The organism is Dendronalium sp. ChiSLP03b (genome assembly GCF_034531165.2).
GTDB lineage: Bacteria > Cyanobacteriota > Cyanobacteriia > Cyanobacteriales > Nostocaceae > Dendronalium > Dendronalium minutum.
The window spans coordinates 1-57671 of record NZ_JAVRBR020000143.1 but is presented as its reverse complement, the minus strand read 5'-3'; the positions used below and the strand labels follow the sequence as shown (position 1 = coordinate 57671).

The 57671-nt window shown below is 41.2% G+C and carries 38 protein-coding genes (1 of these 38 running past the window's edge); 10 read left to right on the top strand and 28 right to left on the bottom strand.

All coding sequences use genetic code 11. The features are described from left to right. Positions 1-3750: the 5' portion of a magnesium chelatase subunit H gene (locus RMY31_RS32845; protein WP_322661943.1), read on the bottom strand. 234 nt of this gene lie to the left of the window's left edge; the window shows 3750 of its 3984 coding nt (coding positions 1-3750); its start codon is at positions 3748-3750; its stop codon lies off the left edge, out of view. A gap of 305 nt (positions 3751-4055) precedes the next feature. Here RMY31_RS32845 and RMY31_RS32840 point away from each other — a divergent pair, with 305 nt between their 5' ends. Continuing rightward, a complete protein-coding gene (locus tag RMY31_RS32840) occupies positions 4056-5420 on the top strand; it encodes a lipid-A-disaccharide synthase (RefSeq protein ID WP_322661945.1) in 1365 nt (454 codons plus the stop codon). Here the strand turns inward: RMY31_RS32840 and RMY31_RS32835 are convergent. The 3 genes from RMY31_RS32835 to ftsH all read right to left on the bottom strand — a co-directional run bounded on the left by RMY31_RS32835 (position 5400) and on the right by ftsH (position 9115). Beyond that, positions 5400-5990, bottom strand: a complete 591-nt coding sequence (locus tag RMY31_RS32835) for a hypothetical protein (RefSeq protein WP_322661947.1) — start codon at positions 5988-5990, stop codon at positions 5400-5402. The genes RMY31_RS32840 and RMY31_RS32835 overlap by 21 nt on opposite strands. A 135-nt stretch (positions 5991-6125) precedes the next feature. Continuing rightward, positions 6126-6512 carry a hypothetical protein gene (locus RMY31_RS32830; protein WP_322661948.1) on the bottom strand — a complete coding sequence of 129 codons (387 nt, stop codon included), beginning with the start codon at positions 6510-6512 and terminating at the stop codon, positions 6126-6128. A 695-nt stretch (positions 6513-7207) separates the two neighbouring features. Continuing rightward, positions 7208-9115 (bottom strand): ATP-dependent zinc metalloprotease FtsH, encoded by a 1908-nt coding sequence (gene ftsH, locus RMY31_RS32825; RefSeq protein WP_322661950.1) that lies wholly within the window; start codon positions 9113-9115, stop codon positions 7208-7210. A 569-nt stretch (positions 9116-9684) separates the two neighbouring features. Here ftsH and RMY31_RS32820 point away from each other — a divergent pair. Continuing rightward, positions 9685-10230: an NADPH-dependent FMN reductase gene (locus RMY31_RS32820; protein ID WP_322661951.1), complete on the top strand. Its 546-nt coding sequence runs from the start codon at positions 9685-9687 to the stop codon at positions 10228-10230. 298 nt (positions 10231-10528) lie between these two features. On the opposite strand, the gene RMY31_RS32815 is transcribed toward RMY31_RS32820, so the two are convergent. From RMY31_RS32815 to RMY31_RS32750, 14 genes are all read right to left on the bottom strand, one after another. Then, the gene (locus RMY31_RS32815) at positions 10529-11476 is read right to left on the bottom strand and encodes a D-2-hydroxyacid dehydrogenase (protein WP_322661953.1); all 948 of its coding nucleotides are present in this window, start codon (positions 11474-11476) and stop codon (positions 10529-10531) included. A 515-nt stretch (positions 11477-11991) separates the two neighbouring features. Next, positions 11992-12765, bottom strand: coding sequence for an ATP-binding cassette domain-containing protein (locus RMY31_RS32810; protein WP_322661956.1), 774 nt, complete (start codon positions 12763-12765; stop codon positions 11992-11994). Positions 12766-12867: 102 nt separating this feature from the next. Continuing rightward, positions 12868-13692: an aliphatic sulfonate ABC transporter permease SsuC gene (ssuC, locus tag RMY31_RS32805; protein WP_322661958.1), complete on the bottom strand. Its 825-nt coding sequence runs from the start codon at positions 13690-13692 to the stop codon at positions 12868-12870. Between the two features lie 199 nt (positions 13693-13891). Next, entirely contained in the window at positions 13892-15037 is a 1146-nt protein-coding gene (gene ssuD / locus RMY31_RS32800) for an FMNH2-dependent alkanesulfonate monooxygenase (RefSeq protein WP_322661961.1), read from the bottom strand. A 403-nt stretch (positions 15038-15440) separates the two neighbouring features. After that, entirely contained in the window at positions 15441-17222 is a 1782-nt protein-coding gene (locus RMY31_RS32795) for an iron uptake porin (RefSeq protein WP_409879105.1), read from the bottom strand. A gap of 1029 nt (positions 17223-18251) precedes the next feature. Further along, a complete protein-coding gene (locus RMY31_RS32790; RefSeq protein WP_322661966.1) occupies positions 18252-18659 on the bottom strand; it encodes a hypothetical protein in 408 nt (135 codons plus the stop codon). 232 nt (positions 18660-18891) lie between these two features. Next, positions 18892-20535 (bottom strand): metallophosphoesterase family protein, encoded by a 1644-nt coding sequence (locus RMY31_RS32785; RefSeq protein WP_322661968.1) that lies wholly within the window; start codon positions 20533-20535, stop codon positions 18892-18894. A 374-nt stretch (positions 20536-20909) separates the two neighbouring features. Then, positions 20910-21182, bottom strand: a complete 273-nt coding sequence (locus RMY31_RS32780; RefSeq protein ID WP_322661970.1) for a hypothetical protein — start codon at positions 21180-21182, stop codon at positions 20910-20912. 240 nt (positions 21183-21422) lie between these two features. Continuing rightward, positions 21423-22277 (bottom strand): DUF928 domain-containing protein, encoded by an 855-nt coding sequence (locus RMY31_RS32775; RefSeq protein ID WP_322661972.1) that lies wholly within the window; start codon positions 22275-22277, stop codon positions 21423-21425. A 48-nt stretch (positions 22278-22325) separates the two neighbouring features. Beyond that, on the bottom strand, positions 22326-24656 hold the full coding sequence (locus RMY31_RS32770; RefSeq protein WP_322661974.1) for a CHASE2 domain-containing protein: 2331 nt from the start codon (positions 24654-24656) through the stop codon (positions 22326-22328). Positions 24657-24732: 76 nt separating this feature from the next. Further along, on the bottom strand, positions 24733-27411 hold the full coding sequence (locus RMY31_RS32765) for an S-layer family protein (RefSeq protein ID WP_322661975.1): 2679 nt from the start codon (positions 27409-27411) through the stop codon (positions 24733-24735). Between the two features lie 215 nt (positions 27412-27626). Then, a complete protein-coding gene (locus RMY31_RS32760) occupies positions 27627-28394 on the bottom strand; it encodes a hypothetical protein (protein ID WP_322661977.1) in 768 nt (255 codons plus the stop codon). Between the two features lie 65 nt (positions 28395-28459). After that, entirely contained in the window at positions 28460-29206 is a 747-nt protein-coding gene (locus RMY31_RS32755) for a hypothetical protein (RefSeq protein ID WP_322661979.1), read from the bottom strand. A 619-nt stretch (positions 29207-29825) separates the two neighbouring features. Beyond that, complete coding sequence (locus tag RMY31_RS32750; RefSeq protein ID WP_322661981.1) at positions 29826-31061, bottom strand: calcium-binding protein; 1236 nt, start codon at positions 31059-31061, stop codon at positions 29826-29828. Positions 31062-31310: 249 nt separating this feature from the next. On the opposite strand from RMY31_RS32750, the gene RMY31_RS32745 reads away from it, so the two are divergent. From RMY31_RS32745 to RMY31_RS32735, 3 genes are all read left to right on the top strand, one after another. After that, positions 31311-32501, top strand: coding sequence for a sigma-70 family RNA polymerase sigma factor (locus RMY31_RS32745; RefSeq protein ID WP_322661983.1), 1191 nt, complete (start codon positions 31311-31313; stop codon positions 32499-32501). Positions 32502-32519: 18 nt separating this feature from the next. Continuing rightward, positions 32520-33671 carry a DUF1822 family protein gene (locus RMY31_RS32740; RefSeq protein ID WP_322661985.1) on the top strand — a complete coding sequence of 384 codons (1152 nt, stop codon included), beginning with the start codon at positions 32520-32522 and terminating at the stop codon, positions 33669-33671. A 217-nt stretch (positions 33672-33888) separates the two neighbouring features. Continuing rightward, on the top strand, positions 33889-36576 hold the full coding sequence (locus tag RMY31_RS32735) for a CHAT domain-containing protein (RefSeq protein ID WP_322661987.1): 2688 nt from the start codon (positions 33889-33891) through the stop codon (positions 36574-36576). A 351-nt stretch (positions 36577-36927) separates the two neighbouring features. Here RMY31_RS32735 and RMY31_RS32730 read toward each other — a convergent pair whose 3' ends face one another. From RMY31_RS32730 to RMY31_RS32715, 4 genes are all read right to left on the bottom strand, one after another. Continuing rightward, positions 36928-37173, bottom strand: a complete 246-nt coding sequence (locus RMY31_RS32730; RefSeq protein WP_322661990.1) for a hypothetical protein — start codon at positions 37171-37173, stop codon at positions 36928-36930. A 2-nt stretch (positions 37174-37175) separates the two neighbouring features. Next, positions 37176-38045, bottom strand: coding sequence for a hypothetical protein (locus RMY31_RS32725; RefSeq protein WP_322661992.1), 870 nt, complete (start codon positions 38043-38045; stop codon positions 37176-37178). A gap of 162 nt (positions 38046-38207) precedes the next feature. Then, a complete protein-coding gene (locus RMY31_RS32720) occupies positions 38208-38984 on the bottom strand; it encodes an RNA polymerase sigma factor SigF (RefSeq protein ID WP_322661994.1) in 777 nt (258 codons plus the stop codon). Between the two features lie 1084 nt (positions 38985-40068). Beyond that, the gene (locus tag RMY31_RS32715) at positions 40069-40902 is read right to left on the bottom strand and encodes a photosystem II manganese-stabilizing polypeptide (RefSeq protein WP_322661996.1); all 834 of its coding nucleotides are present in this window, start codon (positions 40900-40902) and stop codon (positions 40069-40071) included. Between the two features lie 540 nt (positions 40903-41442). On the opposite strand from RMY31_RS32715, the gene RMY31_RS32710 reads away from it, so the two are divergent. Beyond that, on the top strand, positions 41443-41832 hold the full coding sequence (locus tag RMY31_RS32710) for a hypothetical protein (RefSeq protein ID WP_322661998.1): 390 nt from the start codon (positions 41443-41445) through the stop codon (positions 41830-41832). Positions 41833-41970: 138 nt separating this feature from the next. Here the strand turns inward: RMY31_RS32710 and RMY31_RS32705 are convergent, their stop codons facing one another. Both RMY31_RS32705 and RMY31_RS32700 read right to left on the bottom strand, forming a co-directional pair. Next, positions 41971-46965, bottom strand: coding sequence for a hypothetical protein (locus tag RMY31_RS32705; RefSeq protein WP_322662000.1), 4995 nt, complete (start codon positions 46963-46965; stop codon positions 41971-41973). A 115-nt stretch (positions 46966-47080) separates the two neighbouring features. Continuing rightward, positions 47081-48412 (bottom strand): P-loop NTPase fold protein, encoded by a 1332-nt coding sequence (locus RMY31_RS32700; RefSeq protein WP_322662005.1) that lies wholly within the window; start codon positions 48410-48412, stop codon positions 47081-47083. Positions 48413-48965: 553 nt separating this feature from the next. Between RMY31_RS32700 and RMY31_RS32695 the strand changes: the two genes are divergently transcribed. The 4 genes from RMY31_RS32695 to ftsZ all read left to right on the top strand — a co-directional run bounded on the left by RMY31_RS32695 (position 48966) and on the right by ftsZ (position 52599). Further along, entirely contained in the window at positions 48966-49811 is an 846-nt protein-coding gene (locus RMY31_RS32695; protein ID WP_322662008.1) for a cell division protein FtsQ/DivIB, read from the top strand. A gap of 424 nt (positions 49812-50235) precedes the next feature. Next, positions 50236-50490, top strand: coding sequence for a hypothetical protein (locus tag RMY31_RS32690; protein ID WP_322662010.1), 255 nt, complete (start codon positions 50236-50238; stop codon positions 50488-50490). 198 nt (positions 50491-50688) lie between these two features. Further along, a complete protein-coding gene (locus tag RMY31_RS32685; protein WP_322662012.1) occupies positions 50689-51225 on the top strand; it encodes a hypothetical protein in 537 nt (178 codons plus the stop codon). 90 nt (positions 51226-51315) lie between these two features. Beyond that, positions 51316-52599, top strand: coding sequence for a cell division protein FtsZ (gene ftsZ, locus RMY31_RS32680; RefSeq protein WP_322662014.1), 1284 nt, complete (start codon positions 51316-51318; stop codon positions 52597-52599). Positions 52600-53178: 579 nt separating this feature from the next. Here ftsZ and gshB read toward each other — a convergent pair. The 4 genes from gshB to RMY31_RS32660 all read right to left on the bottom strand — a co-directional run bounded on the left by gshB (position 53179) and on the right by RMY31_RS32660 (position 57195). Continuing rightward, the gene (gshB, locus tag RMY31_RS32675) at positions 53179-54156 is read right to left on the bottom strand and encodes a glutathione synthase (RefSeq protein ID WP_322662015.1); all 978 of its coding nucleotides are present in this window, start codon (positions 54154-54156) and stop codon (positions 53179-53181) included. Between the two features lie 148 nt (positions 54157-54304). Further along, a complete protein-coding gene (gene grxC / locus RMY31_RS32670; protein WP_322662018.1) occupies positions 54305-54577 on the bottom strand; it encodes a glutaredoxin 3 in 273 nt (90 codons plus the stop codon). 221 nt (positions 54578-54798) lie between these two features. Continuing rightward, complete coding sequence (locus RMY31_RS32665) at positions 54799-55887, bottom strand: PEP-CTERM sorting domain-containing protein (protein WP_409879086.1); 1089 nt, start codon at positions 55885-55887, stop codon at positions 54799-54801. A 423-nt stretch (positions 55888-56310) separates the two neighbouring features. Then, positions 56311-57195 (bottom strand): 2OG-Fe(II) oxygenase, encoded by an 885-nt coding sequence (locus tag RMY31_RS32660; protein WP_322662021.1) that lies wholly within the window; start codon positions 57193-57195, stop codon positions 56311-56313. Positions 57196-57671: the final 476 nt, after the last annotated feature.

Genomic DNA, 57671 nt, shown 5'->3' with positions numbered 1-57671 from the left:
ACTCCAACCCATTGTATTTACCAACCGTTTGGAGAGTTCGCGCACACCTTCGTAACCGTGAGACAGCATCCCTTCATACCACTTGGGATTTAACAATTTGGTACGGGCATCCAAGCGCACGGTTTCTGATAATGTCCGTACTTGGGCGTTAGCTGTGGTGGTGTCTGCAATGTAAGATGCTGGTGTTTTGCCATCACCCCGCAGACTTGCCACCAGCTTGGTGGGATCTGAGTCGAAGTAGTGGGAAACATCCGTCAAACTAATCTCGGAAGAATCCAGATTTTGGAAAGTTGCATCAGCAGTTTTCAAAGTGCTTTCAAAAATCTGCCGAGATTCGTCCATCATGCCGGGGTTATCAGAATTGAAGGAGAAGGATTTCCGGTTGAGATACATTTCCTGCAACTCGGCTTCGCTATCCCAAGTACTGTTTTCCACCGCCAAGTTAATATTTGACGAGTAGGAACCAGAAGCATTTGAGAAAACGCGAGTCGCCGCTTGACGCAGATTAATTCCCATGTCCTCGGCTTGCTGCAAAGCGTGTTTGCGGACAAAGTTCATTTCTATCGGTTCATCCGCCTCAGCTGCCATCTTCACCCCTTGGTCTAGCAGGTTCATCTGGTTGATGAACAAGTCGCGAAATACACCAGAACAGTTAATTACCACATCAATTCTGGGGCGACCCAACTCTTCTAAAGATATTAACTCCAACTTGTTCACCCGTCCTAAAGTATCAGGAACCGGACGCACACCCACCATCCACATGATTTGCGCTAGGGATTCGCCGTAAGTTTTGATGTTATCGGTTCCCCAGAGAACACAGGCGATGGTTTCGGGCCATTTGCCGCCGTTTTCGGCTTTATTACGTGCTAACAGCCTATCTACAACGATTTTGGCTGATTGTACTGCTGCTGTAGTTGGGATGGATTGGGGGTCGAGGGCATGGATATTCTTACCTGTGGGCAAAACATCCGGGTTGCGGATAGGATCGCCACCAGGGCCGGGTAGGATATACTCGCCTTCTAAACCTTGGAGTAATGCGCCTAATTCGTTGTCAGCACAAACTTGCTGCAAGCAGAATTCCAAATACTCAAATAGGGGTTTCAGGGCTGTGCCATCTACCTTGGGATAACCTGCTTTATGCAATGCTTCCACCCAAGGTTCTTTTTTGCCCATATTGAAGAAATTCAACCGGGAAACTAGAGAAACTCTCCCTTCAGCATCGGTTTGTTCTTTGACAAGGGCACCAACTGCTTCGCGGGTTGCCAAGGTGATGTCTTGCAGTAGCTGGACATCTTCTAAGATGCCTTTGTCACTATTTTGGTAAATCTCGTCAATCTTGCGTCCCAAACTGTTGGCGATAATTCGCGGCAAGCTGAGAATTTCTTCTTCTTGACGGTCTAAGCTAGCGATATTGACGAGAGTGGCCACAGCTTCTTCTGCACTCGGCGGTTTACCAATGATATGCAACCCACAAGGCAATAACCGAGACTCAATCTCCATCAACTTGCGGTAAACGCTGCCCACAATATTATCCCGCTCCTCAGCGGTCATATCCTTGGCATCGCTTTCTGGCAAATTGATATCTTTATCCAGGTTCACTATCCGGCATTTATCCATGATGGTGTTGACAATGGGAATGCCACGACCAGTATCTTTCAAGGTTTGGTAAGAAGCAATTAACTCGCTGAGTTCCTTCAAACCTTTGTATAAACCAGCATTTTCAGCGGGAGGTGTCAGGTAAGAAATTGTCTCTGCATAACCCCGACGTTTGGCAATTGTCGCTTCACTAGGATTATTGGCTGCGTAATAATACAGATTGGGAATTGAGCCAATTAAGTTATCCGGATAACATTCACCAGACATACCCATCTGCTTACCTGGCATAAATTCCAAGGAACCGTGAGTGCCAAAGTGCAGCACTGCGTCAGCTTGCCAAACTTGCTCCAGGTAAGTGTAGTATGCAGCAAAACCGTGATGGGGACTGGCAGAACGGGAGAACAACAGCCGCATCGGGTCGCCTTCGTAACCAAAGGTAGGCTGTACGCCGATGAAGACGTTACCGAATTGTTTACCGTAAATCAGCAGATTTTGCCCGTCGCTGTTGAGGTGTCCGGGAGGTGGGCCCCAGTTTTCCTCTAAGCGTTGAGAATAGGGAGTGAGTGCTTCATACTCTGGCACTGACATCTTGTAGGCGATGTTCAGTTCAGGGCTGCTGTACTGCGCTTGAGCATCATGGATGACTTCTTGCATCAGCGCCTCTGCTGATTCCGGCAATTCTGGCACGTCGTAGCCGTTATTCTTGAGGGCTTTCATCACCTCGTAGATGGAACCGAATACATCCAAGTAAGCAGCAGTACCAACGTTACCTTTATCTGGGGGGAAGCTGAAAACGGTGATGGCAACTTTTTTGTTGAGTTTGGGTTTGCGCCGGAGGTTAGCCCATTTTAACGCCCGTTGTGCTACTGCTTCGATGCGGTCTTGGAGTGCGATCGCTTTCCCGGTTGTACCATCCCTACCCGATAATATAATCGGCTCAATTGCCCCATCCAATTCGGGAATGGCAATTTGCAAAGCTACTTGAATTGGATGCAAGCCCAAATCGCTATCCATCCATTCTTCGGTGGTTTGGAAAACTAAGGGCAATGCCACCATGTAAGGACGGTTTAAGCGTTTGAGTGACTCAATTGCCTTGGGATGGTCTTGTCTGGCCGGGCCTCCGACCAAAGCAAAACCAGTTAGTGATATTACTGCATCTACCAACGCTGTGTTAGTAGTCGGTTCGTAGAAGTAAGCATCCACAGGCTTGGAGAAATCTAAACCCCCAGCAAAGACGGGAAGTACCCGCGCCCCCAGTGCTTCCAACTCCTGCACCATCGCTACATAATGGGCATCATCGCCCGTAACTAGGTGAGTGCGTTGCAATACTAAGCCAACACAGGGAGCTAAGGGATCTTTGAGTTCTTTGGAAATATCCTTGCGGGCAGTATACCAGTTGAGGTACTCTCTGACATCCTCAAACATGCTGGGGGCTAAAGGATGCCAAATCCCTAAATCCGGATAAACTACTGGTGCTTGATATTCAACCGACGCAACATTTTTCTCTGCACCTTTAAATACATATTTATCAGCTAGCATCAGCAAGAAGTTTTCCAAGTTGTCTGGAGAACCCCCCAGCCAATACTGAAAGCTAAGCATGAAATTTCGTGCGTCCTGTGCTTTGTCCATTGGTAGGAACTTCAGCACTTGCGGCAGCGTTCGTAGCAGCTTTAGCATTCCATCTTGGAATCCCGCGCCGGATTTTTCTTTGCGTTTCCGCATGAATTGTGCGATCGCACTCTTCGACTGACCCAACTGTGCCAAGGAAAAACTGCCCATTTTGTTCAGGCGCATCACCTCTGGCATTGAGGGAAATACAACGGCAACGTCCAAGCGATCGCGGTGTGGTTCGACTGCTGTAACTACTTTCTGTGCTAAGTCTTCTATGAAAATAAGTGAGGCGATGAAGATATTGGCACTCTCCATATCCCGTTTGAACTCTTCGTAGTTCTCTGGATCTCGGAGTTCCTCAATCAAGTAACCGCTGATTTCAATCGCAAGGTTAGAATTGTTAGAATTAATCGTGCGAACCGCTTGTGACAATGCACTCTGGTACTGGGACTCAAGCACGACATAGACCACCTTGATTAAATTACGTCCGCGTAAGTTATCTGGCGCAATATGTCTAATGGTGGACTTGACGTGGGTGAACATGCAGATAGGCTCCTTTGATGCGTGTTCTCTACTGGAAGTTATTAGCGGTTTATGCCGCCAAAGCTAACTTCTTCTCTTTAGGCAATATGAGTTTTTTATCAGAAAAACCTTACCCAGAGGGCATTTTATCCCTTATCTGACACAAATCGATATAAAAAATGAAATATTTATTAACCAATATTGACAACTTATGAAAGTAATTACTTCAAATTATGTAACGAAAATTTAATATAAAGAATTGGGAACTGTGTATTGGGGATTGATGACTGGGAAATTATTGACTGTTGACAAATGACAACTGACTGATGAATAACCAACCATTTGATATTCTGATTCTCTCGAATGGCCCTGGAGAGATAACAACTTGGGTGCGTCCGGTGGTAAGGGCTTTGCGGAAACAGTTGGGGGATGACCGTTGTGTTGTCAGAATTTCCGTAGTACTATCGCCTTGTCCCAATGCTACTGGTAAAGAAGCTGCGATCGCCCTTTCTTATCCAGAAGTTGATAGAGTTCAAGAAGCAGAGCATTTTTGGCAATTTTTGCTTTGGGGCAAGACTTTTGAAAATTGGGATTGGAGAAGTCACGGTGTAATAGTTTTCCTCGGCGGGGATCAAATTTTCCCTGTAGTCATTGGTAAAAAATTGGGATATCGCACTGTTGTTTACGCCGAGTGGGAAGCACGATGGCATAACTGGATTGACCGCTTTTGCGTGATGAAACCCAAAGTAGCTGCCCGCGTTCCCCAGAAATATGCTCACAAGTTTACAGTTGTGGGAGATTTGATGCTAGAAGTGCAAGGACAACTCCTTACTCAGCAACGCCAGTCCGCTCAAGTCGGCAGACCCGCCCACGCGGCTGGCTCCTCAGCCCTCAGCACTCAAGAAGAATTTAGCACTGAAGTAATTGGTCTTTTACCAGGTTCAAAAGCGGCAAAATTAACCCAAGGGGTACCATTAGAGTTAGCGATTGCTGAATATATCTATGCCAAAAGACCGCAAACCAAGTTTGTTATTCCCGTCGCCCCAACTTTGGATTTACAAACTTTAGCTAGTTTTGCAGACCCGCAGAAAAACCCTTTTGTTAAAACTTTTGGATTTAATGGTGCTTCCTTAATTGTCTCAAAGGAAAGCACACACGACTCATCACTCGTCACTCATCACTCAGCACTCAAAACAGAAAAGGGCTTATTTGTAGAACTGTGGCAAGAAACGCCTGCCTATGAATTATTATCCCAGTGCCGCATCTGTCTGACTACAGTGGGGGCAAACACTGCTGAACTCGGTGCTTTAGGTGTGCCCATGATTGTTCTGCTGCCAACGCAACAACTTGATGCGATGCGTTCTTGGGATGGTTTACCGGGATTATTAGCTAATTTACCGGGAGTAGGTTCTACCTTTGCGAAAGCGATTAACTGGCTGGTATTGAGTCGTAAAGGTTTATTAGCATGGCCGAATATCTGGGCAAAACAGGAAATAGTACCAGAACTTGTAGGCAAACTCCAAGCGCCAGAAGTTGCAGACATGGTATTAGACTATTTGGATAATCCAGAAAAATTAGACGAGATACGAGCAAAGCTGCACAGCGTTCGTGGCGAAAGCGGTGCAGCAGAGAAAATCGCCCAGATTGTTTGTGAGGAAATTGAACAACAATTAAAGCCCAACAGATTCTAAATCATCTGGTATTGTTGAGTCGTTAAGAGCATTGCGAAAGTATTTTCCTGTCAGTCCGGTTGCTGAAAAAATCGGTGTACCAGCCTGGAGGTCAAAAATATAAGCAGTGTACTTTGTTGAACGAGGGGGATTTGACGTTTGAAAGCCAGGAAACCCAGAACCGCTAATGTCAAAGTTGCCTTTGACTACTACTAACATCATTGGTGGTTCTTTACCCATAAAATCAAATTCACCAAAGCCGGTAGCAGGAATTTCAGCACCTTTGATTGGACGAGCAAAAATGGCTTCAGGTGTGCCGCTTAGTATCTTGTATCGGCAATAGTTGGCAAGGGTATAGTTGACAGCAGCTTGCTTAATTTCTGTTTCCGAGGCTGACGTTAGTGGATGTTTTTGAAATATAGCCAACCGATTGGTTTCTTCAGGATAGATTTTTTTGGCTATTTCAGGAGCGAGATTGCTAAGTTGATTCTGAATTGAGCAACGATCTAACGAAGCAGCTATGGATATTGTAGATAGTACCGAAAACATCCCCCCTGACACCAATGCCAAGCCGATTAAGGCTTTTTTCATAATTGGATTTTTAATAAATAGCTTTGCTCCATATTCTAATCAAAATAATGTAAAGAAATGTATTATCTAACTTTAGAAAAGTGTAAGGGAGAGATGAGGAAGTAAAATGTTTCTTCCTCATTTTCTGTGTCTGGCTTAATCTGAAGATTGTCCATCGCGTCGCCCTAGTTCGTAGATCCCAGAACCCATACAGGCAAGTATGCCCATACTAATTGCCCAACCGCGACCTAAACTGATTTCCACACCCCAGTTACATAAAGCGCCAATGATTAGAAATGGCACGATGCTAAACAGTGAGGCGTAGAAAGCATTTTGCGATTCTCTGGCTTTGCGAGTCTTTTCAAATTCTGACTGACTAGTGTAAAGCGATCGCTCGGCAAAGTTAAACCAGCGGTTTAATTGCTCCATTACCCATTCGCTGACTGGGTTAAAACCTAGATACAGCGCCAAAGACCACAAACTCGCTCCGGCGATGGCGATCGTGTCTAACTCAAAACGGAAAGGTAATATCTCAGTCAGCATAGCTTGGGTGAGTCCTGCAAATGGTCAACTGAACCTCTTATCAATGCTCAATTGACTTCTTCAGCAATTTTAAGCATAAACGTTAACAATATTTCAACTGCTTGGCAACTCTCCAGTGATTTAGCTTACTTTCACTAACTTCCAAAGTTAGTTCTGAACTATGTCAGTTATAAATTTTTTAGATCTCAAACTTGTATATTTTAATGACTAAGTGTATGGATAATCATTCTGGTAAATATGCATACTTAAATTATTCATGTATAACTAATAGCAAGTAACCACATAATAATTGCTTGTCTCTCAGCTTCCAGTGCTATTTGCATCTCTCGCTGATCCAATTCTTGACTGGCAGCTAAAAACTAAATTTAAATTTCGCAGTTTGCTATCTTTGTGAGAGTCAAAGTATTTTTTGAATCAAAATTGTTAGGTTGAGCAACGAGAGTAGTTGAAGGGATTAGAGACACAATAAGTATCAGTCCGATACGTACCAAGTGCTCTGCCAGGAAAAATAACAAAGTTAATTATCTTTAGAATAAAAAGTTACTTAATATACAATGTCTAATATTTAAGTTTTAAAACCAGTGAAAAATTACTTAAATTTATTCGCGTCATTAAAAAAATCTAGTAAAGACAGAGTAAACATGTTAAATAGTCAATAGTCTATCAATTCTAGACTATTGACTTTGGACTACTTTCTAATAAGACACAGGTAATTTTTCATCTACTACCTGAGTATCTTTTAGCTGAGTATGTTCAGCGACAATTTTACGGAATAATTCACCATCTATTGTTTCTTGGTCTGCTAATAAATCCACAAGACGTTCTAAGACTGTGCGGTTTTCTTGTAACAGTTCTTTTGACTTTATGTAGCAATTATTGACAATTTCACGCACTTGTGCATCAATCTTGGCGGCGATTTCTTCAGAGTATTCTGATTTACTCATCCAGTCGCGTCCCAAAAATACCTCTCCACCCTGATTTTCTAGGGACAGTGGGCCCAATTCGGACATCCCGAACCGTGTCACCATCTGCCGTGCCATACTTGTCACTTGTTGCAAGTCATTGCCTGCACCTGTAGTTACTTCCGGCTTACCAAAAACAATTTCCTCGGCGGCGCGACCACCTAAAGTAGCGGTAATCCTAGATTTTAGTTGGGAACGGGAAATTAATCCTTGTTCTTCATTGGGAGTAAACCAAGTTAATCCCAGCGCTTGTCCGCGTGGAATCAAGGTAACTTTTTGCACTGGGTCATGATCTTTGAGAAAAGTGCCTACTAAGGCGTGTCCAACTTCGTGATAAGCAATCAAGCGCTTGCTCTTGCTGTCTACTAGGGCTGTACCTTCCATCCCGGCTACGACTCGATCCACTGCATCATCAATTTCTAAGATTGTGATAGCTTCTTTGCGTCTTCTGGCAGTCAAAATGGCAGCTTCGTTGAGTAAGTTAGCTAAATCAGCACCAGTGAATCCAGGTGTACGACGAGCGATCGCATCTAATGACACACTAGGATCTATCTTCTTATTCCGGGCGTGAACTTTCAAAATCTCCAATCGCCCTTTCAAATCCGGTGCATCAACAATCACTTGTCTGTCAAAGCGTCCGGGACGCAACAAAGCTGCATCCAGTACATCCGGGCGGTTGGTAGCAGCAATAATAATGATGCCTGTGTTACCTTCAAAACCATCCATTTCGGTAAGCAGCTGGTTGAGGGTTTGCTCCCTTTCATCGTTACCACCACCGATACCAGCACCCCGTTGCCGTCCTACCGCGTCAATTTCATCGATAAATATCAGACAAGGGGCATTATCTTTAGCTTTTTTAAACAAATCGCGGACGCGGGATGCACCCACACCAACGAACATTTCCACAAATTCTGAGCCGGAAATGCTAAAAAATGGTACGCCAGCTTCCCCTGCGATCGCTTTTGCTAATAAAGTTTTACCAGTTCCCGGAGGCCCGACTAACAGCACTCCTTTGGGAATGCGTGCGCCTACAGCAGTAAATCTTTCTGGCTGCTTCAAGAAGGTGACGACTTCTTGCAGCTCCTCTTTCGCTTCTTCGATACCTGCTACGTCATCAAATTTCACGCCAGTTTTTGCCTCCATTTGGAAGCGCGCTCTAGATTTGCCAAAGTTCATCGCTTGGCTAGAAGCATTAGTAGAGCGACGGAGGAACAACAACATTAAAGCTACTAGTGGCAAAATCCACATCAGGTTGATTAATAATCCAACAGCAGCTTTGCTATTGGCAGAGGAAACCTCGCCAAAATCAACGTTTTTTGCCTTCAGTTTGTTAATTAACTCTGTGTTTTGATTTAAAAGTCTTACCTGTATCGGTGGAGTATCTGGCTTTTGACCCTTGAGATATACCTTTGCTATCTGTTCAGTTTCATCTAACTCTACTTTTCTAACTTCATCTTTTTCAGTTTTCTGGATCAGCTCGCCATAAGTTAGGGAGTCACGCTCTGCTTTTTGCTGCCCCAAAGCGGGAGTACCCCCAAAAATACTTGGCAACATAATCAAACTGGCTGCTATAGCACCAGTCCAAGCAACACGTTTTGCAGATCGCTGTTTTATCAATGCCTTTTTCCCGAAATTTTTCATAATAATTACCCTTTGTCTGCTGGCATAAGCTGAGCGCTACTTTTATGCCTATTCTTCTGGCAAAAATCGCAATAACTGGACATCACTGTTTTCTTATCTAGTCTAACTTCTACATAAAACCATTCCCCAGTCTCTCTACTCATGCTACTTGGGGAATATAAGGGAATGAGGGAGACGCGGTGAGGAAGTTGGAGTCTTAGATGCCACTTCCTCCACTTGGGAAGCCAGTCTCATGAGCGGCTTTGCCGACTTGAGAGAACTGGCGTGAAACCCCAAGACCAGAGTGGCTTTGCTTCCCGTCGAGTCAGTTAGCGCAGTGAAGCGCGAGTCCTCAAGCGTCACAAACATCATCCGAAGGGGGACACAAAGAAATTATTTAATAATTCTCTCCTCTGCCCCCTGTCTCCTAACTCATAACTCTTATTTCACTTGGTATAAGTAAAAAATCCTCACTTGGATTGTAATTTGACTATGAGAAGATAAATCGTTAAGATAATCATAGTCGTAATGAGTCCGACTTTCAAAAATTCTGGTGATGGTAGCTAATTATCTACGTTGATCGGTGAATTATGGTAAAAATTGTTGGCATTGGTGGCAGTTTAAGAACTAACTCATATACCCAGCTTGCTTTGCAAGTAGCAGCGCAACGAGTAGAAGCCCTAGGAGCAGAAGTAGAAATCCTGGATTTGCGGCAGTTGCAGTTACCATTTTGTGATGGCGCAAAAGAGTATCCAGAATATCCAGACGTTCAGCGGTTACGCGATACTGTTCGTAACGCTGATGGATTGATTTTGGCGACACCTGAGTATCATGGTGGCGTCAGTGGTGTTATTAAAAATGCCCTTGATTTGATGAGCTTTGATGAACTGTCTGGTAAAGTGACAGGACTAATTAGCGTGTTAGGGGGTCAGTCTAATAGTAATGCGCTCAACGACCTACGGCTGATTATGCGGTGGGTTCATGGTTGGGTAATTCCCGAACAAATTGCTATTGGACAAGCTTGGGGTGCTTTTAGTCCTGAAAGCAAATTGCTAGATGAAAAACTTTCCCAAAGGTTCGATCAGTTTGCTCAAAGTTTAGTTGACAACACTCGCAAACTCCGAGGAATTAATTAGAAGCAAAATTGAGAATTTAATGCATATATAAAGCGATCGCTCACTCTTCTTACAAAAAGCGATCGCCTAATTTTAATCAATCAGCAGAATTATACGGAGTTAAATTATAAACTTTATAAAAACTTTATGACATTTTCAGTGATAGTGGTTTGTATAATATTCCTATCTTCTTGGAAGACATATTTAAGTTATTGGGAATTACTAGTTGGTTTACTTATTTTGCCAGGGTATGTTTGCAAGGGTAAGCAACATGGTTCGTTCGTAACCTTGAAAACAAATTAATAAGATGAGCCGAAAATCAGTATCCTGCTTGCTTGTCAACTATATTCCGCAAGGGTTGCCCAGCTTGGTAACGCCTAAGATTATCGATAAACAGTTCCGTGATGCGCTCTTTTAGAGATGGTGAAAGGGCTGAACAGTGGGGTGTGATAAAGATATTTGGGAGTGACCACAAGGGACTTTCTGGCGGTAGTGGTTCAGTGATTACGGTGTCTAGTCCAGCACCTGCTATCCAACCCTCACTTAAGGCAGTCAACAATGCGGCTTCATCAACGATCGCACCACGAGCAATATTAATTAGATAGGCAGACCGTCGCATTAAGCGTAAGGCTGTGGCATCAATCATACCTTGAGTTTCTGGAGTTAGAGGAGTTGCAATAACTACATAGTCTGCGGCTGGGAGAAGCGATCGCCATTCATCAGCACCCACAATCTTGTCAAAATTTGCTAATAGTTCCGGATGGCGACGACTCCCCCAAACTCGCATTCCAAATGCTTTAGCGCGAGAAGCGATCGCCATACCAATATTTCCTGTCCCAATAATTAATAAAGTCGCGTTTGCTAACTCTTTCAGAAACACTCCTCGCACCCAAGTGTGTTGATCCTGAAAGATTTGCAATTTCCGCAGGTTCTTAGCATGATAGAGCATGAAAGTTAGGACAAATTCTGCAATGGGTATGGCATGAATGCCCGCACCGTTAGTAAGGATAATATCCCGTTCCAAAAAAGCAGGTGTGAGGACGTGATTTACTCCAGCACTCGGTGATTGTTGCCAACGCAATGCAGGTAACATTGTCAATACTTTGTCATAAATATCGAAATTCGAGTAAAACCCATTGATATAAACTTCTGCATCACTGGTATCACTGTTGAGATTGCCTTCACTATCCACCTGCACTACCTGTATATCAGATGGTAGAAGTGGCTCAATGTTAGGAGCAAGATTTACAGGTAGAATTATTTTCACAACTCGCTACCCCCTTGATAGCTCATTTACAAAGCAGTCCCAATGAAAAAATGTCACTACCACACATGAAAATCTGGCTTTTCCCTACACCCACTTTCAAGTCAGCCACTCATGGGAAAATCCTACAAGCATCATGACAACAGTTTCTTCCCATACTCTTCACTCCTTACTCTTTATTTTTAAGAGTTTAAGAAGTCTTAAAGCACTTCAGATATATCAAGTTACAGCGTTTTTCGACTGCCTGCAATAACCTTTTAGTGAGTTGTGAGGCAGTGCGTTGGGCGGGTTTCCCGACTTGAGGCAACTGTCGTCGGGTTTCCCGAGTTGTACCGCTAAAGCGGAACCCGCAGGGTAGCAACTGCCGATCTTCGCAGCGTTAGCGACGCAGGAGCGTCACCCGTAAGGGTCAGTTGTTACTCTCTTTGTCCCCGCATCCTCTGCCTCTCCTACAATCAAACCTTTAGTGCAACTTAAAGACACCTCAATTGAGGTGTTATTTTCCTGATAACTAAATATCAAACACCCATCTGTACTAATTGTTGACTTGCTGCTGGAGTTCTTTCGCCACTCATTACTCGTTCTAGAACTGTTTCTCTGATATTGACAAAAACTTCGCCGGCCCTGTCTCGAGGGCGTGGAAGGTTTACAGCGACATCCATAGCAATATATCCATCTTCAATCAGTATTACTCGATCTGCCAACGCTACAGCCTCTTCTACATCATGAGTAACTAAAAACGCAGTAAATCTTCGTTCTTGCCATAAATTTTCAATTAAATGCTGCATCTCTAAGCGAGTTAGAGCATCTAACGCTCCCAAAGGCTCATCCAGCAACAACAAACGTGGCTGACTCACTAATGCTCTTGCAAGTGACACCCGTTGCCGCTGTCCTCCAGACAGTACAGATGGCCACTCTCCAGCTCTATCTTTTAGCCCCACTTTCTCCAGTGCCCACAGCGCTCTTTCACGCCAATTGCCTTGCAAGCCCAACCCCACATTCTCAATAACTCGCTTCCATGGCAGCAAGCGGGGGTCTTGAAACATTACTGTTACAGAACGACTGAGCCTATGCAATGGTTCTTCATCCAGTAGTATTCCGCCCGAAGTCGCTTTATCCAATCCTGACACAAGACGTAGTAAGGTACTTTTACCACAACCACTACGTCCCACAATGGCAACAAACTCACCTGTTGCAACTTCTAAATTCAATGAATTTAAAACAGTTTGATTGCCAAAAGTCTTAGTCAAATCCAAAATACTTAGCTGTGTACCTTGTCTGTTTGAACTCACTTGAAAACCTCCATTTTCAAAACAGTTGGGACTTGTATTAATTCGTAATTAAGACTCGTTAGATTTAATCTAATGATTTTGGGACTTTGGTATCTATTTACGCTACTGATAATTGGGATTCCAAGCTAAGAATTTTGCTTCTAATCCTCTAGCGATCGCATCTGCCAATTTACCTAGCAAAGCGTAGATAACAATACTCAAAACCACTACATCAGTTTGCATAAATTCACGGGCATTCATTGCCATGTAACCAAGACCAGAATCTGCGGCGATGGTTTCTGCAACAATCAGGGTTAGCCACATAATCCCCAAAGAAAAACGGACTCCAACTAGAATCGAAGATAATGCTCCTGGGAAAATGATTTGCCACAAAAGCTGTGGTGTTTTCAATCCATAAACTTTCCCCATCTCAATTAGTCCAGGATCGACACTACGAATTCCATGAAATGTGTTGAGATAGAGTGGGAAAAAAACCCCCATAGATACTAGAAATAATCTAGCTTGATCGCCAATTCCAAACCAGAGAATTACTAGTGGAATTAATGCCAAGTTGGGAATAGTGCGGAGCATTTGTAGGGAACTATCCAACAACTTTTCTGCTATACGAGAAAAGCCATTGAGCAATCCTAAGCCGAAGCCAATACTGCCGCCGACTAGAAAACCAGATATCGCACGTCCAGCACTAATTCCTATATGTTGGAATAGTTCTCCAGTCGAGGCTAATTTATATGCTGTAGCGATTACGCCACTCGGTGCTGGCAAAATTCTCGTAGAGAGTAAACCAGTTCTTGAAGAAAGTTCCCAAAGCATTAGCACTAGAACTGGCACAATCCAAGGAACTATTTTCTCCGCTTGTGGGCTGTCTAGCACCGCTTTCAGGTTTATATTGTAATTTTTGCTTTTGGTATTTTTTAGGGTAATAGCCATTGAATTTTTGATTTTAGATTTCAGATTGTCTCCAAAGATAAATCGAAGAGTATCAAATTTTGTATTTTAGGTTTGAGATTTAGTCTTTGTACTTTATTAAAATCTCAAATCCGTCTTTGAAAGTTTGCCACGGAAAGAGACCCTCCAACGCTCGAGGCTTCGCTATGGCAACTTTCCGCAAAATCTAAAATTGGCATGGTTATGAGGCAGTTGTTAGTTGTTTAGCGAAATCTTCTTTGCTGACAATTTTACTAAAAGGACTTAAGGTCTGTTGTGTTAAAGGTGCAGATTCATTTTGCAAAGGTAGCCGTGGAAACAATAATTCCGCAGTGCGATAGGCTTCTTCTAGATGGGGATATCCAGAGAAGATGAAAGTTTCTATGCCCAGTTCTCGATATTCCAGCATCCTGGCGGCAACGGTATCAGGATCGCCAACAAGGGCGGTACCAGCACCATCCCGTACCAACCCAATTCCTGCCCACAAATTGGGGCTAATCTCTAATGCTTCTCGCGAGCCGCTATGCAGTTGACTCATACGCCGTTGTCCCTCAGAATCAGACTTGGCTAGAGCTTGTTGGGCTTTAGCGATCGCTGCCTCATCGACATACTTAATTAACTCATTAGCTGCATCCCAAGCTGCTGATTCTGTTTCCCGCACAATCACATGCAGACGAATCCCAAAACGTACTGTTCTACCTTGTTCAGCCGCTAGTTGCCGTACTTCGGCAATCTTTTGTGCTACTTGCTCAGGAGGTTCTCCCCAAGTTAGGTAAACATCAATATGTTTGGCAGCAACTCGCTTGGCAGCAGTAGATGAACCACCGAACCACAGCGGCGGATAAGGATTTTGAATTGGTGGGAACAAAAGCTTACCGCCTTTGATGTCCAGGTAGCGTCCCTGAAAATTAACGGTTTCCCCACTGATGATTCCTCGCCAAACTGTGAGGAACTCGTCGGTTAACTCATAACGGTCATCATGGCTAAGATGCAAGCCATCTCCAGCAAGTTGTATTGGATCGCCACCTGTCACCACATTAATCGACAATCGACCATTCGACATCCGGTCAAATGTCGCTGCCATACGTGCAGCCACACCTGGAGAAGAAATTCCTGGACGAATTGCTACTAGAAACTTCATCCGCTTGGTGACAGATATTAGAGAAGCAGCAGTAATCCAAGCATCCTCACAAAAAGAGCTTGTAGGTAGCAATGCACCTGTGTAGCCCAAATTATCCACAGCTTGGGCAATTTGCTGCAAATAATCAGGAGTAGCAGTGCGCCTGCCATTCTCTGTTCCTAAATAACGTCCGTCGCCACCAGTGGGAATAAACCAAAGAATTTGCATTGTTGTCAGGATACCTTAAAGTAGCAAACTACTTAATCTCGACCAATTTACCGTATTTTATAGTCAAAATTTTACCTGAATTTAGGTAAAAAGCAAGTTCAACTTGATGATTAGTAATGAATGGGGAGTGAAGACTGGGGAATGGGAAGACGAGCGAGATTGATTTGTGGCTGTAATGTGTGTAAATTGCTATGAATTTATTCTCCATAATTCTGACATCTTTGTAGCAGCAATTGCTGTAGTGGAAAACACAAGTTTTGTCCCAGTAAATCACATCTTCGATTGACTAATAACGTCTGACTTTAAAGAGGGTGTAAGGATATGGGGTGTAGGGGGAATTTCTCCCTTGTCCCTTTTTCATGCATGGGGGTGAAATTTTTTCATTGCGACTGCTTTCTATCTCCTAGAAAGTAAAGGTAGTACGGAGGGCACCCACCCAAATCGGATCGTTATTACCATTGTGTTCTGGCTTGGTAATGATATAAAAATCTGGGGTAATAGTGATGTTGTCATTCACTCGGTAGGTATAAAAAGCCTCAATGTGTAAAGAAGTATCTGGATCTTCTCGAAGCAGTCCTGCTCTGTTTCTATAGTCACTACTAGTAACTTTAGGTGGTACACCAACGATAAATCCACCCTGATTACCTTTTTTAAACAAGTCTGGAAAACCAAAGGTGAGTGCAGCATTAATTATGGTTGCATCTTCATCAGTGTCGTTACGATTAGCAAGTGTATAACCAAACCAACCACCTAAAGTAAAGCGATCGCTTGCTCTCCAGTTAAATTCAAGTCCGAAATTATTGCTGATGGTAGAGTTTTGCTCAAAAGGATTTCTGGCGAAAGTGCTACCGGTACCACCTGTGAGATTAAAACCAGAGTTACCAATATAGTATTTGCGGGTGTAGGTGAGGCCAATATCTAGTTTGCGACTGGGTGATATGGTTAGCTGAGCAAGTGCTAAATGAGTACCATTGAAAAGTCCATTTCGGCTGGCAGGGTTAGGAGCCTGATTGTTATCTGCTATGTAACCTAAGCTTAATTGCAATTGATTGCTAAACTTATATCCGAAAGCTAAACCAGCACCATCAAAGCCAGGTCGATAAACAGTATGGTTGAATGTTGCAAACCGGGAGACAGCACCATTTATCCCACCAACGGCGGCATTTAAGGTGGGAGTAAAAACTGCTGGTTGAAGTGCCCTAGGGCCTACCCAAACAGTAGCTTTTGAGCTTAATGGGAAGCGATATGTTAACTGGCTAAGATATGTATCACTTCTGCCATCACTATCAAACGCAAAACGGGTCATCTGGGTTCCCGAAGAACTTCCCAAGTTAGGAATGTTGTTACCAGCCGTTATGAGAGTGACTAGTTGGTCTTTACCAGTAAAGCTAGTTTGGAAGTTAAGTCTAGCACGGTAACCAAGAAAAGTTTGAGTAGTATCTTGAGTATCATCGGCAGCAGTACTATTCGGGCGATCGCCAAACGTATCAGCTACTATAAATATTGCATCACCAACTAGCTTGGTAGTTGTAGAAAACTGATTGGCTTCCACTTCAGCATTACGTACTTCTAAAGAGTCGAGTCTCCCTCGTAAAGTTGTCAGTTCAGATGCAAATTGTTCTCGCAGCTTTTCTAAAGTAGCCAAATCTTCTTTTGTTGCCAAACTCTCAGTGCTAGTAGCAATCAGTTCGTTAACTCGGTTAAGGCAAGCATTCAATCCAGCAGCAAACTCATAGCGTGTCAATGCTCGGTTCCCACGAAAATCACCACTTGGGTATCCAGCAATGCAACCGTAACGCTCAACCAAAGATTGTAGAGCTTGAAATGCCCAATCTGTAGGCTGAACATCAGACAGTTCCGAAACAGACGTAACCTGTCCCATTGAGTTAGTTTGATTTGCTGAAGTCTGCTTCCCATTTTGGTCTTTTTCTTGAGGAGGAACTATTTGATTGGCGAGTGTCTGTGTGTTTTTTGTGACTTGTACATCCTCTACTGATTGGGTTAACTGTGTCTGATTTTGTTCGGCAGCAATACTTGAGGAAATATTTTCAACATTTGGTGTTGCCTGCGATTTTGGCTCAGGCATCCTCTGAATTTCAGATCCACTCGCTGCTGAAAACAAGACCAAAAGTCCACTAAAAAAGGCTGGGAGAACTAGCAAATAATTCCAGGAAACTTTAGACATTGGTTTTTTAGTTATGCACGCAAAATCAGTAACATCTTTTGCTGCTGGTACACCGCAGAAACCGCAGCAAGCAAATTTTTCCTAAGCGGTCAACTTAAGTTTGAAATGGGGAAATATTATAGTTGGGTAAATATTTGGGATTTTTCTTGATTCGGTTATTTGAACTTTTGCACCTATGTTGAAATCACCTCGGTTTAGTCAGAATTGACATCAACAAAGGCAGAGAAGTCAGGGAAGCTAGGGGAGAGTAAGAAATAACTAACTCCTAACTCAGCACTCAGTAACGCCAGTTGCTTTAAGTTGGCAGAAACGACGGACGGTACTTCTTTCAAGTTGGCAAAGCATCTACGGTACTCAGTTAAACTCCTGTAAATCTATCGAATTTAAGTAGTTTTAATCTTAACTTTGGATATTTGCATAATTTACAATAAAAAGCAAGTGCCTTTAGGAAGATTTTTATATAACTTAGTTATAACTTTGTACGATCTGATGCTTGCTTTTTTCTAGGAAGTGTGAAAAAATTTGTTATACAAACTACGGCAAGTCAATCAAGATAGCGTATTTTTTATAAAATTACAGTATTTTGATTTGCTAGTAATCTGCCAAGCTGCAAAGAAAGAAAAATACCGAGAGGCTGAAGAGTTTACTCTGGGGACTTTATCAATGGGGGAAAGCATTAATGCCTAAAAGTGGGACAACCGATTTTGAACTCGAATGAGAAGCAGATGTGCTTGTGATTCGAGGCGGGCTAACCGAAACTTGGGCAGCTTAGAGTGCAGTATCTGGTGGTGCTAGGGTTGTCCTTATGGATGAAGATGACTGTAGTACAACAAGATGTGGGGCTGCATCTGGCAATGGAGTTTAGTATGTACCAATTGACCTAAGACTAGTGAATTTGCGATCGCAATTCGGCAATTATTTGATAAACAGCGATCGCTCAAAAATCGTCGAAAAAATAAGCTTGAATGGCTAAAATCTGTACTGATACTTAGTCCTTTTTGTTAATTGTCGCAGTTTGCAAAGCTGCACTTAGATAGTAAAATTTCTAGATAATGAAGATAACTGTGACCTGACAGCGCTCAAATAATTCTGCTCGTTCAAAACTTGTGCTGGTAATTTGTTAGCATTTACAGCAGCTTTAACTAAATCTTTCGCAGTAATATTTCGGTTCTGGTATTCAGAAACCAGAGTTCCCCCACTGGGAATGCCCTGCTGCTTTAGACCACCTTGATAAGCAAGAGAAACTAGATTGAAAGGTTGGATGTAGCTGATATTCGTAGAATTATTGTCTCGAGCCTGAGAATTAACATGTGTATTTTGCCCGTTGTTGGTTGCACTAGCGTAGTTGTTGGTGGCTGATTGAGCGCTAGCAATTCCAGAGGTGAAAGCAACAGAAGCAACAACAAATACAGAATTTATCAAGGTTGTAAGTTTCATAAGATAACCTTAACTGATGTGAAAAGCAATTAATGGTCTGTATTAATAGATTTACTTTTGTTATAAATCTTCACCTCCTACACTTGGCTCACCCATTTGGTTGAATTGTTCCTCACCCATTTGAGTGAACTGTCCGTGTTGAAGCGAAAAATACGAACGAGAACGCCAACGCGCTGAACAGTTGGCAGAAAGACTACGCTCACTTGGTGTTGAATTAGAGTTAAGTGGGCAATTATTTCAATTTAAATTCATCAAACTTTAAAACATCTGAATCTGGCTTGCGGGTATCAAAACGGTAGCTGCTGACTATACCTGTCCCCGTATCAAAGATGCTGAACCCTGTAATGTCATTACTGGCAATATAGGGTAGTGGCTTACCATCTTTGCCTAACAACGGGGCAATTGTCGGCAATACTGGTTTTAACCCGTTAGGATCGCCAAGCACAACATAATCTTCTTTGTAGCCAATTGGTACTTCTCGTTTTTTGTCACCCCAAGCGGCCCCATAAGTGTTGCCTACATTAGATGTTTCTAGAAAGTGCATACCATTTGGGCTAATAAAGCGGTTCCACAAATGGGAATGTCCGTAGAAAACTAGTTGCACATCAGCTGCTTCTAATAAAGGTATGACATCACGGATGAGATAGTCTGCGTCTTTGGGATATTCGTAACGTATTGCTTTGATGTTGCCAATGTCGTCCCGTTCAATTATTTGCACTGGATTGGTATAGGCAGGGACAATATTATCACCCAGAGTATGGGGCGGATGATGGAACATCACAACTTTGTATTTTGCTTGTTTAAATTCAGGACTCTTGAGTTCTTGTTCTAGCCAATTGTATTGCTTACTGCCTCGATTAATTGGCTCATAAATAATCTGTCCATAACCCCAATTTTCAGGATTATTTAAGTCTTTTTCTGCCTCTCGGTATCTGCCTGCATATTTTCCATCAAACTTGGGAGTCCGCCACATATTTGTGGCATATAAGACTACTAAACGCACATCACCAAAGCTGACTGTATAATATTTTTTGCCACCCTCTTGACTTTGGGGAAGGGTGAAAATTTCTTCGTAGGTATTAGTATTAAAAGAACTATCTATGAGAGATTTGTCGCGATATAATTTTTGGGCAATTGCACGGGGAAATGTATCATCAAATTCATCATTTAAACTCTCTTTCCTGGCAAATCTTCCCATCACTTCATGATTGCCAATGCAAGTAAACATCGGCGCGTGTTGAATTATTTGACCTCCCGTGTAGGTTGTCTTCACGCCGTTATGTTCTATTTCATATTTGGCACGACCTTGTAAACCTGGAAATAAGGCGCTACCTCGATTATCATCAAACCATTCCGAGGCGCGATCGCTGACGTTGATCAAATCACCAGCAAACCACACTGCATCGACACGTCCCACTGTCTCCACGACCTTTTGCAGATTTACCTCTGTCATTGGCTTTAATTGATGGTCAGAAGTCAGCAAAATTTTCAGTGGTGTACCCGGTTTTGGGGTGGGTGCGAGGGTAAAAACGTCGCTACTAACACTTTCACCATCTTCTCGTACACTTGTGATGCGATAGTTCACCCGCACGCCAGGAGTTAACCCAGTTACTTCAGCTTCATGTCGCCAAATGTCACGCATAACAGGTTGTTGATAAACTTGTCCGTCTTGGGTTTGGTTGGCGACTCGTGATTTCTGGTCTTCGCGCGTGCGACTGAGTTTAGTTGTGCTGGCCTGGACAGTTTGCTGGAAATTTTCTCCATAGGCGACTTTGTGTTTAGCACCAGCAAACTCGGTGAACCAAACTACTCGCACTGAGGTTTCAGTTGGCAGTTGCAAAAATGGGTCGGTCAGCAGTCGGGGTGCTGAGGTCATAATTGTTTGCCCAAATGAATGCACGCTTATCAGAGTAAAGCATACGACAAGTAAAAGCACAGCCGCTGATAATGTTTTACGGCTGTTGAAGCGTCTGAGCATGAGTAGTTACCAGCGGAAATTTAAAAACTTTGAGCAGTAGCGATCGCTGTAGTCTTGAAATTTACCATCTACGTAAACAGCTGCTGCTTTTGAAACTTTACTTTTAGACATGCCAAAAAAGCTCGCGGTATTTCAGTTAGCAGCAAGCCAACTTTACCACAAGCTTTTATATTTTTGCATTGTTTACACCATTCACTGAGACTTTCACTAGGGATAGAGTAATGGACTTAGTACGTCCGTTATCCATCATCAGTCAAGTGAAGGTACAGAGCCTAGTAGCGGTATCCCGGTGTATAGGAGCGACCGCGATCGCGATAGGGTGACCGATAGTAATCTCGATAGCGATCGCGTCTGTAACGCGGATATCTTCTCTCTCCCCTGTAATAACGGCGGGGATAGTACGATCTGTCGCGCTCACCATAGCGGTAATCTCGTGTTCTATAGGAGTCTTCTCTTCTAGGTTGGGCTTGAGAGTCTGGAGAGAAAGCAACAATGGCAGTAGTTCCTATGAATAGTGCCATAACAAGAGATGCTAAACGTTTCATCGTGTTAACCTCAATCGCAGCTATCCATAAATTATGGTGAGGGGTTCTCGACGCTAACCTTCTTACCTAAGTTAGATAAGGCTAAATCAAAGGAGGTAATGAGTGATGACTGGGAACAGTCAAAAACTTCTGGGGAGATAATTTATATCAAGTCCGGCTAATTAGTTATAATTCCCGATCTATGCAGAAGAGCCACAAAACCCTGCCTCTGTGCTCCTCTGCGGTCTTAATGATAAGTCTTTAACTGGACACGATATTATTTGTTGGAGTTTCCTTATGATTCTTGCTTGGTTTACAGCAATTAACCAAGGGTTGGTTAGCTAGTTCATCCAAACCAACTGAATTCAGCAAACTTGTCCATTTTGTCAACAGAGTAGCATCATTAGGATTTGCGAAACGTAATTCTGCTAAAGTCATGAGGGCATCGTACCAAATACCATTTTCGGCATAAAGCACTACCTTTTGTTGAGGTGTTGCTTGTTTGAGCTGTTCGGTTAAGGCTAAATCTTGGTTAACCCGTTGTACCCAACCTTCAACATAATCTAGAGTGGTCGGTTGTTGGGAGTTGCACTTTACTTTGACTTTGAAAAACCAGCGATACATTTTTCCCACTTGCAATGGGGTGACACTTGCTGGTAAATCAACTTTAACAATCCCAGGAGATTCTGGTGGCGTGACAAAATTTCGGTATAGAGTTTGACTTTTATTATTTGTCTCGTCTTTCAGAACAAACTCCATGTTAGCGATGGATGACATTTTATAAGGAACAAAAAACAATAAGTAGGGATGTTCGAGGTTCGTCAAACCCCAAACCTTGGTGATAGAAATAGATTCTTGCTTTCCTTGGCTAACAGTCTGCTCATATATAGGAACTAATGCCGTTACTGTCTGATTGTTCGCATCGCATCCCCGACTTGCAGCACCACCTCGGCTTCCTGTTGCGCCTCTATCTGGAGGTGGTGGTGGCGGCATAAATTTTATCGAGGCTAGGTGAGCAGGAACTGGCAGTGCCTGAAGTTGCATGGAGTAAATGTTACCGATTAATATCATCCCCAAAGCTGTGATGAAATGAATTTTTTGCCTATGTTTTTTCATAATCTGTTTGATAAACATAAAAGCAGGCTCACATGGATTTGGTATTAATTACGAACTACGAATTACCAAAATTACAGCACTACCTCCTAAAGCGATCGCGGCAGGTACTAAGGGAATCCAACAACTGTATAGTATTAATATTATCAAGCAAATACCGTACAAACCGCAAAATGCAATCCCAATTGCCAAGCTGACATAAGTCAGTCGGCGCAGATATACAGCAAGTAAACCACCACCGATAGCCCAACCCCAAATCCAAATTCCTTCACTCCATATCGGCCAAGTCCACAACAGAGGTCGCCCATCCAAAGCTGCACTTAGCAATTGGCTGACCATCTGGGCTTGTAAAAAGACTCCTGCGATTTCCTGGGGCTTTCCTGTGGGGGAGGCGTAGGGAGTCAACCAGTAATCGCGGAAACTTTCGGCGGTTGTGCCAATTAAAACTATCCGGTCTTTAACGGCATGGGGATTTAGTTGACCTGCTAGTGCTTGTGTGAGGGTGACACTGGGTGCGATCGCTTCTGGGTTACTCAAGGTGCGATAATTGAGTAAAATTTGGTGTCCCCAAGCGTCTATTCTTTGGTAGCCTCCGGTATGAGCTTCTAGGGGTTTAAATTTGAGCTTTCCTAGTTGCCACGCACCATCATGAGTAAATTGTAACTTAATGCCTTGGCTGTATAAGTAACGTAGTGTTAACTGCACATTTAAGGCATAAGGTGCAGTACAAACAGATGAGGGAGGGGGAGTTAACGCTAACAAATGCCGACGCACGACATTATCTGTATCTAAGACGATATCGCTAAAGCCTAGAGCATCAGGGGAAACTTCCGGTGGTGGTTTAATACCTGGTTTTCCAGTTTGAGGATTGCTTACTTGACAAACTGCGACAAAGCGATCGCTTTTTCTCATTCGTTTTGCCAAGGAATAATTTCTCTGTACGGCATAATCTCGGTATATATCTAAACCAATAGCTTGTGGTTGATGTGCCTCCAATTTTTCTAACAATTTGGCCAGAGCCTCATCTGATAAAGACCCCCGCCCTTGTGAAGATTGTGCTTGCACATCTTCTTCGGTAATATTAATGACTAAAATGCGAGAATCAGGCTTTTCTTGAGGACGCAGACGTAGCAGATGGTCAAATGCCATTAACTCCCATGATTGCAGTAAACCAAAATACCGCATTCCCATTAACAATACTGTTATTCCCATACTGGCCAGCATGACCGCAGATAAAGCAAATCGTCGATTGATATCTACCCTTGGCGTAATTTGCGGTAGAGATGATGTTTGAAGATTGCTATTGTTGAGGTGTAATTGTTGCCACCGCAAAGGCATGACTGCTGGATTTTGATAAATTACAGGCAACCAAGTAGCACAAGGAAATTGATTTTCTAATCCTTGCAAGCGTTCCCGCGCCTCTCGTACCGCTATGTATAAAGATTCACCACTGGCAAAAGCTTCTAAAAAATATTTGAGAAATTCTTGCGCTACCCTGTCAGGAACAGGTTCTCGCATCACAATTATTTGGGGTATGTGCAAATCTGCAAACTCTCGTGCCAAACCTAAACCATCACAAGAGTTAAAAATTGCCAGATGCAAACCTCGTGCTACAGCTTTTCTCAAAGCGTACTTTAACTGACTAATTGTTAAACTCTCAGTTTGATTAATGTGAATTTTTCCACTTTCGCCGCTTCTGGAAGTGTAACTATGTCCAGCGAAAAACAAAATCTGCCAGTTTTGTTCCCATATTTGGTCAGTGAGGTCTTTAGCTGATGGTTCCACTAAAAAGGTAGTATTTGCATGAGGTAATTTTTCCAAAATCTTGCTGTCGGCTTGGATATCAATTCCTTGGCTATTACCCAAAATTGCGAGAATTTTCACCATAGATTGAGGGGGTTGGCGGCTTACTTGTTCATAGCTAGGCGCACTGAGAGCGATTTCTGCATTTGGATAGCGTTCTAGTAAATCCCAAAGATGCCAAGGAAGTTTTTGCAATCTCAGGTCTATGGTTTGTAAAAGTATGCGTATATTATCTTCAGGTAAAAGTTTTTCTAGGCATTTTTCGCGGATGGGGCGAAAAGAATCGGCAGTCAACCAAGTATTAAAGCAAACTTTTAACTTATCTGCTGCTTGTTGACAATCTTCTAATGAAGGCTTTTGTTTTGATTGTTTGGGTATACCGATAGGGCGACTAGGAAATTTTAAGTTCAGGTAAATTGATTGCCAGTGATAGTAAGCAATAAGAATTTCTGGGTTTGGTGGTAAATCACCTGTAATTTCTACAATTGGACGGGCATTTTCATCACCAATTTGTAGTGTTACAGGAAATCCTGCCTCAAAGCTTCCTGTTGCTAAATTTAAAACTACTAATTTGCCCACAATAATAATTCGTAATTCGTAATGCGTAATTCGTAATTAAAAAGAATTTTGTTGTTATCTAAAATCTAAAATAGTATTATTTAACCGGACAAATATTACTAGCAACAGAACCATGAGGTGTAATATTTGGAATTTGGGCTACCAAAGATACTGTACCATTTTTATCTATAATCCAGCCTTGTGCTTCGACTATTTCAGATATGGGAGATTGGGAATTAATATAACTAAATTGCCTCTCATTTGCTGTATCTAATGTTATCCAACGTGCCGTTGGTATTTCTGCTTGTAATGGTTCTATGGGACTGCGGGCAATTCCTCCGCGTCCGGTTACGGTGAATGAACTACGACTAGCGAGACTTCCGGGGTTGCAGCTAGAGACAATTTGTTGTGATGCATCTATCAAATTTTCAGGTAACTGTACCAAACCGCGACTGGGGTCTACATCAGGGGTATTGATGATTATGGAACCTGTCAGACCAAAACGGGAACTAGCATCAATATCATTTGTATTATTTGCTGGAGTTGATTGCTGTTCTGTGAGATTAAAAATATTACGGGCAGTAATGTTGATATTGCCACCTCGCCCTTGAAATGCATTGGCGACAATATCATTATTTTGATTGGGGAAGGCAATAATGAAACCATCAGGTGCGTTAATGGTGATATTGCCACCATTTGCTTGATTGAAGGCTTGAGCAGAAATCAAACTTTGATTTTGCAGTGTTAATATTTGTAGATTTTCTAGCCTAATATTTGCACCTTCACCCGCGTTAGTTTCTGCGGTGAGTTTACCTTGGTTAAGGCGGATAGTATTAGCATTTGCCGTTAAATTACCTGCTGCACCAGTACCTGTAGCATTGACAGTTACTTCTCCCTCATTGCCAACATTTAAAATTGGGGTGTTGATAATTAAGTTTCCAGCTTCACCACCTTCAAAAGCTTGAGAAAATAAGGTACTAGGGGTATTTTTACCTTCAATGTTTCTAGTACCGATAATATTTATAGACTCGCTAGCGTTAACATTTAAAGTGCCACCCGGCCCTTCACCAAACGAGCCAGCTCTTACTTCTCCTCCATTGCGAATCAGTAACTGTCTAACATTTAAATTTGCAGTTCCTCCCTGACCTGAACCGAAATTATCTGCCGATATTCTGGCTCCTTCTTCAACTATCAAGCTTCCAGTTGTAATATTTAATTCTCCCGCATCACTAGTGGCTCCTCGTTCTGCTGATACAAGAATATTACTCCTGTTGAATCTATTATCATTAATCGTCGGTGCGACACCGCTTAGAAGAATCGAATCAATAGCATTAATAGTTAAAACTCCTCCTTTACCTTCATTACGAGCAGATGTTGAAATCTGCGCTCCACCTAAAACATTTAGCTTTCGAGTTTCAATAGTTAAATTGCCACCATCACCTGTCGCTTCCCTATAAACTTGAGCAAACAAACCACTACCTATTAAGTTATCTGGTCTTCTACCCTCCACTGTTACTGACTCAGAAGCTATAACTCTCAATTCTCCTGCATTGCCAGCACCAAAAGTATCAGTTGATACCTGCGCTCCTGCCTGAATTAGTAGCTGTGCAGTTTCAATGCTTAAAGTTCCACCATCACCTGTAGCTTCCTCGCTAACTCTGGCAAATAAACCGCTTGGAAGATCAAAAATAGAAGAGATGCCCAATAGTTCAATAGATTCCAAAGCTTTTACTGATAAATCTACTCCCCGACCTGTGCTAAAAGTAGTAGTTGATATCTGTGCCCCTCCTTGGAGGATTAAACGACTTGTTTCAATTGTGAGTGTTTTTCCTTCACCTGTAGCATCTTCAATAACCTCGTTAAATACACCTGTTAAGAATAAATCTTCTGGCGCACTTATTAGCTCTAATTGTTCTGAGGCATTGATTTTGAGATTCTCTGGTTGAGCATCAGTTCCAGCTACAGAACTCACCTGACTTCCTTGGTTGAGGATAACGCGCCTTCCCTGGATTTGGATATCAACACCCTTAAAATCACTCGAACCTAGATAAGCTGCTTGAGATAAAGTGATATCCTGAAAGTTTGAGATACCCTGATAATCCAACACCCAACCTTTGGCTGTAGGCGTTAGGTTAACAAAACTGTTGCTTGAGACACTTCCTAACTCAATTCTTCCCCCTGGTGTTGTTAGGAAGCCTCCCTCTACAGCTACTTCTCCACCCACAAGTGCTAAGGTTTTATTTGATGGCACTTGCAGACCAACAAGATTTTCAAATGCATCTAGTGTATTAGCTTGATTAAGTATTTTTCCTGGTACTTCTCCAAATCCTAAACCTATAGGCGCACTGATGGTAAGTAGAGGAGATACTTGGTTCGCTGTAGCTAGAAATTCTATTCCGTCAGCAAATTTTAATTTATTAGCTGTACTGGCAATAAAAGAACCACCAATATTAAGTGAGGCGTTGGGACCAAAAATAATCCCATTAGGATTAATTAAAAATAAATTAGCTGCATCATTAGTACGGATTAATCCATTAATAATAGAAACAGATTTTCCGGTTACACGGCTAATAATATTCTCAATATTTGTACTATTGTTGAAATATGCAGTACCATCTATGGGAACAGAAAATTGCTCAAAGCTATGAAATAGATTGTTACCAACTGTAGTGCCACCTGTAATTTCACAATTTGAACAATTAGGAGGCGCAACTGAATTATTAGTTAATGTATTATCTGGAATAATTTGCGCTACTACTTGAGACGTTGTAAACAAATAATATAAAAAAGTTCCACTAAATAGGACGAAATTAATGATAAAGCGATACATAAGCTAAATATCTTTTACAGATATAAACATAAATGTATTAAATATATGTTTAGAGTTAGTTTTTCAAGTAAGAATTCTACTTAGATTTTAGTCCAGATGATTAAAAAATTTAAGCGAAAAAAAGTATTAACTTTTTTCTAAGTTAAGTAAACTGATGTAATTTATAATTTAGTCGCTCTTTTTTTATTACGCTTGACGAACGACATGATACCAAAAGCTCCTAGTACAAACACACCAGTTATTGCTTGAGGTTCAGGAATGTTTTTTATGTCTTCTTCAAAACGATTTTGAAGAAGAATATCACCTAATGCTATCCTCACGTTATTAAAGTCAGTTTTGAATACTCTGGATTTAGTAAACAAATTTTGTTGCAATATATATGACAGATCGTTAATAGCTTTGTCTTTATCAATACCTAAAATCAAGAAGTCTAATCTATAACTACTGAGAGTTGTAGCAGTTTCTCCTGATTTAAAAATGCTATATCCAATACTATCACGTCCACCGAACAGGGGATCGTTGGGTATAAACTGAGTATATAAATCTCCATTTCCTACTATCAAAGGGGTTGTATCAACATTTTTTAAAAGAAGAAAACCAGAATCATCAAAGAAGTATTTTCCTACAAGATTGCCAGAATTACAGGGAAAAATACTTGCATCAGAAGCACGACAAGCATCTGCTCTTATGCTCTTATAGTTTTCTATTGCCCCTTTAAAAATACCTGAGTTTGGTTTATCAATAGCAGAATTAGTTATAGTCGTGCCATCATTATTTTTATCAAATAAACTGAACTGAACCTCAACCTGGAATTCGTTTTCTCCCATTACCGAGTATTGATTACCTGTTCTTCTTTGAGCTACTGCTGGTTGCATAAGAGCTGAATTAACAAGCAATGTAGTCGTAGCTAAAGCAATTATTGTTTTCATTACTTTTTATATAAATTTAAATTTTAATTACAACTGAAACTGAATTTAGGAAAAATAATCCCTAGTTATTGCTTAAGATTTAGCGATAATCCTTCTTCAAAACGATTTTGTAAAAGGACATTAGCTAACTCAGATAATTTAGGTGTACCTGATGTAGTTCTAACTAAGATAACTTTAGCAAACAAATTTTGTTTCAAGATATATATCAAATCATTAATAGCTTTGTTTTGATCGATACCTAAACGCGAAAAATCTAATCTATAACTCTGGACAAGTTGAGCCTTTTCTGCTGGATTGTTTCTAGACTTATAAATTTTATAAGCAATAGTATTACGTTTACCTCCAAATAGAGAATCGTTAGGTATGAGTTCAGCATATAAATCTCCATTAAATGGTACAACAGGGGGTATAAAAACTTCTATTAAAAGAAGAAAACCAGAATTATCAAAAAAATAACTTTGTAAAGGAGTGCCAAGAGTGCCACGAGTGCCAGTATTACATGGCCAAACTATTTGTCCATTCTTATATAAACCTGCATATGCAGTACTACAAGCCCAAGCTAAAGGACTCCCTGTCTGATATTTTTCTATAGCTCCTCTAAAAATACCAAGATTTGGATTATTTTTAGCAGAATCATTTATGGAGGTAAAATCTTTCTTTTTATCGACTAAATTAAACTGAACCAGAACCCCTGCTTTATTTTCTCCCATGCCTGAATAGGTGTTGCCTGTTCTTCTTTGAGCTAGTGCTGGCTGCATAAAAGCTGATGTCACAATCGCGGTAGCTGTAGCTAAAACTAACATTAATTTCATTAGTCTTTCTCCAATAATAGTTTTGATTATATAGGTTTAAATCTTAATTATAATTAGCATTTATTTTGTCTAGATAAGTTGCTGATTCAAGCATCTTAATCAGTTTGTATTTATAATTATTAAGTTACTAAAAACAATCCAGATTATTATTGCTTAATTTGTTAACTAAATTTTAATTTGATTAAAGCATTAAAAACTGTATTTATACCATGTCTGTTTTATTTCTTTATAAAACAGACATGATTGGTTGAAATTTTAGCTGTGTACTCAAAATTGTGAGATTTAAATTAGATTGAATCGAGCGATCGCCAACCTTCCGCAACTATCTAAAATACTTTAATTGCAGGTTAATTTAGGCAAAATGACAATCCAATAATCATGCAATAAGCTATCTAAAATAAAGCTATAATAAGCGTCGATGTGCAGTGTCTTGTCGCGGGCGATCGCTAGTTTCCTACAATTCATCTGCAAAATACTTTGGTTGCAGGGTAGGTAAGGTAAAAACCGCAACCCACCCATGCAAACTGTATTAAGCTATGTAAAGGCGATCGCCTTTATTCAGATATGAATTGTTTTTGTATTGAAGGGCGCAAGACAGCGCCCCAACTTGTTAATTGGTTTAACAAGTACAATTTAATTCAATATCAAGAGAGGTTGAGAAACCCGCAGGCTTGTTTTCGATAATGGCGAATGCAGTTCCGTTGTAAGACAATGCACCCGAACTGCTGTTATAGGAAAATTGGCTGGTAGATGTAGCACCAAAGGATGTACCTAGACAAATTGTATCTCCTTCAACCCAATTGAAGTCTTTGATGGTGTCTACACCATCAGATACAGAGTTGAATACGAAATGATCTGCACCCGTACCACCCCATAGTATATCATTGCCAAAACCGCCAACTAAGCAGTCGTTACCTGCTTCACCATAGAGGGTATCGTTGCCATAACCGCCATAGAGGTCGTCATTACCAGTCCAACCATAGACAACATCATTACCATCTCCACCGGAAACATAATCATCACCTACCCAACCATCTAAAGTGTCATTTCCAGCCTCGCCGTAGATGGAATCATTGCCATCACCACCATTGATGTAGTCATTGCCAGTCCAACCTAAGAGAGTGTCATTGCCAGCTTCTCCGTAGATGGAATCATCTCCAGTCCAACCGTCTACGTAGTCATTTCCAGCCCCTCCATAGACAATATCGTTGCCACCTTTAGCGTTAATTGAGTTGTTGGCACTGTTACCCTTAATGGTGTTATTCAAGTCGTTACCCGTACCGCTAATCGCAGCAGAACCAGTTAGAGTCAGGTTTTCTAGATTTGCCCCCAAGGTATAGCTGATGGAAGAGTTAACAGTATCAGTACCCTCTGATGCATACTCGGTAACTAAGTCAGCAGTATTATCAACATAGTAGGTATCGTTACCTGTGCCACCGTAAATTTTATCTGCACCAGACCCACCATCTAAGATATCGTTGCCAGAACCACCATAAAGGATGTCATTGTCACCTTCACCATAAAGCTTGTCATTACCACTACCACCGGAAAGGTAATCATTGCCTGTCCAACCCAAGAGAGTATCATTACCAGCTTCACCATAGACGTAATCATTACCTGACCAACCATCAAGGTAGTCGTCACCGTAACCCCCGTAAATGACATCATTACCGACACCACCATCAACAGTGTCGTTATCTGTGTAACCAAAAACAGGATTTATCGGCCCAGCGTAAATAATATCAGCACCATCGTAGCCGTAAATCTTGTCACTCCCTGTCTTGCCGTCTATAGTATCAGCATAATTGGTGCCATATAGAGTGTTATTACCAGAATTACCGGGAATATAAGCCATAATAGTTTCTCCTTTCAAGCTGTAAGTTAATTTGTAGTTGGGTGATTTTTGGTTCACCTCATTTCCACTGAGTTTCAGTGATGCTCTCTCGGTGAACCTCCCTTCTGCGGGTTTATACGACAGCTTTTAGTCTTTATGCACCTGATTCAAAAATTTTTTGGGAAAAATGCGTAAAATGCCCATAGCATAGCGTAATAAGATTAGGCATAAACCCGTAAATTCTCAATTTTCTATACTCAACGAATTTTCATGCAATCCCGTCAGGGCATTATTGAAATCTTTTCTACTTTTGTGCAACTTGATGCAGACAAGTTCACTGCTTGGGTGACAGATGCGAAACTCAGGCGAAGTATTAAACAATGCTTAGAAAAATCCCCCCAACAGCAATCCGATCGCTTTTGGGTGCTTTACTGGTACAAAATATGGCAAATTCAATCTAGTCCCCTAGCGTTAGCACACATTTCTGCTTATCTGCAAGAAGTATGCTACTGGGTTGCCAGAAAAATAGCTCTTAACTTTTCTAGTCAATTTTCTGTAGCTGATTGTTTTCAGATTGCTATTTCCTACATTCACAAAATCCTGAAAAATTTTGATCCTGAATACAGTACGAATTTAAAAAGCTATGCTGAATCTGCCTTTGAGGGTTATATCAAAGACTCACTACGTCTTGTTCGGGAAGCACATATCTGCACTGACAGGGCGTTACTGCATAAAGTTAGCCGCAAGCGTTTGGTAAATTCCCTAGAAAATGCTGGTTTTAATAATCAAATTATCAATAGTTATGTCTTAGCCTGGGAATGTTTTAAGGAACTCTACACTACTGACAGTCAAAGTATCCGCGCAATTGGAAAACCAGATACTGCAACATGGCAAGAGATTACTAAACTTTATAATAGGCAACGTTTAAACCAACTAAGTTCGCTTACACCCGCAGTCACTCCAGAAATTTTAGAAGAATGGCTGAGTGTTTGTGCTAAAGCTGTTCGTGATTTTCTCTACCCAAAGTTTGTTTCTGTTGATGCTCCGATGAATGGGCAAGAAACTGGTAATTTACTAGATACAATACCCACATCTCAAACATCTTTACTGACAGAAATTATTATTCAAGAAGAAGCTGCAACTAGAAAAAAACAACAAACTGAGTTAAACAAAGTTTTGCTGAATGCCTTAGCAGCACTAGATATTCAGTCTCAAAAGTTACTCCAAGTCTATTACGAGCAAAAGCTGACGCAACAACAAATTGCCGAACAATTAGAAATTAAACAATACACAGTTTCTCGTCGTCTGAGTAATATTAAACGTTCGTTACTCTTCACTCTAACTCAGTGGAGTGTGAATACCTTGCATATTTCTCCCACACCTGTCGTAGTCGATAGCATGAGTAAAACTTTAGAAGAATGGCTCAAAATTCACTTTAGCCATGTCAACCCACACGTTTAAGATAGAGCCATCCTAATTATGTCTAACGTATTTTCCCAATTCGCTATTGACAGTGACTCAATTCTGGAAATTGTTCGAGCATCGCCTACAGAATATAGTTACTCTACAGCTGGTGGTCGTCAACGCGCTTGGTTAAATCAACTTTGTTTAGATACATTTTTAACTTGGTTCAAAGAAGAAATTAGTCCCAATGCGAGAGTGCATCCCACCACGGCTGCATTACCTAGCTTTTGGGAAGTTGTAAATGGTACAGCCATTACTTTTGATAACTCGCGCTTAGTCTTAATTCCTAGCCTAGCAATGGATGTAGATGAATTGCGCGTACCTCAAGAATGGCTGGATATACCGGAATGGGTGGCTGACTATTACTTGGCGATACAAGTAAACCCAGATGATGGCTGGATGCGAATTTTTGGCTATACAACTCATTATCAACTGAAAAATTTGGGAGTTTATGATGCAAGCGATCGCACTTACAGCTTAGAATTTGATAATTTAATTCAAGACCTGAACGTTCTCTGGGTAACGCAGCAGTTATATCCTGAAGAAATTAGACGTGCAACGGTTTCCCCTTTGCCACCTTTACCCCAAACCCAAGCAGAAAGTTTACTACAAAGATTAGGTAACGCAGATATCAAATTTCCCCGCTTAGAAGTTCCATTTCAGCTTTGGGGAGCATTATTAGCTCATGGTGGCTGGCGACAAAAATTGTATGAATTGCGCCAAGGATTTGCCCAACAGTCATCCATTTTGGAATGGTTCCAGGACGGTGTAACAAATTTCGCCCAGCAACTAGGTTGGGAACTGCGAGAGTTTGTAGCTTTGCCTTCTGGAATGCGGAGTGGAGAGTCGCAAATATCTATAGGATTGTCTCAACAATTATTAATATTAGGCGATACTTATGAATTACGGATTTTACCAAAAGGCAATTCCGAAGAACAAATTTGGCGCTTTGAATTACGAAACTCAAATCCACAAAATCTTGTGCCTGTTGGATTTAAATTAAGATTGCTGACGGAGGATTTACAACCATTTTCTAATAATGAAGATACAGCTATTACTCCTGTAGAAAAATTATATGTTGAAGTGATGGTGGAAGCAGATGAAGGTTTAGTTTGGGAAGTAGAACCTTTACCGCAGGGGTATGAACGAGAAATTTTACGCTTTTAATTAGGTTTGAAGACTAAGTATCGCTGTGCATAAATTTGTGAGCTTTTAAACGCAAAGTAACGCGAAATAAGCGCAGAATAACGCAAAGGATTTATCAAGTTAATTTGTTATGTATTAATAAAATCCTGTATTCAGGTAAGTTTGAAAGTTAATAAGTTTATGTGATTAAAAAAAGACTTTATCTAGCTGTCAATAACCCATAAATAAAAAATATAATATGTTTTTCAATATTTCAAAAACCAATAAAATAAAACTATTTAAGTTCTGTTTTCTTGTGTTGGCAACTACCCTTACCTGTCTGATTGTAACTCCAACTTTAGCAAACACTTCTAAAATTACAGATTCAAATCTAACAAGAGCAGTTCAATACTCCCAATCTAAAATCCGTCTTGAAAAGTTTGCTCAACGGGGAGAACCCCCGCACCGCAACTTTTCGCAAAATCTAAAATCTAAAATCGTTGAAAGTCAAATATTGTATGAGGACGGCAGATTTGCTGAAGCAGTAAAAATATTACAGCAAGCAATTCAAGAATATCAACAGCAGGGAGATACATTAAAACAAGCTGTAGCTTTGAGTAATTTATCACTGGCTTATCAACAACTTGGTGATTGGTCACAAGCTCAAACAGCCATTAATCAAAGCTTAGATTTACAAGGATTTCAACAATCAGACTCTTCAAAAATTACAAGTAAAAATCTAGCAGTTTTAGCTCAGACTTTAGATATTCAAGGGCGGTTGCAACTCTTAACAGGAAAAACAGAACAAGCGCTTGCTACTTGGAAACAGACTGAAGATATTTACAGCAAGATAGAATATAAAAACGGTATTGTTCTTTCGCGTCTTTATCAAGCTCAAGCATTACGCACTCAAGGTTTTAACCGTCAAGCTATTGAGAAACTCGAACAAGTAAATCAAACTTTAAATACTCAAGAAAATACTTTGGCAAAAGCAGCCATGTTGCTTGCTCTCGGCGATACTCTAGAAAATGTAGGAGACTTAGAAAAGTCTCGCATCATTTTAGAGCAAAGTTTGGCAATTACCCAAAAATTAAAATCTCCCACAGATATTGCTTTAAGTTTGCTTAGTTTGGGGAATAATGCTCGGATTCAGCAAAAAATACCGCAAGCGATCGCCTATTATCAAAAAACAGTTGCAGTATCGCCCTCGCTCTTAACCAAAGTTCAAGCAAAGCTTAATCATCTGAGCTTACTAATTGAGCAGCAAAAACTCAAAGAAACTCAAACCTTAATACCAGAGATTCAATCCCAACTCGAACAACTTCCACCCTCGCGCCCATCAATTTACGCCCGAATTAACTTTGCTAAAAGCTTAGAAATTGTTGATAGTTCTAAAACTAAATTCCAAGCCCAACTCCTTGCTACTGCTATACAACAAGCCCGTAGTTTGAGCGATATCCGAGCAGAAGCTTATGCTTTAGGTAATTTGGGAAATTTGTATGAAAAAACACAACAACTTGCAGAGGCACGTAACCTGACACAAAAGGCTTTAATACTAGCACAAACCAGCAACGCGCCCGAAATTGTTTATATGTGGCAGTGGCAGCTGGGTAGGTTATTAAAAGCTCAAGGTGAGATTACAGAAGCGATCGCAGTCTACGATGCAGCAATAGAAACATTAGAGTCGCTGCGTATCGACTTAGTGGCAGTAAATCAGGATGTACAGTTTAATTTCCGAGACAATGTAGAGCCGATTTATCGTGAGTCGGTTGCTTTACTGTTACAAAATTCTGGGAAAAAACCAGATGTCCAAACATTAGATAAAGCCAGAACCCGGATAGAAGCGCTACAGTTAGCAGAACTTGATAATTTTTTCCGGGAAGCCTGTTTACAGGGGCAAAAAGTGCTATTAGATAAAGTTGTAGATGCAGAAAATCCCAACACCGCGATTCTTTATCCAATTATTCTCCCGGAACAACTCCAGGTAATTGTCAAAATTCCTCAGCAACCACTACGTCATTATCAAGTCAACAAATCGCAGCTTGAAGTAGAACGCATTTTGGAAGAACTCCGCAAATATCTTTTAGAACCAGATAGAACAGAGGAAGTGCAAACCCTTTCTCAAGAAGTTTATAGCTGGTTAATTAAACCAATTGAGTCTGATTTAGCCACAAGTAAAGTCAATACACTCGTATTTGTACTAGACGGAGCATTACGCAATATACCACTAGCTGCTCTTTATGACGGTCAGAACTATCTGGTAGAAAAATACGCTGTGGCACTTAGCTTGGGGCTTCAGTTATTAGCTCCCAAACCGCTGGCTCAAGAACCACTGAAAGTACTGGCTGCCGGGTTAGTCCAACCACCACCAGAGTTTCCCACATTTCCACCCTTACCAGGAATTAAATTAGAATTTGACTTTATTGCCCAAACAGGAGTATCTACCACAAAACTGCTAGACAAAGACTTTACCAGCAAAACTCTGGAAAAAAATGTGAATACTGCTCCTTTTAATGTCTTGCATTTGGCAACCCACGGGCAATTCAGTTCCCGCCCAGAAGATACATTTATCCTAGCCACTGATGGTTCTATTAATGTCTTGGAGTTCGATAACTTGCTCCGCCGTCAGAGTGAAACTCGCACCCAAACCCTGGAACTACTGGTTTTGAGCGCTTGTCAAACTGCCACAGGTGACAATCGTGCTACCTTAGGGTTAGCAGGAGCAGCTATTAAAGCAGGCGCACGCAGTACAGTTGCTTCACTCTGGCATATCAACGATAAATCCACCGCCATTTTAATTGGTGAATTCTACCGTGAATTAGTCGATGCCAAAGTTACTAAAGCGGAAGCCTTGCGTCGCGCTCAAGTTAAATTATTAACAGATTATCCCAATTACAGCCGCCCTGGTTACTGGGCACCCTATGTATTAGTTGGTAATTGGCTTTGAACAAGCAGTCTCTATGAACTTCGTACACCCTTAAAGGGTGACGCTTGAGGACTCGCGCTTCGCTACGCTAACGACAGTCGCTTATGGGGATCCACTGCGATAGGTTCTCAAAGCACTACTTCACCACCAAGCGTGAAAATGGTATTTTCCTCAAGACTTCTTGGATAAGCACGCTGCATGATTCCTCGTAGTCTGGCAGAAGGTTAAGGGGTAAAAGATAAGGGGCGAATTCAAATTTTGACCCATTAACCGAAAGGTATTGAACACTACCCAAAAAATATGTACGGGGTTCGGCAGATGTCCTCACCCTCATAAATTACAACTATGGCTATGGTTCAGAAACTTAAGTCGTTAGATACCATAGAGATTTTGATAGTAAGCCAAAATTTGCTGTACGCGTTGCTGACTTTCTGAATTAGAGTTTGGTGTCCAAGACAGCCAAAAGCCACCAACTTGGCCTTGATTGTAATCAAATTGTTGCGATGACTGGGGAATCAAACTCACTTTTACCCCTTCCACTTGACGCAAATGAGCTACTATTTCTCGATAGACTGCTAGGGGTAAACCAGAAAATTCAATTTTTTCTTTAGTCTCCATCTTTATGAAGCTCCAACAATAAAAGGACTTTGAGTCGGCGTTGTTACCGAGACAGGATTTCCCACAGTCGCTGCCGTTGAAGGCGTTAAACCAGCAGGTGCTTCTCCTACCATTCTGGCAACTTCAATTCCGTATTGTTCCAAAATTACGATCGGATTGGAACCCTCATTCATTTCAATACGTTTAATCAGTACACCGTTTGCCAGTCGCTGCCCTGCCTGCACGTAGCGACTTGTCTGCTCATTCGGCACTTTGATAATTGCTTGGGGTGCTTTACCAATCTGAACTACGCCAGTTACAATTACCGCTCTTGCTAACTCAGGTTGTGCTGGTGGTGGTAATACTGATACTAGGGTAGGATTGGAAACAACTTGGGGCAAAACTTTGGGCAAGACTTGAGCCAACGCCGGATTAAGTTTTGGTTTTGGAGTTTTTACTGTGGTGCTTTGAGCCAAAACTGCACTGCGCGTTGGCAGTTTTTTGCCTGCAGCCAATACAGCTCGAGCAGTAGGTAGGGGAGGCAATGTAGGAACTGTCCTAATGGCTGTATTTGTAGGCATTGCGGGAATTGTCTGCCCAACAATTTGAGCAAACGGGTCAGTCCGCCCTTTTGAGACTAAATCTATCCGCTCTGTGGCATTAGTTAGTTGAATCAAGTTAGAAGTTCCAGCGGCACCCGTTGGAGCGTTCTTAGCAAGCACCAGGGGATTATTAAAGGGTTGAGTCTTTGCTGGTGACTTTGCTACTAAAGATTGAGTTACTGGTGGTGCAGGTGGGATAGGATTAGTAGCTTGTTGTGTATCTTCTGATGCACATCCCGCGATCGCCAAAGTTAAAATAGTTGCAACTGCAATTCCTGATTTTTTACCCATTAGCTGTTCTCAAAAACTATAAGAAAATTTGCTTGTGGAAATCACTGATGCCCATTTGTGCTAAGGGCAAAGTACGTTCCCTTTATAACCTAATTTTTAGCGTTTCAATGGTTATTTTTAACACTGTCAGCCATACATAAATGCGGTTTGGCTTTTTCATGCTTATTCCTCCGTCACACCCATAAGGTCTTTCAACAAGTCGAGTCCTTTCTTGACTCTACGGGAAACAGTGACTACGCTAATTCCTAAGTGTTCTGCTACTTGTTTTTGTGTCAAATCCTGCAAAAACACACACTCCAATACATCACGGGTACGCTGTTCTAACTGAATTAATGCTTGTTGTAGGCGAATTTGGTCTTCTTGTGCCAGTTGAAAACTCCGGTAGTGAGGATCTGGAACCAATTCTCCTAGGCTGGTAGCCCCTTCTTCGCCATCCTGAACGGGGACATCTAGGCTCAAGGGGGCACGATTGATCCATGCTAATTTAATTTCCTGCCATTCATCTGTGGAAATAGCTAGTGCTGCTGCTAATTCCGAGTCAGTGGGCTGGCGGTTGTATTTTTCGCGCAAAGAACGCGAAACACCTATTGCCTGCTGCTGCAATGCTAAATAGCGTCGAGGAATTCTTACCGTGACACCTTTATCTCTGAGGTAGTGCTGAATTTCACCACGGATATAAGGCATTGCAAAGGAGCTAAAAGCATGTCCTTTAGAAATTTCAAATCTTTCTATCGCCCGAATTAAACCCAAACAACCAACCTGGAGCAAATCATCATAGCTTTCACGGCATTGATTCATCCAGTAGTGAGCTTCTTTTCTCACCAGTCCAAAATTGAGTTTTACCAACTGATTACGAACAGTTTCTGAGCGAGATTGCTGATATTCTCGCAATAACTGCCAAATTTCATGCTTGAGTTCATTGGTTGCTGTGGTAGACATAGCAGCGCATTTATTGAGCAAATTAAATGTTAATTCTTCGCTTTTAAATCAAGCTTCGATTGCACAATGTACAAGTAAGTATCATGCTATTTACCCTTTAAAAATCTATGGCAATGAAATTTTTTCTAGGAATATGCCATAGTAGGCTTACAATCGAGCAAAATTTAGATAAGCAAAAGTGGTATTTTGTTTGTTATTTTGGTTTTGTATTATCTGTAGCTTTTTAAAGCTGCATAGGAACAAAATATAAAATTATTTGTCAAATTTAAAACCGGGATTTTACTTAATTTAATTCATAAACAATCGGGTCTAATTATCAATATTTTTCTATAGACTCAAGACTTTGTTTCTCAGTAAAGTTACGGTAAGTATTAAATATGTTTTATAGAATCTTTAAAATAACTATTCTCTTCCCGCCCAAAGGATACCTAATTTAATGAACTGCATAAACACGAAGACAGGTACTGCAAAGTAGAATCCTAAGGGTGGGATACGCAGGAATAAAAAATAAATAGGTAATTTTGCACCGTGAAGAAAGTAAGTACAACTGTGCGTAAAATATTAGCATTTTCAAACACCAATATCTGATTTTTGTTCCTCAGGTTGAGCAACTAGAATTATACCAATTTGAAAAATGATTGCCACAGATGAAAAGCTAAAAAGCTTACCTAGTAAATCTTTCATAATCTCAACTTCAAAATGGTATTAGCCAATAAAAAAAGGGCATCTAGCCCTTTTTATCAATCAGTCTATTGCCATCTTAGTCAAATTAGTCAAAAATCCATTGACCACTAAAAAAGCTACGGTGTACACATCTGTATAACTAGTCGGATTGGCAGAAAGTTATTTTCTGAAACTTTTGATTCTTCATCAGATAATTCTCAATTAGTAAGAATTCTGGATAATCGTTTGAGAATCAGGAAACCTGAGCTAGTAAGGATTAAACCCGATCAAAAAATGATTCTAGGACTTGTGTATACACGTAGCTAGAAAAAGGGGGCAAAGGCTTTAACTCTGACGATGAAGCCTGATAAGTACAAAATTTCAGTTTTGAGTTCTAGCAAGTAGCTGTACGCAAGAGAATTTAGCCACGATTTGGTTCAACCCGAGCGTAAAACAAACCCCGAATCTTGACTTCTTTGGGTTCGCCAGCACCTAAATCGGTGTCAGATGGTTGCTCACTCTCAAAAGTGCCAGCAATTTCACCACTAGCGCTATCTATTTTGGCTACTTGCAGAGAAATCTTGCCATTGAGAATTTCAGCACGCTTGACGTTAGTGCGGGTGAGTTCTTCATCATCTGCTTGAGCAGGCAGAGCCACAGCATTATCGTAACCAGAGACAACACCGCGACCTTTAGGATCTAAAAAGGCAGCACCACGATAGGAAGGAACTTTGAAATTGCCTTCAAAATCTGTGGAGGTGTTGATACTAGCCGAACCGGGTTGAGTTTGAGCAACCAAGTTTTTAATGGTGAAGAGGAAAGGTACTCGCTCACCACCAGGAAGTTGTACGGTGATAGCTTGGAAGTCAAGACCATCTGTTTCCACAAATGTCAGACTATTATCTGAGTTGATTTTTAGGTCACCTTGAACTTGGTCAATGGTGGAAGTATACCTAGTTAACAATTTACCAGACACGAATTCTGCTGTTTGCCGTTTATTAGCAGGTTCTTCTTTCACAAAGAAAGTGGTTGGTTCCAAGCAGAGTTCTTTGATGGTATAGGACTGGCTAGAGTCAAGGGGAATAGAACCACGCCTTGTCTCTGCTAGTTGGGGGCATTTGTTAGCCAAGCCAGTACCTCTAATTTGTTCGTAAGTGAGTACATCCCTACTGCTAGTAGAAGGACCGTCACTACAAGCAGTCAGTAACCCCAGGCACAAAGCCAAGAATGCAACAATTAAAGCGCGATACCTCATGGTCAACCTCAATGTCAAAAATTAATATCTAAGTTGTAAAACTGCACCGTAGGGTTTCGGTACGTAAAAAAGTACGTCCTAATACAGAGCCACATAAGTGCGTGCTTTGAGGAACGCGAAGATTTTTTTACTTCGCGCTTTGCGAATGCCTATGGCATTTGCGGCATCGCTCCAGTCGTTCTGTATTATGTATGTGTCGTCACTACATACAGCCCATTGCTTTATGGGGAAATCAGCCAGATCATACGATTTTTTTTAACTCAAAATCAAAGCACTCTAGCTTTAAATAATAAGTCGCGATCGCATCTAGCTCCCGTGGAGGCTTCCCTGAACGACACTGCGGGCTTTTTGAGGTGATAGCTACTGTTGATGATTCAGATTCAAAATAAGGAGGGTAAGTGGCAAAAAACCTACCTCCAGAAGCTTCCAGAAGCCTAATCTCCCTGTGCTTGAGATTATGCTGCCAGACCTATGACAGCGAGTGAAAACTAACAATCTTGAGTAAATTTGAGTAGTCCTAATTTCTATAGAGAGGGTAGTGTGAGCAACAATAAGAGTTTTGAATCCGAGAAATTAACCGAGCAACTGCAAACGCTCGCCACTGTAGTACATGATGTAGCTACAATTTGTCAAGGTGATGCCATAGCTCTTTTGAACTTGCTACGGCAGTTGGAGCAGTTACACCGAGAGATTCGGGATGGTGCTTTTCAAGAGAGTTTGCCTGATAATCGTCAGCAACTCTACGCGCTACTGAAAGATATTGAGTCTGAAGGTGGCTGGCCTTATATTGAGCGCATGAGGCTGCAAGCCTTTTTAGCAAATTTGCCACAACAAGTTGGAGAAGAGAAAAGTGAACTGAAAAACAGCGATGATTTGCTGAACAGCGATGCTCCTTTGGCTGGTCAGTTGGAAACAAGTTTGGAGTTTTGAAAAATGAACTAGGGACTGGGGAGGAAATGAGGGAGACGCGGTGACGCGGGGACGTAGAGACGCGGGGACGTGGAGAATAACCACTGATTCTTGCCTTTTGCCTTCTAATAACTGACAACTGACAACTAACTTTTACATTTAGCGTTTGCGGTTGATATCATCACAAAGCAAGCGATCGCGTGCTTCAACATTGTGGTTGTGCTTGAGGTAATCACCTACCCAGTTACAACCACGCACGAGCAGGTCATCAAGATGTAAATTCCACAAAATTATCGTCTTATCGTCACTAGCCGATGCCAGTGTTTGACCATCTGGGCTAAAGCTGACACTTAACACTGGGGCGTGATGACCGTTGAGGGTTTTAATCAATTTGCCCTCACGGCTCCAGAGTTTGACTGTACTGTCCCAACTGGCGGCGGCAAGCAATTTACCATTGGGACTAAAAGTAACGGCATTGACGCTATCGCTATATCCCTTTAACAACGTTTTTAACAACGTACCGTCTCGTCGCCACAATCTGACTGTGTTGTCCCAACTAGCAGAAGCTAGCAACTGGTCAGTGGGACTGAAACTGACACCTAAGACCCAACTCTCATGGGGTGAAAAAGTTTTAATTAAAGTACCATCATGCCGCCAAAGTTTGACTGTTTGGTCATCACTGGCAGAGGCGAGAACTTGACCATCGGGACTGAAATTGACACTATTCACCCAACCTTGATGCCCTACCAAGGTTTTGAGTAAAGTGCCCTGACGGTTCCAAAGTTTCACCGTTTTATCTTTACTCGCTGATGCCAGTAACTGTCCATCAGGGCTAAAACTAACACTCATGACGCTATCACTATGTCCTTGGAGAGTCTTGAGCAAAGTACCGTCGCGCCGCCAAAGTTTCACAGTTTTGTCATAACTTCCTGATGCCAGGATTTTACCTTTGGGATCGAAGCTGACACTGGGAACTCTCTCAGTATGTCCCACCAGAGTTTTGTAGAGTCGGGTTTGGATTTCGCCACTACTAGCATCTCGTCGCCAGAGCTTCACTGTGCGATCGCGACTGCTAGAAGCCAGCATATAACCATCAGGACTCCAAGCGACGCTCAACACTCGCTCCTGATGACCCCGAAGAATGGGTAGTGTGGGAGCATCAAGACTCCATAATTTCACAGTTTTGTCATAACTTCCTGATGCCAGCAGTTTGTTATTTGGACTAAAAGCCACGCTGGCAACGGCATCGCTGTGTCCTTTGAAGGTTTTAAGTAATGTGCCAGTTATACTCCAGAGGTTGATGGTATTGTCATCACTTCCTGAAGCTAACTTTTGACCATCAGAACTGAAGCTCAGGCTCCAAACTATACTGGTATGCTGCTGTAAGGTTTTGTAGGCACGAAAAGCCAAGCTATCTCGATTAATGCTTTGCTGCTGCCAAAGTTTAATTGTTTTGTCTCGACCTGCTGACGCTAGCAGTTTTCCATCAGGGCTGAAAATGACAACAGTTACACCCTGCTGATGCCCGTACAAAGTTTTGACTAGAGTACCATCTCGCCGCCAAATTTTCACTGTTTTGTCGTCACTTGCTGAGGCAATGAATTGACCATCTGGACTGAAGCTTACCCAGTTAACCCACCCTTGATGTCCTTTGAGTATTTTGACTAAGCTACCGTCCCTACGCCAGAGCTTAATTGTTTTATCTTTATTGCCAGTAGCTAGCAACTCCCCATCAGGACTAAAACTCACGCTATAAACCCAATCTTCTTGTCCTGATAGGGTTTTGGATGGCTGAGAGTCAAATTCTCCTGTAATCGGGTTTTTATGCCAGATTTTTACAGTTTTATCGAGACTTGCTGAAGCTAGGCTTTGACCGTCAGGGCTAAAACTTACGCTGCTAATAGCAGCTGTATGACCTTTGAGGGTTTGAAGTAAAGCACCGTCAGGATGCCACAACTTCACAGTATGATCGCCACTACCTGATGCCAGTAACTGACCATCGGGACTGAAAGTGATACTCCAGACAATATCCGTATGCCCCTCCAAGCGGTTTAACTCCGTTACCCCATAAACTGCCTGTTGCAGTGCTGTCACCACTCGCATCCGGGTTTCTGGTTGGACTACATCTACTTGTTTGAGTTTTTTCCAAGCCCGTAAACTTTCTAACAGGGCATCAAATTCTTTATTAGAGGCAAACAGAGCTTCACTAGATGCGGCGATGGTACTAATTTTCAAGTTGGTTTCGCTGCGTTCAGCTCTGATAGTTTGGCGAATTGCTGCCCTTTTTTGCAAATCGGCTTGCCACCACAATGCGGCGATTGTTCCTCCCATCATTGCCAGCAATATGCCTGCTATTCGGGCTTCTCGCAGTCGACGTTGTAAAACACATGTAAGCTGCTCTTGAGAAAGCTTTTGGGCTACTTCAGCTTTATTTTTTTCAAATCTAACTTTTTCTAGTTCAGCAAATAAACCATAGTTATTTTTTTGGCGAATTGGTTCTACTAAATAATCATGAACTAACTGGTAGCGATCGCCTAATTCTTCTCGTAGCCTTAATACTAACCCCGAACCTACTAAAATTTCTAAAATTAATTCCCAGATTGATTCAAAGTTAAATACACTATTAAGATTCTTTCTCAATGCACCTGCCAAATCAACTTTTGTTTTTAATGGTCGTGTGCCCTTTTCATCAGTTAACTCAAATAATAACTTCCAACTCAAATCTTCATTTTCTTGACCGCAATCTTTAATCACTTCTTCTAGCCAGCGTTCAACTAGTTTTTTCGAGCCACCGCAAAGCTTATACTGTTGGAGTGTGGTAATACTTTCTGATTGGAGTTGAGCACCAACTATTTGTAATTCAATCGGATGTACTTCTTCTATTTCTCCTGCTAAATCCTGCACTAACTTGTGAATTAACTCATCACTTATTTCATAGTGGGAACGTTGAGTAAAACTGTGAATTATGCCGATTGTATCCTCAATAGAAAATTTTCCCAAATAGTAGCGAATATCTTTATCAAGAATATTTTTGTTAATTACACCTAAATCATATAAACCATCACTTTTTTCCTTGCTCAAGCGTTCAAATTCTAATAAATAATGTAAATAATCTTCTCGCAAACAGAGAATCATTTTCACATAGGGAATATTTAAACATTCGCTGAAAAACTTATAAAACTTTGTTCTTTGAGGAATATTACTAATAAAGAAAAATTCTTCAAATTGGTCAAAAATGAGAACTATTGTATGCTTTCGCTCGGCAGCTAACCGAAGTTTTTCAATTATTATAGTGGGTGTAAATTCTATAGCAATTGGTATTCCTGTCTGTGCTATTGCTTGGTTAACACTGCGTCCCAAAGCTGTAATCCAGTCAGTATATCCAGATAAAACAATGGGTAAAGGAATGCGTTCACCAATTGTCTTGCCCTTTAAAGCTGGTACTAAACCAGCCTTGAGAATTGAACTTTTACCTACGCCTGATGGTCCATGTATTACCGTGAGTTTATAATCAGCACGGTTTATTCTTTCAATCAAACGATTGACATCTTGTTGCCGTCCGGAAGCTGCTATTTCTTGAGCAACTTCTTCGGGCATAAATGGTATTTTTTGCTGTTCTAAAACAGGATTAATTCTGTAGCGTTGCGGTTGTAATTGACTAGCACCGATGAAAGCACGAAAACCGTACTGATGTTCTATTTGGATTTTTTCTTGTTTGAGGCTAAAAGCTTCTGTGTAGTCATGACGCTCAAAAAAGTAGAGCGATCGCAATTCCTCTAAAATCTCTAAATAAAGTGATGGCTCGTACTGTAGCTCACAAACTACCCTGGCCCATTCCAGATTAGTGATAGCTTCTTCACACTTACCCAAATGCCGTTGTGTACGTGCTAGCAATAAGAGATACCAGCTTTCCTGCTGTCGTGAAACATCTGTTTCCCGATCTGCGATCAAAAGTGCCGTATTTGCTAAATCATGAGCTAATATCCAATTGGACTCAGAAGCAGCTACAGATGCTAAAAAACCATAATCTTGAGCAATTTGCGCGACGTGACCATAGGTTTCATGCAAATGCAAAGATTCTTGCGCTAATTCTTTTAACTCTTCCCAAGCTTGCATGTGTTGCAGCATTTCACAAGCAGGCAAAATAAATTTGGCAACTAAATCTTGTCTTTGTGTGTCTTTTAATACATCAAGGCATTGTTTAAACCACAACAGAGCATGTTGCCAATAGCTACTGTTAGCACCTTGGTGTAAATCTGCCATCCGGCGATAACACAATCCCAGGTGAAATAACACTATTGCCTGCCAAATTTGATAAGGAGAATTACGTTTTATATCTCCTATTTCCTGAACTACTTCTTTCTCTCTTTTAGCTTCCTGTTGCCACAAAGCTAAGCTTCTTTGATAATGGGCTAAAGCACCATTAATTTTATCGTTGGCATATTTATCTCGCCCTAGCACAAATTCTAAACTAGCTTCTAATCCGGGGCCTAATTGGACGCTGTAGAGACGCAGCAAATCATTACGCGCTGACTCAATTTCATAGCGGTGTTGGCATTTGGGAGCTAAATCAAGGGCAGCATTAGATAAAAACCTTTCAGCACCTGCCTCTAAAACTTTGACAAAAAGAGATTCTGTTTCATGCCGAATTAAGGCAATTAAATCTTCTTTTGTCATTTCAAATTTGATAGTAGTTGCAGCCCAGCTTTTAAAATCAGGCGCTAATCTGGCAAGTAATGATGCTACTTCATCTCTTAGCCATAATACTAGTGGAAAAGGAAAATTAGCTGCATAGATATCTCTTGCTTGGTTGATATTAGTAAGTAAGTCATCGAGAGTTGTAACAGACTCTAGACCAAAAACCATTACAGCTGATGGTAAATCTGTAACGACAGCAGAACGATCTAGAAATACTTGAGAAGCTATTGTAGTGTGTAAAGTGGTAGTTGATGGTTGAAGTAATATCTCTGTTAAATTAATATCTTTGCTAAGATAGCGGAGATTGTCCAGCATTTGCTCGCGTAATTGCCCATAGTTGCACCGGACTAAAATCAGTGCAAATTGACCTTTGGAGAGCTTGATTGCCCGAACTAGTCTTTGCAGAGAATGTTTATTATTGTTGGCGATCGCTGTTGTGAATTGCCAATTTGTCATAATTAAAAATCGGGCTATAAGGTAAATATAAAAATGTCACATAAAAGGCATTAATCATCGTTCATCAATCCTTTTTCAAAAAACAAAGGATTGATGAACGCTTTTGGACTATTGACTACTTTTTGTACTGCCAAGCAATGACTTTTTCTGTCTCTGCCAATGCTGGACTAATACCAAACCAACGACCAAGGGGATCGCGGTATTCAAACAAATACATACTTCGCAATAAGCTCTGGTAGTCAGACTCACCTTTAACGCTTTGCTGCTGCACTACTTCAAATAGTAATTCCCACTGGTACTCATCAATAGCTAATAGCAGATCGTCACGGTAGTCTTTAATCACTGCTTCTAAGCAGTCTCTGGAAAAAGGTGGATCTTGTCGCTGAAGGCAGCTATAAAGTAAACCCAATAAGTTACGGATGTGTCCACCACTGACGCGACATATACGATCTAGGGTTTCCAGGTGGTCGAATAACTCTGTAATTAATAATAGCCTTTCATTGGAAGGCACTTCGGGAAAAGCCCTTGCTAGTACTAGCTGGCATAATAGTGACATCCCAGGTTCGTAGTCGCTACCATCTCTTTGTCGCACTCGCACCATCGGTAATACTTTAGGAGCAATACCTCCCCCCAAGCGATTTTTGAGTGTTTCATACTCATTAGAGAAAATTAACGCTAGCGGAATTGTGTAAACTACGTGGCATTTGAGTCGGCGTAACTGCTCTCCTCGGTCAATAAAGAGATATTCTGGTTGTGTCCGCCCAGATGCAACAGGACGCATATCCACTCTATCTAAGTTATCTACAATCACTACCAGTCCTTTTTGACCTCGCAGTTTTAGCTGTTCAACGGCTTTTTCTAATACCTCTTCGTTGATCGCTTGCAAAATACTATTGGTACGTGGTTCTAGATATTGCCTTAGTTGATTGCGTAACTGGGCGCTATCTTTGGTTTTGGCTGTAATTTTGGCAATGCCCAAGGACAACTCTGCTTGTCCTGAAAGCTCTATTGGGCTTTGCAGGAAATCCCCAATTTCTTTAAACAGATTAATAAAGTAACTAGGTTTGAGTTTGATGCTGATCGCTTCTAAACTAACACTGACTTGACGGGCTACACTCAGCAAAATATCACTGACATCGATATCCGCCATATCCAAGTCTTGGCTGGACTCAAAATAAACGACATGAAATCCTGCTATTTCTAGTTCTGCTTTCAGGCGCTGTAACTCCGTTGACTTACCACAGCCAATATGACCTGTAAATAATTGGCACGTTGGCTCATCTGGAGAAATACGGCTAATGGTACGTTGCAATTCTTCAACAATCTTGCAACCGCGTACATCAGCAAAATCTATGTAGTACTGCCGATCGAGCAGATTACCCATATTTAGCGTGTAGCTAGGGTTACATGCTTTATAAAAGCGTGACAAGTTCAGTGTATTTCTCATGTAGATGCTGTCTTTTGTCCTTCTTTATACCCAAATATCTCTAGCCAGTTGTGTAGGTACGTCATTAAATCGCAATTTGGATGTTGCGGGGATCATTACTCTTAGCGCGATCGCTGCAAGCAACTGTCAGTACCATGGTAGAGATTCAATTGTGCCTGATACGTACAGTATATCTGTCTTTTTTACAGCTGCGGTTGAGCTTGTGACAATCTTTAAGCTTTTACTTGACTGCTTATTAACTTATGTGTATTAGTTACCGTAGTAGAAAAAGCTACTGGAAATTATAATTTTCAGATAGCTGCTGATGGGGTATTGTCTATATTATTTTCAGCAAAGTATTTAGGAAACCGTCAAGCAAGTACGCTACTCAAACAAACTTGGATAATAAAGAATTACTAGCGCTTAAATCTTAGTAAGGTTACTGTAAGGTGTTACTACTAAAAGTAAAAAAAGTCTTGAGAGTAGCAGCTAACAGATACCAACAGGGTTTACTGTAATTAATCAGTGCTTTTAGCCTACTTACGAATAAGACTGACAGCAAAAAGGGGTTTGAATGGCTGGCATAGTATCCGTTTCCCATGCAGATTTAGCCCAGCGCCGTAAGAAATTACGTCGGCAGCGGCAGATGAAGATTATTCAGGCTATTTGGCGAACCTTTGCCATTAGTGGTCTGGCCAGTGGTTTGTTGTGGGTGGCAATCCAACCAATATGGGTACTAAATGCTCCCAAACAGATAGTGGTGAAATCTGGCAATCGAGTACTCCCAGAAGGATCGATTCAGTCACTGCTGAGGCTTTCATATCCCCAGTCTTTGTGGCGGATTCAAACTTCTGCGATCGCCGCCTCTTTGAAGCAACAACCAACCATTGCACAAGCAACTGTTCGTCGCCGCCTTTTTCCTCCAGGATTAATCATCGAAATCCAGCAAAGAGTTCCTGTAGCAGTAGCTCAAAGTTCCAAAGCAAGAAATACTAATACTGCTAAAAAACAAGTGTCTGCTGGTTTAGTAGATGCAAGTGGAGTATGGATGCCTTTAGAAAAATACAAGTTGGTAAATCCAAATGCCAAATTGCCAAGTCTCAAAGTTATTGGGTTGCCAGAACAATACCGCCAATACTGGAGTCAGCTTTATCCAACGTTGAGCCAAAGTTCTGTGAAAGTTACGGAAATTGATTGCCAAGACCCAACGAATTTAATTTTGAAAACTGAACTAGGAAATGTGTATCTTGGTGCCCCAAGTCCCCAGTTACCACAACAAATCAAAGTACTTGCCCAAATGCGCCAATTATCAGCAAAAATTAATCCTAGTCAAATAGAGTATATCGATCTGAAAAATCCTGAATCTCCATTAGTACATGTGAACCAAAACAATCGGAAAGTTAACTCCCTAAATCCATAGAAACATCCAGTAGATGTAATACATCAAACGCTCCTACTATAGTTAAGAAGTTTTATGCCGATAGATAAATATATATATTTGTTATATTCAATTTTCCAGTAACCCCAAAAAATTGGCGTTAACTTCTAATTAATTAAAATGATGGGAGCAATCATTAAATCTCCTTTGAGATTAAAAAACCACAATTGTTACCCTAACTTTAGTGGAGGGGTGAAATATGTTAGACAATCTGAATGATGGCGTGTGGTTAGCAAATACATTGTGCTTACCCAATCTGCGACTGCATTTAGTTTGTAAAACAGAAGAATGCGCGATCTCAATTTGAGGAAGCTGGTATAGACACCTAGTGGGCGTTTCCCAGTAGAATGGATGATTTCTGCAACAGCCTTTAATAGTTGATAAGACTGCCATAAAAGCCTAGAAAATGGTGGCAAGCAGAGTTGATAGTATTTGTCGTTTTCAAGAGTCTGACGACCCTAGTCATTTAGAAACTCGGTTTTTATGGACTTATTGTCGAGTAGATGGTTTTTGCCGCCATCCATTTTGCTCTCTAGACCTTTCTAAAGAAGGTATCCTGGACTTCCCAGGAGTTGTGGAAAATTCTGTAAGTGTTGCTGCTAGGCAGTTATCTCGAACTTCTCTGTGCTGTAACCCTTGCTGGATTACAAAATATTTTTGACATTACTGGTTTGTTAATTGCACTGGTAAAGGTTTTCATAGAGTAAAATATTGCTCCAATCAAGTGTCTATTCAGGCACATCAAACAGCAAATTAATTAAGGTGTTGTATAACTGATAAGCATAGTATTCCTGACATCAAACTTGAAATATAGGTAAGTAGAAGACGAATTTTGTGTTTTAAGTTGCAATCATCTCCAATGGTTAAACCTATCATTAGCTACATGAATAAAGCATACAAGATAAGCTGGGGAAGGCGTTTAGAAGTTGTTCCATTTGCTCAGAATTTTGGGCAGGATGATATTCGTGCAGTTATTAAATGTATATTTGATTGCAGAAGGTCAGCCAATAAAATTAATTATCAGGGAGCAAAAACCTCTTTTTTTCAGTGTTTGCCTGTGTTTATTGATAACAAAATATACATTTTTCAGAATATGTATGCGGTTATTCACGAACAAGAAACCAACACTGATAGTTGTAAAAGTAATGACCAATTTAAATCTTTAACAGGAATAGTGGGAGGACAAGCTTTATACCTAAGGTATATTCTGGCAACGTGGCAACATATTTGTGAAACAATTAAGATTTCGATGAAGTTATACAGTTCAATTTTAGATAAATGTAGGTATACTTCTCTAGAATTAGCTGTGCAAGCGGCTGCGAGAATGGCTTATCCTATAGCCAACTTTCGCACTTCCAACCCTGTTAAGGTTGGAAGTAGTGATAACAATGAATAACAGTGCCATAGATTTTGGCAGTGTGAAACTATAGTTGACTCTTAGGTGAAGAACACCTGAAAAAGTCGTTTATCTACCTTTCTGAATGCAATGACACTTGATAATAACCAAGAGCTGACCTATAAAAACTCCCAATCTATGGGGCAATCAGGATTCTCACTGGCAGTTAACTCGACCAATCCTTTTAATCACTCTGGGTTGAACTTCGGGCAAAACCACGACAGTAAGAAGATTACTACAGAAAATAACCGCATTGGCGAGATTGTTCCTGGTCGGGTTGCCAACATTAAAGTGATTGGTGTCGGTGGTGGTGGAGGAAATGCGGTTAACCGCATGATTGAGTCTGATGTCGCTGGAGTGGAGTTTTGGTCAATTAATACTGATGCCCAGGCTTTGACCCTAGCAGGAGCTCCTAGTCGGTTGCAAATTGGACAAAAGCTAACGCGGGGTTTGGGAGCTGGCGGCAATCCTGCTATTGGTCAAAAGGCAGCTGAGGAATCAAGAGATGAAATTGCCACGGCATTGGAAGGTGCTGACCTCGTATTTATCACTGCTGGCATGGGAGGTGGTACTGGAACTGGTGCAGCCCCAATCGTCGCAGAAGTAGCAAAAGAAATGGGCGCTCTGACTGTTGGCGTAGTTACTCGTCCATTTGTCTTTGAGGGTCGCCGCCGCACCAGTCAAGCGGAACAAGGTATTGAAGGTTTAAAAAGTCGGGTAGATACACTGATTATCATTCCCAACAACAAGCTGCTGGAAGTGATCCCAGAACAGACTCCCGTGCAAGAAGCTTTTCGCTATGCGGATGATGTGCTGCGTCAAGGGGTACAAGGAATTTCAGATATCATTACGATCCCAGGTTTGGTAAATGTTGACTTTGCCGATGTCCGAGCTGTGATGGCAGATGCTGGCTCGGCATTGATGGGGATAGGTGTAAGTTCAGGAAAATCAAGAGCTAGAGAAGCTGCGATCGCAGCTATTTCCTCACCGTTATTAGAAAGTTCTATTGAAGGAGCTAGAGGAGTTGTCTTTAACATTACTGGTGGTAGCGATCTCACCCTGCATGAAGTAAATGCTGCCGCAGAAGCAATATATGAAGTAGTCGATCCCAACGCCAATATTATTTTTGGGGCGGTGATTGATGACAGGCTACAGGGTGAAGTGAGAATTACCGTAATTGCTACTGGTTTCACAGGCGAAATACAATCAGCACCACAACAAAACGTGACTACACCGCGAGTAGTGACTCCCGCAAAGCGACCAACGCCACAGCCACCCACAGCTACTCCCCCAACACCAATTGCGGAACCCAAAGAAAAATCTGGCTTGGATATTCCTGATTTTCTTCGCAATCGGCATAAACCACGGAATTAAGTGATTCTGGATTTGAAATTTTAGATGAAATTTGCAGTCTCAGGTCTAGCTGAGTGCTGTATAGAATCTCCTATTTCTGGGTTTTCACCAGGGACAAGGTTAGGCAATTTTGTTGTCAATCTTTGATGCAGGCGATTACTGACTAAACTTGTCAATGCTACCTACATATCAAATCAAATCAACTAGCGCAGAGTCTGCTGACTCAGATGTCCATCTATTATGATGTTTGGAATAGAAAAGCGGGGGCGAAGGGTTTTGACCAAAGTTTTTGCCTCCTTTAGTCTGCTCAGCATCTATGGCTAAAAGCAGAAATACTTCTTAAAGGTTGCGATCGTCCACCTATGTTCTCGGTCTTTTGTGCCATAGCAATAAATAACCAAGGCAGGTTGTATGAAGAATAGAAAATAAACTGACCAAGGCTAGATATTAAATGGGAATGGTCTTGTCAGCTATTTGGGGGAGACAACAATCTAAAGTCTATTTGGTGAGTTTCATATTTTTGAACGTGGTGCAAAAGTAAATAAATCAAGATGGTATTGCTTCTGATAACTACCCAGAGGTGACTGAATATAGGCTGGTTTACGATGCATTAGTTTGTAGAGTCTGTTCAACCCATTGAATAACCTGATGACCAAGACGAGTACCATTTAATCGGTCGATTTCACGAACTCCAGTCGGACTAGTGACATTAACTTCAGTAAGGTAGCCACCGATTGCGTCAATACCAACAAAAATTAAGCCGTCTTTGCGTAATTGTTCAGCTACTTGGGTACATATTTCATATTCTCTAGAAGTAATTTCTGTTTGAGCGACTGTGCCACCTGTTGCCATATTATTACGAAAATCATTCCCACTAGAAAGACGATTAAGCGCACCAATCGGCTCGCCATTGAGTAGGATAATCCGTTTATCTCCTTCTTTTGCCTCTGGTAGATAGGTTTGCACCATAACAGGTACTCGACCTTGAAGGGTACTGAGTTCGACTATAGAGTTGAAGTTGCGATCGCTTGATTGTAAAAATAAAATTCCTTCTCCAGCTTTATTACCCAGTGGTTTGAGAACAGCTGCTCCTTTTGCTTCAACAAATTGCCGGATAAACTGTTTATCGGCACTGACGATTGTTTCTGGAATTGCTTTGGTAAACTGAAGGGCATACATTTTTTCGTTTGCCCCTCGAATACCATTGGGACTGTTAATTACCAAAGTTTTGCGTTGGTCAATGTAATCGAGAATGTAGGTAGCATAGAGGTAAGAATCATTGACTGGTGGATCTGTCCGCATGAATACGGCATCCATTGTTTCCAGGGAAGTGAAAGAGCGATCGCTCAACTTATACCAAGAATTTACCGCTACCCAACGTCCCTCCACCAACTGCACTGGTACAAGTTCTACTTGCTGTAGAACAGCCCAAGCTTTGCTTTCTACTACACTCAGCAGGTTTGCTTGAGTCACCCAAATTTCATGTCCTAAGGTTTGCGCTGCTTCCATCAGAGCAACGCTGGTGTCATGACATGGGTCAAGCTGATGGATGGGATCGATAATAAAAACCAGTTTCACGCTGTTTGCCTCAATCACCAGGAAGTTTAATGGTTATTCAATTTAGATTATCCCCTGATGATTCAGCCAATTTGCATTGGTGCCTAGCATCTTGTCACCAGACATTGCTGCTGTGTGAAACAAAATGCACTCTGAAGACTGTCTCAACCTACACACTCTGGCTGGAAGTTAGTAGCTCATCTAGCTTGCCTTGACTTTCTAAAGTATGGATGTCATCACAACCACCAATATGGGAATCATTGATAAAAATTTGGGGCAACGAGCGTCTTCCGTTTGCCCTCTGAGCCATTTTAGCTCGTGCAGCTTCATCTCCATCAATACTGTATTCTGTGAATTCAATTCCCTTCTCTGCCAACAAATTTTTGGCACGGATGCAAAATGGGCAAGTCCTCCAGGTGTAAATTTCTACTTTGGCAGCCATAACGTCCTCAAATTTATTTCATACTTCTTAATTTTAGAACTTTGATACCTGTTCTAGTGGCTTTATTGTGTTTTGTAGCCAGCCAAATACTCATAACAATCTCGCAATCTACACTGGCATTGAGCAACTAAGTCAAATCATCTTCATACAAAAAATTGGGTTAGACGTGTTTATCCACTTCCCAACCCAATCTAACTAATATGAAAACTTAACAGTGTTGTTTAAGTTTGTGAGTTATCCTGTTGCTTTTTTCTCTTAATTCTAAAAGCACCTGCTGCAAATAAGCCCAAAGCTGCGATCGTACCAGGCTCAGGTACTGTCTGTGCCACGGGTGTTGGTGGAGTAGGCGTATAGTAAGTTGTAGGTGATGGTATAGGAGTAGGTGCTGGAGCAGGTGCTGGAGCGGGCGCGGGTGCTGGAGCAGGCGCGGGTGCTGGAGCGGGTGCTGGAGCGGGTGCTGGAGCAGGCGCTGGCGCTGGAGCAGGCGCTGGTGCTGGAGCAGGCGCTGGTGCTGGAGCAGGCGCGGGCGCTGGAGCGGGTGCTGGAGCAGGCGCGGGCGCTGGAGCAGGCGCTGGTGCTGGAGCAGGCGCTGGTGCTGGAGCGGGCGCTGGTGCTGGTGTTATTGCTACTGCTTTATTAGTAAAAGCTTCACTTCCGCCATCACCGAATGCTTGAACGTGGAATCCAACACGCAAAGCACTATTTTTTAAACTTTTAATAATGTCATCGAATGTGATGTCGCACTCTAAATTAAACAGTACACTAACAAATTCGCCAGGATTTACACCCATCTGTGAGACTGGTTGATTAGCCTCAACCGAAAAGTCTGAGCTAAACCTACCTCCAGGAGCATTATTGCTTCCAGGTAATGTACCTATTTTATTAGGTTTTACGAAGTCCACACCACTACCGCTATCAGTGATTGATGCTATATTGCTTAACAGATTTTTGGTTTGGTCAAAATAAATTTGGGTTATAGAAGAAGCTTTTTGCCCAAAGTTGTTGAACGTAAATAAAACCTGATCGGATTTACTGCCCTTAGTAACATCTAAAAACAGTTGACTTTCACCTGTTGCAGCATTAACAACACTATTGCCAGTGATATTTTGAAATCCAAAGCGCACTGTAGATGCAGGTGTAGGCGTTGGTGCGGGTGCAGGCGTGGGTGCTGGTGATTGTGTAGGTGCTGGTGTTGGTGAAGGCGTTGCTTGTTTGCCAAATGCACTAGTAATTTGACCTGAACCAATGACGGCAAAGGTTGCTAGCCCCACTACTATGTGCGTTATTACTGAACCTGAATATTTTGGCATTTGCTCTCTTTGCTTGGTAATAATTTTAGGCTGAACAAAATAATTCAAAGAAACTTTTGTCAAAGACAATTATTGAATTATCAATGATTATTAATTTGGCATAAAAAATCTGAAATTTTATAGTTTATTTTTAACTTAACTAAAAATTTAAATTGTCTTGTTTTTGTAAAAATGGTTGATTTGTTCAGTATTTTTTCTAGACGTAATAATTCTCAAAAGACAGAAGAAATACTGAATTTTTAAATAGTTATTATAGATTTAAATTAAAGCCATACGCAAACATATTTATTAATATATAAATCTACCTATCTGATATTAATTAACAATGTATTTACTGAAAAGTACAAAATAAAAATGGAAGGCATTACCTTCCATTTGGAAACAACAATAAATAATTTTTTGGTATTTATACTCAATCAATTTTCAAGTTCGACGTACCCAGCCATTGATAGTGAAACGGCTATCTGCAAAAGCTTTGGAGGGACAAATCACAGGCTTAACTTCATGCATATATCGGCTGATGAAAAACACAATGCTGTTGTTTCGTGGCTCGACTGTTTTAAAAGACTCTGCATTCACATAAAAGTTATTTTCAATTTTACTGTCATATATTAGTAATTCACCGCCCGAGAATGGCTTTGGTTCTCGATAAAAATAATAAACATATGTAAGTTCTCTTGTAGCTGTTTCTGGGCTACCGTTATCATTATGTATTTTGTAATAATTACCATCATTATGTGCTGTCAGTTGACTTTCTATTTGAGATATCGCAAATGATGGCAGCCCTAATTTGCTAATCACATCAGGAATTATTTCCTGAATGCGCTTGACAATTAGTTCAGTAAATTCTGGAAACGAATAGAGAACCATTGAGCGGCGATAATCTATATCATTGGTGGAAGTGCTAGTAGGAACAAAATCTGACTCTTTCTCTAAAACATATTTAATCAATCGCTCGTGTTCGTTTGGCGGTAAAAAATTATCTATTTGTATATAACTAGAATTTAAAATATCAAGATATTGAGGTTTTGCTTCTTCTATTTGCTGTACCCAAATAGGAGGCTCTGTCAATATACCAATAAGGTTATCGCTTGAAAAACACAAAGCAGAATGACCTTCATTTATGGGAATTTGAAATAAAGTCTGAGAAGCAGATTCTTGTTTATAGGCACGAGCCACAATTGTTGTTAATAAACTATGTAGTACAGGCGCATCCGATTTTAAATAAATCGTGTATTGATGTCCTCCAGCTAAAAGAAGCTGAACTTTGACATCTTTAGGGTCAAACTGCTGCGAAGCTGATTCCATAAACCTTGATTGCTATGAAACTAAAATGATTATTAAAAGTATGCTCAAAGGCTAATACAGTGTTCATAAAATTAGATAAGAACAAATTAAAAGCTCAAATCTTTATACAGCATTAGACCTTGTTCACAACCCAAATATAATTACTGTATGAGCTTCAAATAGAAAAATGCCTATTAATCAATGGTTTTAGCACGTTTTGTCCGATATTGTCATTCAGCAAATTCCACATAAACCGCTAAAGCTTCAGTTGAGTAGAAATATATGTTTAGGACTTATGCACAAAGTTTGTCTGTTGAGACTGAGTGTAAGGGTTTTGCTCGCTTACACCCTCACACCTATCTTTCTTTTGTCACTCTCGGAAAACAATAATCGAAGCAAGATTCTGAAACTTTGATTGAGTCAAGCTTTGAGCCTTTATTTTCTAACAGTAACTAAAATTTATAGCCAAAACTTAGAAATTAAAGCCTCGAAAGGCT

Bases quoted from the DNA above. Each gene is read 5' to 3' on its own strand.
- RMY31_RS32840 (WP_322661945.1), top strand. From the start codon at position 4,056: ATGAATAACCAACCATTTGATATTCTGATTCTCTCGAATGGCCCTGGA.
- RMY31_RS32835 (WP_322661947.1), bottom strand. From the start codon at position 5,990: ATGAAAAAAGCCTTAATCGGCTTGGCATTGGTGTCAGGGGGGATGTTT.
- RMY31_RS32830 (WP_322661948.1), bottom strand. From the start codon at position 6,512: ATGCTGACTGAGATATTACCTTTCCGTTTTGAGTTAGACACGATCGCC.
- ftsH (WP_322661950.1), bottom strand. From the start codon at position 9,115: ATGAAAAATTTCGGGAAAAAGGCATTGATAAAACAGCGATCTGCAAAA.
- RMY31_RS32820 (WP_322661951.1), top strand. From the start codon at position 9,685: ATGGTAAAAATTGTTGGCATTGGTGGCAGTTTAAGAACTAACTCATAT.
- ssuC (WP_322661958.1), bottom strand. From the start codon at position 13,692: ATGGCTATTACCCTAAAAAATACCAAAAGCAAAAATTACAATATAAAC.
- ssuD (WP_322661961.1), bottom strand. From the start codon at position 15,037: ATGCAAATTCTTTGGTTTATTCCCACTGGTGGCGACGGACGTTATTTA.
- RMY31_RS32795 (WP_409879105.1), bottom strand. From the start codon at position 17,222: ATGTCTAAAGTTTCCTGGAATTATTTGCTAGTTCTCCCAGCCTTTTTT.
- RMY31_RS32790 (WP_322661966.1), bottom strand. From the start codon at position 18,659: ATGAAACTTACAACCTTGATAAATTCTGTATTTGTTGTTGCTTCTGTT.
- RMY31_RS32785 (WP_322661968.1), bottom strand. From the start codon at position 20,535: ATGACCTCAGCACCCCGACTGCTGACCGACCCATTTTTGCAACTGCCA.
- RMY31_RS32780 (WP_322661970.1), bottom strand. From the start codon at position 21,182: ATGAAACGTTTAGCATCTCTTGTTATGGCACTATTCATAGGAACTACT.
- RMY31_RS32775 (WP_322661972.1), bottom strand. From the start codon at position 22,277: ATGAAAAAACATAGGCAAAAAATTCATTTCATCACAGCTTTGGGGATG.
- RMY31_RS32760 (WP_322661977.1), bottom strand. From the start codon at position 28,394: ATGAAAACAATAATTGCTTTAGCTACGACTACATTGCTTGTTAATTCA.
- RMY31_RS32755 (WP_322661979.1), bottom strand. From the start codon at position 29,206: ATGAAATTAATGTTAGTTTTAGCTACAGCTACCGCGATTGTGACATCA.
- RMY31_RS32750 (WP_322661981.1), bottom strand. From the start codon at position 31,061: ATGGCTTATATTCCCGGTAATTCTGGTAATAACACTCTATATGGCACC.
- RMY31_RS32745 (WP_322661983.1), top strand. From the start codon at position 31,311: ATGCAATCCCGTCAGGGCATTATTGAAATCTTTTCTACTTTTGTGCAA.
- RMY31_RS32740 (WP_322661985.1), top strand. From the start codon at position 32,520: ATGTCTAACGTATTTTCCCAATTCGCTATTGACAGTGACTCAATTCTG.
- RMY31_RS32735 (WP_322661987.1), top strand. From the start codon at position 33,889: ATGTTTTTCAATATTTCAAAAACCAATAAAATAAAACTATTTAAGTTC.
- RMY31_RS32730 (WP_322661990.1), bottom strand. From the start codon at position 37,173: ATGGAGACTAAAGAAAAAATTGAATTTTCTGGTTTACCCCTAGCAGTC.
- RMY31_RS32725 (WP_322661992.1), bottom strand. From the start codon at position 38,045: ATGGGTAAAAAATCAGGAATTGCAGTTGCAACTATTTTAACTTTGGCG.
- RMY31_RS32720 (WP_322661994.1), bottom strand. From the start codon at position 38,984: ATGTCTACCACAGCAACCAATGAACTCAAGCATGAAATTTGGCAGTTA.
- RMY31_RS32715 (WP_322661996.1), bottom strand. From the start codon at position 40,902: ATGAGGTATCGCGCTTTAATTGTTGCATTCTTGGCTTTGTGCCTGGGG.
- RMY31_RS32705 (WP_322662000.1), bottom strand. From the start codon at position 46,965: ATGACAAATTGGCAATTCACAACAGCGATCGCCAACAATAATAAACAT.
- RMY31_RS32700 (WP_322662005.1), bottom strand. From the start codon at position 48,412: ATGAGAAATACACTGAACTTGTCACGCTTTTATAAAGCATGTAACCCT.
- RMY31_RS32695 (WP_322662008.1), top strand. From the start codon at position 48,966: ATGGCTGGCATAGTATCCGTTTCCCATGCAGATTTAGCCCAGCGCCGT.
- RMY31_RS32690 (WP_322662010.1), top strand. From the start codon at position 50,236: ATGGTGGCAAGCAGAGTTGATAGTATTTGTCGTTTTCAAGAGTCTGAC.
- RMY31_RS32685 (WP_322662012.1), top strand. From the start codon at position 50,689: ATGGTTAAACCTATCATTAGCTACATGAATAAAGCATACAAGATAAGC.
- ftsZ (WP_322662014.1), top strand. From the start codon at position 51,316: ATGACACTTGATAATAACCAAGAGCTGACCTATAAAAACTCCCAATCT.
- grxC (WP_322662018.1), bottom strand. From the start codon at position 54,577: ATGGCTGCCAAAGTAGAAATTTACACCTGGAGGACTTGCCCATTTTGC.
- RMY31_RS32665 (WP_409879086.1), bottom strand. From the start codon at position 55,887: ATGCCAAAATATTCAGGTTCAGTAATAACGCACATAGTAGTGGGGCTA.
- RMY31_RS32660 (WP_322662021.1), bottom strand. From the start codon at position 57,195: ATGGAATCAGCTTCGCAGCAGTTTGACCCTAAAGATGTCAAAGTTCAG.